Genomic DNA, 57,671 nt, shown 5'->3' with positions numbered 1-57,671 from the left:
TCATTAGGACGTGAATTTGTACGTTTATCACTAGGTGGTGTCCGTGATGAATCTGAAATTCGTGGTCATCGTCGAACGTATGTAGGCGCTATGCCCGGACGTATTATACAAAGTATGAAAAAGGCAGGCACTGTCAATCCAGTCTTCCTACTAGATGAAATCGATAAAATGTCAAATGATTTTAGAGGAGATCCGTCGTCTGCGATGCTGGAAGTGCTTGATCCTGAACAAAACAACAATTTCAGTGATCATTATATAGAAGAGCCTTATGATCTTTCAAGTGTCTTATTCATTGCGACGTCGAATGATCTGGGGGCTATACCAGGGCCGTTGCGTGACCGTATGGAGATCATTTCGATTCCTGGCTATACAGAACAGGAAAAACAGTCAATTGCTATCCATCACTTGATTCCGAAACAGATGAAGGAACATGGTTTAAAGAAGTCACAACTTCGTTTCCAGGAAGAAGCAGTGCTGGAAATCGTACGATACTATACACGTGAAGCTGGTGTACGTTCACTTGAGCGAGAAATCGCAAGCATTTGTCGGAAAGCTGCGCGCCAAATACTAGCAGGCGATAAGAAAAGCTTAACAGTGAGCCCGAAATCTTTAGAAGCGTTACTGGGCAAGAAGCGTTTCCGTTTTGGACAGGCAGAAACGGTTAATCAAGTCGGTATGGCCACTGGACTTGCCTATACATCCGTCGGTGGAGATACATTACAAATTGAAGTATCCTTATCACCAGGTAAAGGTAAATTACTGTTGACAGGTAAGCTTGGGGATGTCATGAAGGAATCGGCACAGACGGCATTATCTTATGTACGTTCCAAAGCCATGTCATTTGATATAGATCCTGATTTTCATGAAAAATGGGATATTCATATTCACGTTCCAGAAGGCGCAACACCGAAAGATGGACCTTCTGCTGGTATTACTATTGTTACGGCACTCGTATCCGCGTTGACAGAACGTCCGATACGCCGTGAAGTCGGTATGACAGGAGAGGTGACATTGCGTGGACGTGTGCTACCGATTGGTGGGCTAAAACAAAAAACGCTTAGTGCTCACCGTGCCGGACTGCGCACGATCATCATCCCGTCAGACAATGAACGCGATTTGGATGACATTCCAGATAGCGTAAGAAAAGAATTAACATTTAAACTTGTGTCGGATGCTCATGAAGTACTCGATATCGCTTTGGAGGAAAAGAAATGAAAGTCCATAACGTTGAAATGATTATGAGTGCGGTTAGACCTGAACAGTATCCAACAGAAGGTTATCCTGAATTTGCGTTAGCTGGTCGTTCAAATGTAGGGAAATCTTCCTTCATTAACAAAATGATTGGCCGTAAAAGCTTGGCTCGTACTTCTTCGAAACCAGGGAAGACTCAAACGCTCAATTTCTATAAAATCGAAGAACAACTATTTTTCGTTGACGTACCAGGGTACGGCTATGCGAAAGTTTCGAAAACTGAAAAAGAAAAATGGGGCGGTATGATCGAACAATACATCACATCACGTGAAGAATTGCGCGCGGTCGTGCAAATTGTTGATTTGCGTCATCCACCGACAAAAGATGACTGCATGATGCACGACTTCCTGTCTCATTACAATATCCCTACGATTGTCGTTGCAACAAAAGCGGATAAAATACCTAAAGGTAAATGGGAAAAGCATAAGAAGATTGTTCGGACAACATTTAACATGGAAATACACGAGCCGCTCATCCTATTTTCATCTGAAAAAGGAATAGGTATGGAGGAAGCATGGCGTGAAATCGAAAGTCGTATGTAAGTAACGAGTTAGGTAGATGGAATTGCTACATTATGACTTCAAACGATGTTCACAATTGCGTTCCGACTAAAGCGCTATGTATGTTATAATGAATGTACGAAAAAGATTCCGAAAGGTGTGAGCACCTAATGTATACAGTCGTTGTCGGTGTTAACCACCGAACCGCTCCTGTCGAAATTAGAGAGAAGCTATCATTTGTTGAAGCTGATTTGCCACAAGCGATGCAAACATTGCAACAGCAAAAGAGTATTCTAGAAAACGTCATTATTTCTACTTGTAACCGCACAGAAATCTATGCGGTAGTAGATCAAATTCATACAGGACGATATTATATAAAAAAATTCCTTGCTGATTGGTTTTCTATTCCTATGGAGGAATTCTCCAGTCACTTGATTATTCATGAAGAAGATGGTGCAGTGGAACATTTATTACGTGTAACTGCAGGCATTGATTCCATGGTACTTGGTGAAACACAAATTTTAGGGCAAATTCGCAGCAGTTTTTTCGCTGCACAAAATATTGGTACGACAGGTACCGTATTCAATGAATTGTTCAAACAAGCGATTACGACAGCGAAAAGAGCACATACAGACACAGCAATCGGTGAAAATGCCGTGTCTGTTTCCTATGCAGCGGTAGAACTGGGTAGAAAGATTTTCGGTTCACTTAAGGATAAGCATATCGCCATTCTTGGTGCAGGTACGATGGGTGAATTAGCAGTGAAGAACTTGCAGGGAAGCGGTGTTGGAAAGATTACCGTAATCAATCGAACATTCTCTAAAGCAGAAATTCTCGCAGCGAAATTTAATGGTGAAGCGAAATCTATGCAAGAGTTGCAGTGTTTGTTACTCGAAGCAGATATTTTAATCAGTTCAACGGGCGCTACTGAATATGTCATCGATTATGAATTGATGGATTTTGTAGAGAGACTACGTAAAGGCAAGCCACTATTCATGGTGGACATTGCTGTGCCACGTGACCTTGATCCAAAAATCGGTGAATTGAATAGTGTATTCTTGTATGATATCGATGATCTTCAAGGTATTGTCGAAGCAAACCTGGCTGAACGTAAGCGGGCAGCTGACGAAATTGGTCTCATGATTGAACAAGAAGTAGTTGCGTTTAAAGAATGGTTAACAACACTAGGTGTCGTGCCGATGATTTCTGCACTTCGTAAGAAAGCAAGTCGTATTCAAAGTGAAACAATGGCCAGCATCGAAAACAAAATGCCGGATTTAACAGAACGTGAAAAGAAAGTTCTAAACAAGCATACTAAATCGATTATTAATCAATTATTAAAAGAACCTATTTTACAGGCTAAAGAATTATCTACTGATAAAAAGGCAGCAGAGAAACTCGCACTTTTTGAACAAATCTTTGGTATTGCCGAAGATGTCGTAACAGAAAAGGAACAGCTGGCATTACAAGCAAAAGAACGTCTTCAAAAACGTGCTGATCAAAAATCAGACGTTGCTGATATGACGAGCTTACATTATCAACACTAATCCCAGGTGGTTCTGTATCTGTCTTTCACAAGAACAGTACAGGCCCACTTTTTTAATGCAGTTAAATATGAAATATATGTTTAACTATTCACGATGTTAGGAAAACCATGCTTTCCACAGATGCAATTATTTGCAGTAACACCCTCTCATTTGAGACAATGAAGACGAACACTCCTTACTAGCACAAGAGAGGTTTTCGCTTGAAAGGCAGAGAATAGCATATGGTTGATTTAACCGTCGCAAGACTTCAGGAATTCATGATTGTTCTTTATGCCCTCGGTCTTGTTTTTTATTTTATTGATTACTTGAAGAAGTCAAAAATGATTCAACGCATTGCTTTTTGGCTCATCGTTACCGTATGGCTTACACAAACCGCGATTTTATCACTTTATATTATTCAGATGAAACGCTTTCCGGTATTATCGCTAGTTGAAGGAATTTATTTTTATGTGTGGTTACTGGTCACATTATCTATCGTGTTCCAGTTGATATATAAAGTGAATTTCATGGTGTTTTTCACAAATATCATCGGATTTGCTTTTTTAATGATTCATGTCTTTTCCAATTTGAAATACACAGCGTCCACTGTCGGTGATTCGCTCATTTCAGAAGTACTATTTGTTCATATTACGACAGCAATCCTCTCGTACGCAGTGTTCGCATTAGCTTTTGTTTTTGCTGTATTATATTTGATTGTATATAACGTACTGAAAAGTAAAAAGTTTGGAAAACGCTTTTCTAGTCTACCTAATTTGCATCAGACGATGATGGGGATGAAAATGTCGATCTATACTGGCATTCCGATACTATTCGTTAGTTTACTATTTGGAGTTCAGTGGGCATATGTAGCGCTTGAAAACTGGTCTCCATTTGATGTGAAAATTATGGGGTCATTTGCAATATTACTCATCTATTCTTCGGTTATTTATTTCAACTTTAAGGGAAAGCTTCAATCAATGGAGTTTGCCTGGATGACAATATTTGCATTTCTTTTAACGGTCATTAATTTCTTTTTGGGCAGTACGCTGTCACAATTTCATTTATGGGTATAAGAAAGGAAGAGTATTGTGAGAAAAATTATTGTAGGTTCACGTAGAAGTAAGCTAGCATTAACTCAAACGAAATGGTTCATTGAACAAATGAAGCAGGCAGGTGCCCCATTTAAATTTGAGATAAAAGAAATTGTGACGAAAGGCGATCAAATCTTGGACGTCATGTTGTCAAAAGTTGGCGGTAAAGGACTATTCGTAAAAGAAATTCAACAAGCATTATTTAATAAGGAAATCGATTTTGCCGTACATAGCATGAAAGATATGCCTGCGGTAATTCCTGACGGCTTGACAGTCGGCTGTATTCCTAAACGCGTAGATCCACGTGATGCGTACATTGCAAACGACCATGTTCGCTTCATGGACTTGCCAATCGGAGCGGTTGTTGGTACATCTAGTCTTCGTCGTAGTTCACAGCTATTGATGTTGCGTCCAGATATTGAAATTAAGTGGATTCGCGGGAACATTGATACACGTTTACGTAAACTACATGATGGTGAATTTGACGCAATTCTCTTAGCCGCTGCAGGGCTTAAGCGTATGGGCTGGGATGATAACATCGTCACAGAACACCTCTCGCTTGATGATTGTATTCCAGCAGTAGGGCAAGGTGCATTAGCGATTGAATGTCGTGAAGATGATACAGAATTACTAAATGAACTGGCAAAACTAACGGACGAGAAGACTTGGGTTGAATTACAGGCTGAGCGCACGTTCCTTAATGAAATGGATGGATCTTGCCAAGTACCTATTGGTGGATTTGCAACGTTTGATGGTAATGAAGTAGAGATGACTGGCTTCATCGCGTCTCCGGATGCAATTCAAGTGTTCCGCGAAACGGTGAAAGGAACAGATCCTGTCGCAGTTGGTAAAGAAGTCAGTAAAATTTTACGTGACCAAGGTGCTGCTGAAGTAATCAAGAAAGTGAAGGCGGAAATGGATGCGTGACGCATTACCGTTAGCAGGAGAAACGGTTATTTTCACCGGAACACCAAAGTCTACGGAAGCGGCCGAACTTGTGAAAAAGTACGGTGGCATTCCGGTTTCGATTCCGCTGATTGAAGTAGGAGAAATACAGAAGAAGGCTGATCAGCAAAAGTTGCAGCAAGCAATGAAAGCTGATTGGCTCATTTTTACGAGCCAATCAGCAGTTGCTGCGTTCCGTGCGAAGATGATACGGTTCAATGTAACGGCAGATACGTTTAACGGCAAAGTCGCAGCAGTCGGTACACGAACAGCGGCTGCGCTAGACCGACTTGGTTTTGCTGTATCTTTCATTCCAAGCGTGTTTAGTGCAGATGTTTTCGTCAAACAGTTTAATCCAAAAAAGTCAGAACGATTACATGTAGTCTTTTTGAAAGGTTCTCTCGCAGGAAGTTTGATTCGCGAGGAATTGCCGTTTCATGTATCGGAATGGACAGTCTATGAGACCAAGAGTGCAACGAGTGAGATAGATAAATTAAGTCGCTTTATACTTCATAAAAATCAGGTGTCCGTATTATTCGCAAGCCCTTCAGCGGTGGAAGTGTTCTCTTCACGTATTGCACCGAAAACGACGTGGTTTGGCTTTACGGTTTGCGCAATTGGCCATGTTACGGAACGTGCACTGTTAAAAGTAGGTGCGCCCGTTCACGTCAAACCTGAAACGTATACATTAGTCGAGCTAGTCCATGAACTGGCTAAACGAAAGGGAGAATTCAAATGAATCCAATAGAATTTAAGCGTCATCGTAGACTTCGTACACATCCGACCGTTAGAGCGATGGTGAGAGAGACGGAAATTAAGGCAGCGGATTTCATTTATCCTATCTTTGTTACAGAAGGCGAGAACGTACGTAATCCTATCGCTTCAATGCCGGGAGTAGATCAGTTCTCCATTGATTTATTATTAAAAGAAACGGATGAAGTAGTCGAATTAGGTATTTCTTCTATAATTTTATTTGGTATTCCTTCTGAGAAGGACGCAACTGGTTCCGAAGCGTATGATGATGAAGGAATCATCCAGCGTGCAACACGGGCAGTGAAAGAACGTCATCCACAATTAGTCGTAGTAGCAGATACTTGCCTATGCGAGTATACAGATCACGGACATTGTGGCGTTATTCATGACAACGATGTAGATAATGATGCAAGCCTCGTATTACTTGCCAAGACAGCCGTCAGTCAAGCGAAAGCGGGAGCTGATATTATTGCGCCATCCAATATGATGGATGGCTTTGTGGCAGTTATTCGTCAAGCGCTAGATGATGCGGGGTTCCAAAACATTCCGATCATGTCATATGCAGTTAAATATGCATCAGCTTATTACGGTCCATTCCGTGAAGCAGCGCAATCCACACCACAATTTGGTGATCGTAAAACGTATCAAATGGATCCAGCAAACCGCATGGAAGCTATGCGTGAGGCGGAATCCGATATCGTTGAAGGTGCAGACTTCTTAATTGTTAAGCCGGCCTTGTCTTACCTTGATATCATTCGCGACGTGAAGAATCACGTATTATTGCCTGTCGTAGCGTATAATGTCAGTGGGGAATATGCTATGATCAAAGCCGCTGCATTAAACGGCTGGGTAGATGAGAAGAAAATTGTATTAGAGACGTTAACAAGTATGAAGCGTGCAGGCGCAGATATTATCATGACGTATCATGCAAAAGATGCCGCTCGCTGGTTGGAGGAGAAGTAATATGGGACAAAAAACATATACGAAATCTAAACAGGCATTCAAAGAGGCAGTGGAATTAATGCCAGGTGGCGTCAACTCACCAGTTCGTGGATTCAAATCAGTGAACATGGATCCAATCTTTATGGAAAGTGGTAAAGGTGCGATCATTAAGGATATCGATGGCAATGAATATATAGACTACATTCTATCTTGGGGTCCTCTAATCCTAGGTCACACGCACCCTGACGTAGTATCTGCAATTCAAAAAGTAGCTGAAACTGGTACAAGTTTCGGAGCACCTACTCTTCTAGAAAATGAATTGGCAGAGCTTGTAATCGACCGTGTACCTTCCATCGAAATGGTGCGTATGGTTTCTTCAGGTACAGAAGCAACGATGAGTGCACTTCGTTTAGCTCGAGGCTATACGAAGCGTAATAAAATTCTTAAATTCGAAGGTTGCTATCATGGACATGCGGATTCCTTGCTCATTAAAGCGGGATCGGGTGTTGCTACATTAGGATTACCTGATAGCCCTGGAGTACCTGAATCCATTGCGTCTAACACCATCACAGTTCCATATAACGACCTGGAAAGTGTCAAGCTGGCTATAAAAGAGTACGGAGACGACCTGGCTGCAATTATTGTAGAACCCGTTGCAGGAAACATGGGGGTTGTAGGACCGGATAGCGGCTTCCTTAAAGGTTTACGTGAGCTGACAGAAGAAAACGGTTCTTTACTGATCTTCGATGAAGTCATGACTGGATTCCGTGTAGGATATAAATGTGCACAAGGTCATTTCAACATCAAACCTGACCTTACATGTCTTGGTAAAGTAATCGGCGGCGGATTGCCTGTAGGAGCGTATGGCGGTTCCCGTAAGATTATGGAGCATGTAGCACCGGCAGGAACTATTTATCAGGCAGGGACATTGTCTGGTAACCCGTTAGCAATGACAGCGGGAATTGAAACGTTGAAAAAGTTGACTCCTAAAACATACGAACACTTCCTTAAGCTTGGCGATCAGTTGGAAGAAGGTTTCCGTGCAGCTGCGAAAGCTAATAATATTCCGCATACCGTCAACCGTGCTGGTTCGATGATCGGCTTCTTCTTTACGGATCAACGCGTTAATAACTACGATGCTGCGAAAACATCTGATTTGAAACTGTTCGCAGAATATTACCGTCTCATGGCGGAAGAAGGTATTTTATTACCGCCTTCCCAATTCGAAGGTATGTTCCTGTCAGCAGCACACACAGAAGAGCACATCGCGAAAACTGTGGAAGCATTCCATACAGTGTTTGAGAAACTGAAGCGATAATAATGAAACGCCAAGCAAATATATTTGCTTGGCGTTTTTTAATGAATAGTCAGGTAAAATGGTGCGGTAGCGATTATTTCATTCCCTATCTCCAGTAAACTCCGCTTCTAAACTCCTCCAATTTTTCATATAGTAGCCTGAGTTAAAAAAAGGAGTGAAGCGATAATGACGACGCATCAATGGACATTACAAGAGTCTTTTTATTTCCCTGCTGAGTATGGGGCATTTGCTGAATCGGCTGAAGTAAAGGTGACGCCAGGGTTTACGGAGGATCGTACAGAAGAAGCGATTCGTTTGCAAGGGATTTATCATATCGCAGCAAACGTTGTATTTGATGCAGACAAGCACGTAGAACTCACGGCTGAAGATTTATTGATTATTAATGACGTCGAAGTGGAGAACAATAAGGGATATTTTGAATATGCGGTGCCACTCAATGTAGATCTACCAGCTGAACTTGATGGGAACCTGCAACTTGAAGTGCAGGATGTTCAAGCTACAGCGCAGGAAGACGGCGGATTGAAACTAGAGTGGACGGTACAGTTGAAACGGGAACAACTCGTGCAAGAGCCTATACAGGAAACCGTTGCGGTCGAAGAAGAACCCGCATCACCGGAGTTCGTAGCTGCATCGACTTCCCATATGGAGTTTCTAGCAAATGCTGACCGTGCGGTAGAACAAGTAACTAATGAAATGGAAGACTTTCTCTTATACATCGCCGAGCTGGATGACGATGTAACGAGAAAGATCTTCCATTCAAATAATGTTTTTGTAGAAGCAGAAGGACAGAGCGGCGAGTAAGCAAAATAGTAAAAAGTCACCGGTCGTCGGAAGAATGAGTAACCGTATCAACTGAAACACGGTTAACGGGATGATACAGCCTTTACAGTAAAATCTCGTTTTCCGCAACCATGGCGGCAATAGATATGGGTTATAACCTTTTCGCATCGTTCACCATCCTTTCTTTATAGACTACTATTCAGTTGACGGACTCTACATGTTTCGCTTATAATAATGGGTATATGAATATAAATGCGAAGAGTAGGAAAGTACATGTGAACCGTTTTCTTTAGAGAGGGTACGATTGGTGGAACGTACCTGGAAACAACATATGGAAGTCCCCTATGAGCAGTTTCTGTGAAGTTGTAGTAGCAGGATCCGGTGAAGACCGTTACCAAATCATGAAGATGTAATGCTTTTTAGCGTTCATAAATAAAGGTGGTACCACGAGCTCCTTCGTCCTTTTACCGGGATGAGTGGAGCTTTTTTGTATCCCTTTTTATTTGAAGGAGGAACTGAAATGACTGATGAATTGACGATGCCGACTAAATACGATCCGCAGGCAGTTGAAAAAGGACGTTATGAATGGTGGCTTGAAGGAAAGTATTTTGAATCAGATGTAACAAGCGAAAAAGAACCGTATACGATTGTAATTCCACCACCTAACGTTACAGGGAAGCTTCACTTAGGGCACGCATGGGATACGACTTTACAAGATATGCTCATCCGCATGAAGCGTATGCAAGGTTACGACGCGTTGTGGTTGCCAGGAATGGACCACGCTGGAATTGCGACACAAGCAAGAGTAGAAGAGAAACTTCGCGCTGAAGGCAAAACACGTTATGATCTTGGCCGCGAAAACTTCGTACAAGAAACATGGAAATGGAAAGAAGAATACGCTAGCCATATCCGTTCACAATGGGCGAAACTTGGTCTGGCTCTCGATTACTCTCAAGAGCGTTTTACTTTGGATGAAGGGTTGTCAAAAGCGGTACGTGAAGTATTCGTTAAGTTGTATAAGAAAAAGCTGATCTATCGTGGTGAATACATCATCAACTGGGATCCTGCGACGAAGACAGCGATATCTGATATCGAAGTGATCCATAAAGATGTACAGGGTGCATTCTATCATATGCGCTACCCACTGGCTGATGGCACAGGCTCAATTGAAATCGCGACAACACGTCCTGAAACGATGCTCGGTGATACAGCTGTTGCGGTTCATCCGGATGACGAACGCTACCAGCATTTGATCGGCAAGATGGTTACATTACCGATTGTAGGACGTGAAATTCCGATCGTCGCGGACGACTACGTAGAAATGGACTTCGGAAGCGGTGCAGTAAAAATCACACCAGCCCATGACCCGAATGACTTTGAAATAGGTAACCGCCATAACTTGCCACGTGTATTGGTGATGAATGAAGACGGTACGATGAATAAATTTGCTGGCAAGTATGAAGGTATGGATCGTTTCGAATGCCGTAAGCAAATCGTCAAAGATTTGCAAGAGATGAATGTGCTATTTGAAATTGAAGATCATATGCACTCTGTTGGACACTCGGAACGAAGCGGTGCAGTAGTGGAGCCTTACCTTTCAACACAATGGTTCGTGAATATGCAGCCACTTGCCGAGCAAGCAATTAATCTTCAAAAAAATGAAGAAGAAAAAGTGACGTTTGTGCCTGAGCGTTTCGAGAAAACGTACTTGAGCTGGATGGAAAACGTTCATGACTGGTGTATTTCTCGTCAACTATGGTGGGGTCATCGAATTCCGGCGTGGTATCACAACACAACAGGGGAGATCTACGTTGGCCAGGAAGCACCGGCTGACACAGAAAACTGGACACAAGACAATGACGTATTGGATACTTGGTTCTCATCTGCACTATGGCCGTTCTCGACTATGGGCTGGCCAGATGTAGACAGCGAAACATTCAAAAAATATTACCCAACAGATGCCCTTGTTACAGGATATGATATTATCTTCTTTTGGGTGTCCCGCATGATTTTCCAAGCACTTGAATTTACGGAAGAGCGTCCATTCAAAGATGTCTTGATCCACGGATTAGTACGTGCGGAGGACGGGCGAAAAATGTCTAAATCTCTTGGCAACGGTGTAGATCCAATGGACGTAATTGAGCAATATGGTGCAGACGCATTACGTTACTTCCTAGCAACAGGTTCTTCACCAGGACAAGATCTACGTTACTCTACAGAAAAAGTAGAAGCAATCTGGAACTTTGCCAATAAAATTTGGAATGCTTCCCGTTTCGCATTAATGAATATGGACGGTATGAAGTATGAAGAAATCGATCTCTCAGGAAAGAAATCTGTTGCAGATGCATGGATCTTAACTCGTCTGAATGAAACGATTGAATCGGTAACCAGCTTAGCTGACCGTTATGAGTTCGGTGAAATGGGCCGCGCGCTATATAACTTCATTTGGGATGACTTCTGTGACTGGTATATCGAAATGGCGAAATTGCCACTATACGGTGAAGACGAAGCAGCGAAAAAAATGACGCGTTCGGTTCTTGCACATGTCCTAGATCAAACGATGCGCTTATTACATCCATTAATGCCTTTCATTACAGAAGAGATTTGGCAGAACCTTCCGCATGAAGGAGAGTCGATCACTGTAGCGAAGTGGCCTGAAGTAGATGCAGCCATGATGGACAAGTCTCGCGCTTCTGATATGAAATTGTTGATGGATATTATTAAATCCGTACGAAATATCCGTGCGGAAGTGAATACACCGATGAGCCGTAAAGTCGATTTGTATATTTCGGCGAAGGATGAGAAGACAGTGGCGGTATTGGAAGAGAACCGTAACTATCTTGTGCGTTTCTGTAATCCAGAAACGTTAACAATTGGTGTGAAAGTGAATGCGCCAGGTAAGACGATGTCAGCAGTCGTAACAGGGGCAGAGTTGTATTTGCCGCTTGAAGGATTGATTGATATTGAAGAAGAGTTGGCTCGTTTGACGAAAGAGCTTGGCAAGTGGCAAGGTGAAGTGAAGCGAGTTCAGGGCAAGTTATCAAATGAACGCTTTACTGCTAAAGCTCCTGAATCAGTTGTTGAAGAAGAACGTGCGAAAGAGAAGGATTATTTGGAGAAGTATGCGGCGGTTGAGCGTCGTATTGCGGAACTAAAAGAAATTTAAAAAGAATTTAAAGAAGTTGAAAGCCCATTCCGCAGCGTAATGCTGTCGGATGGGCTTTTTGGTTTGTAGTTGAGGAGGGGTTGTTCTTCGAAACAGACCCGTGTGCTATAGTCCCTCCAAATCTATAAACATATTTTAAGTATAGTATTCAATCAATTGAATGGGTATAATTGGAACCACAATATTATGAAAGTTAGGAGGGTGCTATATGGGTTTTTTAGTACGTGAGATGGTAAATGGAGATATCGAGAAGGTTCAAGATATTGCTAGGGAGAGTTGGCATGCTACGTATGAAGGGATTATTCCTCGTACGATTCAAGACTGCTTTTTGGATGCGGCTTACGATACGTCTATGATGGATACGCGTCTACAAAATTCTAATCTATTTGTTGCAGTTCTCGATCATGAAGTGGTCGGGTTTGCTGATTTTTCATCGGTAGATGGAGACGGCACATCCGAACTGCGTGCTATTTATCTTTATCCAGATCAACAAGGGAAGGGAATGGGTTCGGCTCTTATACAAAAAGGAATTGAAGTTCTTGGAGATATAAAAGAAATTATGGTCGAAGTAGAAAAGGAAAATCTAGTTGGGCGACAATTTTATGAAGCGAGAGGATTTAAGACAGTTAAAGAATACGATGATCACTTTGACGGTCATATGTTGAAAACGATCCAAATGAGATGGATTCTTTAAGTTTCAAAGGGGGAAAGTACATGTTAATGAAACCGAAGAAGTTGCAGCGTGGAGATCAGGTCGCGACAGTGAGTCCGTCATGGGGAGGTGCGGGTGAACCGGTAATCAGATGGCGTTATGAGCAAGGCGTAAAAAGATTGGAAGAGATATTCGGCTTAACTGTTGTACCGATGCCGAACAGTTTAAAAGGGGCCGACTTTCTCTATGCGAATCCGAAAGCTCGTGCTGAAGATTTGATGACTGCATTTAAGGACCCCGATATTAAAGGAATTGTTGCGAATATCGGAGGAGAGGACAGCATCCGCTTACTTCCATATATTGATTGTAGCGTAATACAAGAAAACCCGAAAATATTTATGGGATACTCCGACGTTACGATATCTCATCTATTTTGCCATAAAGCAGGTATTTCGTCTTTCTATGGACCAGCCATCTTAACTGATTTCGCGGAAAATATTGAAATGGATTCCTACACAGTTGAGATGGTGAACCGAACTCTCTTTTCCAATGAAATCATTGGTGAGATACCACCAGCTGAAAATTGGACAAGTGAGCGGTTGGAATGGATCGAGTCGAATAAAGATAAGAGACGTACAATGAATCAGAATACTGGATACGAACTCCTTCAAGGCACAGGTACTGTACAAGGAAGATTGATTGGCGGATGTATCGAAGTATTGGAATTTGCGAAAGGTACAGTGATTTGGCCTGAAGACGAGTATTGGAACGATAGTATACTATTCTTTGAAACCTCAGAGGAGAAGCCTGATCCTAATTTCATTCGTTACTGGTTGCGAAATTATGCAGCGCAAGGAATCTTACAGAAAGCGAATGGGATTATTTTCGGAAAACCGAAAGATGAGGAATACTTTGAGGAGTATAAAGAAGAGATTCTCCAAGTCATGAAAGAATATGGTTTGGAGCAACTACCTATTTTATATAATTTGAACTTTGGCCATACAGAACCTAAGTTTATATTACCATATGGGGCGTTGGCGGAGATAAATTGTGAACAAGAGACATTTTCGATTCTCGAGAGTGGCGTTCAGTAGAATAATGAGAGACGAGGTGTTTTACATTTTTACAGATCAACAATTACGCATGCTCATTGAAGGGAAGGTTATTGGAGATAGTTTTCCTTATGACCGCAGTGATGAAGAAGAAACTTTGGCGCATATCAATCGGCTGTTCTATCGAATCAATCGCATCTACAATGTAGTCTGCGAAGCGGAATGGAATCATTTCGGCAGTGGCTATGCTTCCTTTGTAGAGTTCTTTTGTTATTGGAAAAAAGATTGTATCGTTGTGGAAGAAATAAATGGAATGCGTGAGATAGAGATAAGAGGTATTCTACTCGATATAAGTCGTCTAGCACCTGTCGCTATAATGGGAGAAGACGTTAGGTATAAAACTATTCGTATAGAAACGAATGAGGAAGTGACCAGTGGCCACGGTTCAATTCTTGATGCTCCTATTTCGTTAATTGTTGGTAGGGAATTGAAAACACTAGCGGCAGAATTACAAAATGCATTAGAGGAGTTTGATTACAAGCGATTGACTGCAAATGAAATGAGTACACCGCTATCGTTTAAAACAAAAATCCCAACGACTTATCGCAATGAGCACCAATATCTAGTGTTGGATGCCATCTTTTATTGGGAGGATTAACAAAATAGTTAAACGTTGTTCAGTAAAATGAGAGGGAGGCACGATATGAAAGTGGAAGTAGTGGAATACGATAATAAATGGCCAGAGTTGTTTAAAAACGAATCTCAAAAGATCGCCAAGATTTTTAAAGATGAATTAGTGCATATTCATCATATTGGCAGTACATCTGTAGAAGGACTACCAGCAAAACCAATTGTCGATATAATGCCCATAGTGAAAAGCATTGAAAATGTAGACGCGTTTACTATGGAAATGAATGAAATCGGTTATGAAGCACTTGGAGAATTCGGTATGAAGGGAAGACGTTTTTTTAGAAAAGGTGAACAAACTCGAACGCATCACATCCATGTGTTTGAAAAGGGCAATTCATACGATATTGCTCGTCACGTAGCGGTTAGAGATTATCTTCGTTTTCATCCTGAGGAGAGTAAGCTTTACGGTGACTTGAAAACGAAGCTGGCTGTCATGTTTCCGGAAGACATAGAATCCTATATTGAAGGAAAAGATTTGTTTGTGAAGGAATTGGAGCGAAAAGCACGGAGTTGGTACGGTGCCAAAGAATAATGTGAATGAAGAACTCAACTAACACTTTACATAATATAATTATAGGTTCAAACAGAAAAGAGTGTAGTCATGCAAGCAATTATTGAAGTCTTGGGTATTGTATTACCGATTATAATAGCGGGTCTAATTGTGGTATTTGTCATTAAGAGACTCGATCAGAAAACGAAGCAAGGTGCGTTGCCTAAGAAAAAATCGACGAGTGCTCAGACATTGTTGGATAGTTTGATACCTCTTGGAATGTTGATGGGTTGTATACTTGGTTTATTCATTAGTATGATTTCTTCTATTTCGTTAGGGTTTGCCTTTAGTCTAGGTGCTTCGTTCGGTCTATTAGGTGGATATTTTGCCTATGAGAGGTATGGTAATAAAGAAGAGAGATAAGTGTATAAGAGTAGAAAAGAGGGTTTCTTTATGATGAAGAAAGTAGTGTCATCACTAGTAGCCGTACTCCTAGTAGAATCGATAACTTGTAGTAAGACAGTTTCGTAAATGGATATTAGGGTGAATTACGTGAAGAGAAATTGAAAGGATTCGTGATTATGGAATATACATTAAAAGATAGAAGTTTTGAGTTTAGCGAAACAGAAGTAAAACACGAAGTATTCAACATGGGAGAATTAGAGGATGGCCTTTTTGAAATTGAATTTAAACTAACCTTCTCGTATGGATTCTTAAATTATTCACATAATTTTGTTTGGATAAATCAAGATATCGAAACATTGCTAGAACAATTGAAGATAATGGATGAAACGACTAATGGAACTCTTAGTGTACTTAATCCAGGAATTTCTTTCGCTTATTCACAAGACCCTCATGATGAATATTTTTATGAGTTTACGGTTTTCATGGATACTGGTTATATAAATTCCCATATGGGAACTGAATCGAAACTTGGTATTACTCTATCAGTTTCCCGTGAAGATATTAAAAATTGGATAGTCGCTTTTCTAAGGACTAGTTAAGAAACTGCCCAATACTTTGCTTCTTTTATGGAGGCAATGTATTGGGCGGTTCACCTGCCGAAGTGATACAAAACACCTCGTAATATAGCCTTTTCTCATCAAAATTCATCATCGAAATGATATTTAATATACTCCAATAATTTCTTTGCTACGGAAAACTCGTGTGTTTGATACAGTGAGCGAGCACCAACTGGATCTTCGATTTCATTCAGCAACCAGCCACCTGCAATGGGAAGTATGAAATCTATGCCGATATAGTCGCTTGAAATTGCCTGGGAAATCGTTTGTACTTGTTTCAGTTCGATATTGTTCAATGTGTATTTCTCCACAGTGCCGCCTAATGTGTAATTGGATTTGAATGAATCTTTTGCACCTGTTCGTTTTACAGCACCTAACACTTCATTGCCGAGCATGAATACACGGACATCTGTTGCATTTGATTCTATGAAAGGCTGCGCGATTAGTTCAGTGTGATCGAATCGGTTTAAAACATTTTCAATTTGTTGCGTAGATTCACAGAGAAACACTTCGCTCCCACCATGACCTCCGCGTGTTTTCAGTACAAAAGGCAATGTAGGAAGTGGATCTGCTCGGAATGTGGGCACTGTGGGAATGCCGAGTAGAGTAGCAAGTTCAAATGTCCGTAATTTATCATTGGCGATTTTCTGCACTCTCGCTCGATTGAACATTCGATACCCCGCTCGTTCCAATTCCCAAGCTAATGAAGGGTCACGATCACGGAATAAAATGAAATCTAGCGGCTCGATAGGTGAATCAGTTATTAGCTGTAATTCAATACCTAGGTTGTTCGCTTCCTTCAAAAGATCGTCGATAAACGCATGGTTCCTCTTCGCTTCTACCTCATTATAGTAAACCGCGCCTTTCATTTAATCTTCTCCAAAATGTACGCGATCATGGCATCGGCTACGTTAATGCCGGTGACGTTCAAGAGGTTACGGATATGCGCTGCACCGTTCACTTCGCAAACGAGAGGCTGTTCATCCGGGCCGAATAACAAATCCACCCCCGCGAATTCAGCACCAACTGCTTTTGCAGCTTCCATCGCAAGGGTTTCTTGTGCGGGTGTCAATTCTACAACTTCAGCCACACCACCGTTCGTAATATTCGCTCGAAAATCTGTCTCCGAGTGACGATACATAGCCGCAATGATACGATCTCCCACGATATTGACGCGTAAATCCCGACCTCGACTGCTTTCAATAAATTCCTGGAATACATAATCGACACCGCGTAGTTCATGAACTTTCTCGTCAAACGCTTCCTTCGTCTCAATTAAATAGACTTTCATGCCAAATGAACCATGGCCTTCTTTAATAATCATCGGCAAGCCAAGTGTCTCCAGAACATGCTCGTAATAGCCGCTATGTGTTATCGTGAAATTCGGGTAGACTTTCGGTGCAATAATCGTCTTCGGCATCGCTACACCATGCTTCGCTAGCTCCAAATATTGCTTTGCTTTATTATCACATGTCTCAATTACTTCAGGATCATTGAAGACGGGAATACCCATATTTTTTAAATACGTCGCAAGCAATGTATCTTTATCAAGAAACACAACGAAATCAGGAGCATTGGCAATTTGGTTTTGCAGATCCATCAGTACTTCATAATTTTTCAGGATTTTCGCTGTCACTCCCGCACGTTCTGCCGCTTCTTGCACAAGTCGCGCCTGATCAGCGAATTTATCACTCGTCAAACTACCATTATAAATAACCCAACAACTTTTCAATCGAGACGCCACCTTTGCTATACTGTATATAATTCAATTTTAGCACAGGAGGAATTTCTATGATTCCAAAACTAGACGAATATAAAAAACAATTTGAACTAATGAGTGATGATTCAATAAAACCAGGGTTAGAAGCGATAGAAGAGGCATTGGCAAATGTGTTGAATCCAGAGAAAGAATTACGGATTATTCATGTGGCGGGGACGAACGGCAAAGGTTCAACGATTGCAGTAATGGAAGCGGTCCTGCGAGCGCATGGATTTGTAACGGGCGTATTTTCTTCACCTGCAATCCTCGACGTACATGATCAAATTCGAATCAATGGGAAACCGATTACACGAGAAGAGCTCGAGTATGTGTTTGAGGAAATGGAAGCAGCAGGATTAAGTGGCATGCTGACGGACTTTGAATTGCTGACAGTGGCGGCTTTTTTGGCGTTTCGTAACGCAGGGCCTGACTATGTTTTGCTTGAGACGGGAATGGGTGGCAGGTATGACAGTACGAATGTCGTGACGCCTTTAGTGTCAGTCATTACATCGATTGCGTTGGATCATATTGGATTTCTTGGGGATACAGTAGAGAAAATTGCTGAGCATAAAGCGGGGATTATTAAGCCATACAAACCTGTCGTTATCGGTGAGTTATCGGAAATTGTAACAGATGTGGTTTTATCAGAAGCTAAAGCCACTAAAAGTATGGTACGAGCTTATGGTAAAGATTTCACTATGCAGCAGGGAGATATCGAAACGTTCAGTGGCATGTCGACATTCGAAATCCCTGTCAGAAATATGAAGGGGCCACATCAGGCAATCAATCACGCAGTCGCACTCGAAGCATTACTGCAGGCGGGTGTTCCATTGCAACAGGAGAAAGTAGCCGAGGCAATTGCGCATGTCGAGTTGCCTTTCCGATTCCAGAAGATTGCTGGGAATGTGTATATTGACGGAGCACATAACCCTGCGGCGGCTACTATGTTGGTGCGTACGATCGAAGAGCAATTTCCAGGGGAAAAGGTTGATTGGATTGTCGGGATGTTGAATACGAAAGATTACGCAGAAACTTTGAAGATCTTGGCATCGCTCGCAAATAGTTTTACTTTCGTGGATTTTCCACATATACAAGCCGCGAAAGCTAAGGATTTGCAGGCGGTTTGTCCTATAGAAGCGAGCCGTGTAGTTTCATTTGAAGAAGTGGAATTGAAAAGTTCACAAAAATACATAAAAGTAGTCGTTGGCTCTCTTTACTTATTAAGTAGTTTAATGAGACAATAGACTTAATAGAGTGTGTTTTATAGACTTTTAGTTTTATAGTAAGGTATTTAGTTTTAGTTGGAATAGTAGAATATAAGGATAAATGTTAATGAGGAAGGAGCGACGTCATGAAGCGGAAAAATGAAAGAGGCTTTACGCTAGTGGAAATACTAGCTTCACTAACGATTCTTGGGATAGTTTTCATTAGCTTTATGACAATATTTCCTCAGATGAGTACTTTTAATTCGAAAACAGAAGCAAAGTTAGAAACGATAAATCTAGCAAAAAAAGAGTTGCTAGTTTGGAGGGAAAATCCATTACCTTTAGATAGGAATAGTGAATTAGAAATTATTAAAGAGGATTCTGTAACGAAGCCCTCACATATTATTTATGACTACAATTATAAGAAAGAACCTTCTTTCACATATCGTGTAACCTTAAAAAAGGAACCTGATTTGACTACGACACAAAAAGGGGAAGCCGAATTATTCCGAATTCATATTATCGTATTTAAAGAAGGACGTGAAGTTAGTGAAACCTTCGGCTACATGAAAAAAGAGAAGGAGTAGAGGAGGGCTTATTATCAAACATAATGAACAGGGAATGACACTTGTTGAGGTACTCGCTACACTCTTGTTGGTGACTTTAGTTACCGGTTTGATATGGACAACAATATCTATTAGCTCACGCTCTAATATTTTAGAAACAAACAAATTAAGACTACAGCAAGAAGGCAATTATATATCTACTGAAATATTGAGGATTCATCGTACCTGTAAAGAATACGATTTCGTCATTACACCTACTAATGTCAGCGTAGAAAATTGTGAAATTGAAAAAGCTCAGGAGAGTAAAACCTTTAATATTAGTCGAGATTTCATATACAGTGTTGGTGATCAAGTGATACCACCAGAAGGGGTTCGATATGATATTGAAGCAGCTACTGAAGACTTAGAGATTCAGGAATTTAAGATAACTGCTCCAGAAAATACTAAGTTAAGTATTACCTTTCCACTAATAGCTTCTAGATATAAAAGTTCTTCCTGGTGAAAGGATGATAACTATGAACAATCGAAAGAATGAGAATGGATATGCATTGGTAATTGTTTTGTTTGCTGTTGTTTTTATCATGATCACCAGCGCTGTATTTATGAGAGGTTCAATTAGTAATGCGAAACAAGAAAAGATTGTGGATACTAACAATTTAGCATATATGGCAGCTGAAATGGGCGTAGATTATTATAAATGGAGTTATATTAATGAATATAATGCCATTAAAAAAGAAATTTGGAAAAGATATAATGATAGGTTTTTAGCAGGAAAAGCAGTAATCAATAATAGTAAAGAATCTAATAAACCAGAAGCTATTAAGAATATGGCGAAACAAAAGAGAATAGATGCGTTAGAAGAACTATATATAAAATTAAGAGAATACAATATTGCTCCTGTTGAGTTAGCTGCTGAAAATTATAAATTTATTAAAAGAGCAGTTAGCGTAACAAGAGATACGTCAGAATATTCAATAGAGATTATTGGAGATATCGATGGCAAATATAATGCAACTGTCAAACCTTTGGAATTCACTTTAAGATTTGTTATGCCGGAATTTAACGTGGACCAAACAGTTGCTGGTGGGCAAGGATCGCAGGATGGAGGAGTTAAAAATTTAGACTGGTTTAAGACTGAAAAATTACCTTTTATCGATAAACCATCTGTAAAATGTCCTTCCATTAATGCTTGTTTAGAAACGAATGTTGAAAATATTTCTAACTTCAAGGGTCCAGCTATATATTTCGCTGGTGATGCTGTAAAAGATAACAATGGTAACCTGGGAAAAGACTATAAGAATACTTCAATTTATGTTGAGGGTAAGCTCGGTCCATTCAACGTTAATAAAATGAAAAATATTAATTTTTATGCTAAAGGAAATATTTCATTTAAGAATATGAATAATACAGATTCACTACTTCTCATGACTCTTGGAAATTTCACAGTTGACCAAGCAGAATTAAATAGAAGCTTTATCGGTATAGGAGGCAATTTTGTTCCTAAGAAACATGTGTCTATTGATTCATCAAGTACCTTGGCAGTTAGAGGGAATTGGGAACCTAACTCAGGGAAACAATCTATAACAAACAATTCGAAGGTCTGTGTAGGCGGAAATGTTTATTTAAATAAAATAACGATAGACTCCACAAGTAAAATTTATTATGTATTAAGAAACAATACAATAGAGGATACTAAAAACTATCCAAAAAATGATCCGAGGTATATAGGTATTAAAGAATCGGAATATAAAAATAATCCTAGTATCTTGTTTAAAAACTGTGAAAGTAGTGGTAATTCCACAACTAATCCTGATGCACCTAACCCAACTGAACCTTTTTGGGAAAAGCCCGAAATAGAAGTGGAATACTACAAAAATTAGATAAGATATTGCGAGGCGATAATTATTGAAACCAAATCTTTATAAATTCAGCCTTTCTATAGGCGCCCTATTATTAGTCATCTTCGCCATATTCGCCCAACAAACCTACGCAGGAGATGGCTTCTTCTCAAACTTCAAAAAGTTCAATAAACACACATACGTAGGGCCGTTTGATATATCCGAACATTCTAAAAAAGAAGCAAAAGAGAAGTTGCAAATAGACTTCTCTGGCTTGGAACAAAATATGTTAGTTCAACTCATTGTTCAGGACTATCAAGTCGACATTCCTGCAGATGTTGTTAGTTTCGATGCTGATGCTACACTCAATCAAGTTCGGAACGGTGATGATAATACATTAGTGGCGAGTGTATCACGAGAAGGTTTACGCACTGTGATGAAACAAAATTTTAATTCATTAACGTTTAAGGAAGATGATGTGGAGAAGATTGCTTCACAAATAGAAATTCAGCTACGAAGTGGGATTATGCCCCAGCAAGTTCATCTAGCGAATTTTATTCCGGAGCTGTATGAGCAGAAACAAGTCATTGCTTCTGCTACATATGAAGTGGATGAATTGGCGAAAGGTCTTCGTTTGCTAATGGAGGACTTAGATGGCTTTGAGATTCAGCCGAACAGCACCTTTTCATTCCGTGAATATCTTGAAGGTAAAGAGTCTGCTAGTGCGACAGATTTACAGATGACAATTATGGCGTCTCTTCTATATAAAGCGGTGTTGCAAACGAACTGGATTATAGATGAACGAAATATATCTACTGAATTGCCAGCAGGCGTTGAACCCGGATTTGAAGCGGCAATCAATCGTAAGCTCGATTTGGATTTCATTTTCACGAACCCAAATCAAACAGTCTTCACGATTCGTACGGATTGGACAGGCTCTCAGTTGGAGCTGTCAATTGAAGGTCTCCCATTTGTGCATAGCTATGACACTGAAGTGGAGAAAATCACAAAGTATGATCCGAAGACTGTTATTCGTTATAGTGCCTTTGTCAATGCAGGTGCGATTGAAATAGTGAATAAAGGTAAGAAAGGCATGGAGGTCGCGGTTAAACGTAATGTTTTGTTGAATGGTTCATTGGAAGAAATTGAAGATGTGTCAATTGATTTCTATGCTCCGCAACCAATTATCGAGCGTCATAGTTTAGAAAAAGTTGTAGAGCAAGTTCCAGATAGTAATGTGGATAGTAATTCTAGCCATACCGATGGAAATAGTTCAAATAATGGATCGACGGGTAATTCGTCTGATTCTGGTAACTCTAGTAATGGTTCATCGGATGGAAATTCTAGTAAGGGGAATAGTTCAGGTTCTTCTACTAGTAGTGGATCAGGTAGTAATTCTAACAATACAGGATCTGGAAGCACTGGTTCAAGTTCATCTACTGGAAGCGGATCAAGTAACAATAGTTCTTCTTCAAGTAACGGCTTGAACAACGATGGTTCAAGTAATTCGAACGGTTCTTACGGAAAAGACGATGCGAAGTATGATTATGATAAAGGCGGCAATCTGATTAAAGTCGACAAGAATGGTAATCCAATCGATTGATAGAGGGGGATTCAGATGGCGACAACTAGAAAACGTCTTGGGGATTTATTAATAGAGTCCGGTTTGCTGACGGATGAGCAGTTGATGAGTACGTTGAAAGAGAAGTCTCGAGATGAGCGACTTGGAGATGCGTTATTGCAGCGTGGGTATATAACGGAGCAGCAGTTGATTGAGGTGCTCGAGTTCCAGCTCGGAATTCCGCACGTCAACTTGTTCCGTTATCCGTTTGATCCCAAGTTGTTTAATATTGTGCCTAAAGGTTTGGCCAAGCAGAAGATGATTGTTCCATTGAAGAAAGATGGGGATAAATTATTCGTTGCGATGGCAGACCCAATGGATTACAACACGATTGAAGATTTGCGGTTGTCCACTGGTTTCCATATAGATACAGCGATTGCTTCAAAAGACGATATTACGCGAACGATTACTAGATATTATGATGATGAATTATTTGATGACTTGCTGTTTGAAGAACCGGAAACTACGGCAAGTCAACTAGAGCAACAGGATGATATTGTAGATAATGATTCTCCAGTCGTGCGTCTAGTGAACCAGATCATTTCTAGTGCCGTTTCCATGAAGTCCAGTGACATTCATATCGATCCTCAAGAGCATCAAGTTATGATCCGTTTTAGAATTGACGGAAAGCTGCAAACGGAACGCGTTTTACCAAAGCATATGCAGTCGATGTTGCTTGCACGGATTAAAATTATGGGGAATTTAAACATCACGGAGTCTCGTATGCCGCAAGATGGTCGGATTAAAGTCATGATTGATTTCCGACCGATCGATTTACGGTTATCGACTTTACCGACTGTTTTTGGCGAGAAAGTGGTTATGCGTATTTTGGACTTGAGTAGCTCATTGAATGATATGACGAAACTTGGTTTTGGACCTACGAATCTAGATCGTTTTCTCAGGGAAATCGAGAAGCCGAACGGTATTGTATTGATTTCGGGACCAACTGGTTCGGGTAAGTCCTCTACTCTATATGCTGCGTTGAATCGATTGAATAGCGAAGAAGTAAATATTATTACGATTGAAGATCCAGTGGAATATCAACTGGAAGGAATTAATCAAATTCAAGTGAATTCTAACGTGGGATTAACGTTTGCGACTGGATTACGTTCTATTTTGCGACAAGATCCTGACGTAGTAATGGTCGGAGAGATTCGAGATAAAGAGACCGTGGAAATCGCGATTCGTGCTTCATTGACTGGACACTTAGTGTTGAGCACGATCCACACGAATGACTCGGTTGCGTCTATATCACGACTACTTGATATGGGAGTAGAGCCATTCCTTTTGACTGCATCATTAAATGCGGTCGTGGCCCAACGATTGATTCGTCGAGTTTGTCGAGATTGTGGTACTACTCAGATAGCAACTAATCGTGAAAAAGAGATTTTCGCTAAACGTGGGAAAACGATAGAAACGATCCATCGTGGGACAGGTTGTTCGGCATGTAATATGACAGGGTATCGAGGACGGATTGCGATACATGAAGTGCTAATCATCAATGCAGAAATGCGTGATGCGATTAACCGTAACGCGGCACCTACTGTATTCCGTGAAATTGCGGAGAGAAGTGAAACGATTTTCCTGATAGACGACGGGTTAGAAAAAGTAAAGCAGGGCATTACCACTACTGAGGAAGTATTGAGAGTGGCCCTAATAGATTAGGAGTGTTTGCGGTGAACGAAAGAATTGATCAATTACTTACTGAAGCTTTTACTGTCCAGGCATCTGACATCCACTTGACTGTTGGCGTGCCTCCAATCTTCCGTGTACATGGTGACTTAAAACGTTTTGGCGAAACCGTTCTGACTGAAGAGGATACAAAGGAAATAGCGTATCAAACGATTCCAGAAAAGATGATTCCTACATTTAAAGAAGTAGGACAGATTGACTACTCGTATGAAATTGCTGGCGTTTCTCGGTTCCGTGTCAATGCATTCCAACAACGTGGTGCGATTTCATTGGCATTCCGTACAATTCCGACGAAAATTCCGACGATTGATGATTTGAATATGCCCGCAACGTTAAAAAGTTTATCGGATACTGCACAAGGGTTGATCTTGGTAACCGGGCCCACGGGTTCTGGTAAATCGACGACACTTGCGGCCATGATCCGTTATATGAATGAGACGATGCGGAAACATATTATCACCTTGGAAGATCCGATTGAGTATATGCATAATCACGGTTCATCTATTATCGATCAGCGGGAAGTCGGCTTTGATACACTGTCATTCGCAGACGGATTACGTGCGGCTTTGCGTCAAGATCCCGACGTCATTCTCGTAGGGGAGATGCGGGACTTGGAAACGATTTCTACGGCGATTACTGCTGCAGAAACCGGTCATTTAGTCCTTGCCACTTTACATACATGGAGTGCGGCTTCGACGATTGATAGAATCATAGACGTATTTCCGCATGGTCAACAGGCACAAATCCGCGTGCAGTTGGCAGGTGTGTTGAAGGCAGTCGTTTCGCAACGCTTATTCCAAACGATGGATAAACAGGGGAGACGTGCAGCGACGGAGATTATGATTAATAATCCAGCCGTGTCGAACTTGATACGGTCCGAAAAAATTCACCAGATTCCGAACGTCATTCAAACGAGCCGAGCACTTGGGATGCATATGATGGATCACTCCGTTAAGACGTTGATGGAACAGAGAGTGATTTCGTATGAAGCCGCATTGCCGTTCCTGCAAGGGGATGATTGATCGTGGCTCGTTTTACATATGAAGGGCGAGATGCGAAAGCGATTCGTCGAGGTACGGTAACGGCTACAAATAAACGCGATGCAGCTATTAAGTTAAAGGACCAAGGTATTCGCGTGGTCAGTCTGGTTGAACAAAAAGAAACCGTGTTGACGAAAGATATTACGATTGGTAGTCCAGTTAAGCGAGATCAATTGATTATGTTCTTGCGGCAGTTTTCTACACTTCTTCAAGCAGGGGTTACGATTGTGGATGCGGTGAGGATTTTATCTGCACAAGTAGAACAAGCTTCATTTCGAAAGATCCTAATTTCGATTCAGGAGGATTTACGTACGGGGACACCGCTGTCGATAGCTTTTGGGAAACATCCTAAGGTTTTTGAGCCGTTGATTTTGAATATGGTCGCGGCAGGTGAAGTATCAGGAACAGTGGATGAATCACTAGAACAACTAGCTGAGCATTTCGAGAAAGCGTATCGTACGAGACAGAAAGTTACATCTGCTATGGCATATCCAGTTGTTGTAGGGATAATAGCTATCGCAGTAGTCATTTTCCTTTTATGGTTTGTCGTACCGATGTTTGTCGATATGTTCGATAGTATTGGCGGACAATTGCCTTGGCTAACGCGTGCCGTAATGGCGGCTAGTGATTGGATTGAAAACTATTGGTACTTAGTTATTCTTATTGTTTCAATGATTATCGTAGGTTATGTATTAATCCGTAATAATCCAAAAGGGAAATATATTCTTGATACTATTTTGTTGAGATTACCTATATTCGGTAGCATTGCCCAAAAGTCTTCACTTGCGATGATGACACGTACATTAAGTTCTATGTTCTCTAGCTCTGTACCAATTTTACAAGCATTGACAATGACAGAAAGAGTCGTGGGGAATGAAGTCATTTCAAAAGTAATTGGTGAGTCTAGAGTATCCATGGAACGCGGCGGATCACTTACAGAACCTATGTTAAACCACTGGGCATTTCCTCCGCTAATACCTCATATGATCGCAATTGGAGAAGAGACTGGTTCTTTAGACTCTATGTTAGCGAAAGTTGCGGATTTTTATGAGAAAGAAGTAGAAGCGGCAACAGACCGCTTAAAAGCTTTAATAGAGCCTATGATGATAGTTTTCTTAGCAGCGATAGTCGGGACTATAGTTTTGGCTATCATGTTGCCGATGTTTAGTATGTTTGAGCAGATAGATAGTTTGTAACAGAAATAACAAATGTTATGTATAATTTTAATTTATTTCACTAAAACTAGTGTTATTTTCCTAATACCTCTGATATACTATATTCATAGAGTAAGAAAAAACAAGAGGAGGAAATTATATGAAAAAGTTTATGCAGAAGAAATTAAATCAAAAAGGTTTGACGCTTGTCGAGTTACTAGCGGTTATTGTTATTTTGGGAATTATTGCAGCGATTGCGGTGCCGGCTATTGGGAATATTATTACGAATTCGAAAGTTAATGCTTTGAAAGCTGATGGACAGAATGTGTTATCTGCTGCACAGATGTACTTTGCGGAAAACGGTGAAAAAACAGTTGAGCTATCGAAATTAACAGAAGAAGGATTTTTAAATGAGGTCGGTGGCCTTACAACAGCAACAGTTACAAAAGTAGATGGCGGATCAAATACTCTAACTGGCTCTGCAACAACAAAGGGTGTAACAGTAGCATTTGCAGGCTCAACTTCAAAAAACATTACTGATGCGGGGGTTAAAGGAAATACTAGTACAGTTACAATAACAAGATAATTATCTTTTTATTAATTAGTTTACTGAATCTACAAGAAAACTCTACAGAGAATATCTCTGTAGAGTTTTTCGAAACTAGGAATCTTGAATTGTATTATTAACTAATTATAGCTTATAAGGACTTTCTCTATAAAGATACAACACTTTAATACATGAAGTCTTCCACGAGTTAAATTTCTAGAAATGGCGGTATTCTCGGAAGTTTTCTTACTAAAGGCTATTCCTTCAATCTATGATATTTTTAGAAAACTCTTATATCAAAGCAATAAAAACTCTATTTCATTAATTAATACGTAGACCTATACTTCATTGAATATTTCTTAAACAAAAGGTTTCGCCGCCTCTTTAATTAATTCATTCATTGTAACTTGTTGCTGTTATCTAGTAGATAAAAGCCTATCAATGACACTTTTTGAATTACCAAAGCTAGACCGCTTTGGATTTATGGGAGAGTGATCATTAGTAAGAAAGAAATAGAAATTCGTAAAGCAACTGTCGAAATAATCAAGAATAGCGATAAATCCACAAAAGTAGGAATCAAAGCATGTGGTGGTTTACTCGAGATATCATCTGATTAAGTTCAACCCCAATATTTCGTCAGCTTTCCTAATCAATCTTCCCTTCCCACACCACATTTGCTATACTTACCATAACTAGTTCACTAGGAAAAAATCACCAAACACCTTGAGTTTTCTCGTCTGGAAGGAGTTCGTTCATGTCTACTTTATCCAATTTAAAACGCCCGCTTTCCAAACTTTCTATACCAACATTCAGCCGTAAAAAGCGTGTCTATTCGTTAACTTTGGATGATGATGCGATTCGGTACGTACGAATAAAGTCCTTGGACCCAATCGTACTAGACACGGCGAAAGAGATGTTACTACCGGAACATGTCATCCAAGAAGGCCGAATAGCCGAAGAGGACATGCTGCGGAATGTCTTGACGGAAGCTGTGAAAAACTGGAATCTTGCGAAGCGTGACGTGGCGTTTTTAGCGCCCGATACATATGTCATCATCCGCCGAGTTGCCTATCCAGACACAGTGGAGGATGAAGAACTGAAAAGCCATTTCTTTATCGAAATCGGCTCGACGATTTATTTGCCGTTTGATGATCCGGTTTTTGATGTCGTTCCATATACCGCCAATAACGCACAGAATGAAGCAATCTTGATTGCGTCGAAAGAAAGTATTATGCAGACCTATGAGGACGTGCTGAAGTCAGTAAAGTTGGAGCCGGTTGTGGCGGATATTGCACCGCTTTCTCTCTATCGTCTAGCCCATCATGTGCACCAATTTGAGGGGTCAGAACATATACTTCTTGCTGATTTACATGGCCGTAGTTTGACTGTGTCCATTTTCTATTCTCATTATCCTTTATTCATACGCTCGATGGAACTTGAAGTGCCGCTTAGCATGTCTACAGGTGAAGAGCTAGAACAACGGGTCGAACCACTTACGATTGTCATGGAACTCGAGAAACTAGCAAACTTCTATAGATTTAATTTGGCGGAAAACGATTCGACTATAACCCACTTAGTGTGGAATGGTATCTATACACAGCAAAAACAGTTGTTGGAGATGGTTCGAGAGCGTTTAGCGATTGAAGCGCTTCCCTTGGTGAAAGAGCCGATTAGTTGTGTAGATGGAACCGCGATTACTGCCGATTTTCATCGAGTGATAGGCCTTGCGCTGAAGGAAGAGGTGTAGGACGCGTATGTTGGTTGATATAAACCTACTCCCGGAGAAGATCAAGGAACGAGCTACTTTTTTATGGATCGCCATTGCCATTCTGTTGGTCGCCCTCATTAGTTGGGTGGTTCTTTTTATGATGGCTGCGAAAAATGACGAAGAAGCACAAAGATTACAACAGTCTACATATGAAATACAGAAACAACAAGAAAGCATAACGTCTCAGTTGCGGCTGTCGGCTTTCGGTCAGGAAAAAGAACAATTAGCCGCCACAGTGGATTTCCTGAAAGCGTACCAGTATAAAACACATCCTCTTATAGAAGATCTTTCGAGAGCGTTGCCTGATCGTGGTTTTTTCCAAGAGCTAACGTTCACTGCGCCTAACGAAGTGACGTTGAAAGTACAGTTTGATGATCTAATGGAACCTGCCCTTTATTTAACTCGAATGAAAGCATCATCGTTAATTATAGATGCAACGTTTGAAGGAATTGAGACGGAAAAACTGGATGTTGAAGAACGTGAGAATATTTTGCCTAGATATTTCGCTACATACTTCATTCAATTTGTGGACGATCGCGCGTTACCGGGTGAGGATGCAGAGGTGGATTCTGATGCGATTGAAGAACCGCAAGAAGAATCATTTCCTGCTGAAGAACAGCCGCCTGTAGATGCTGACACGGAAGGGGGCGATCCGGTTGAATAAGTATCTATCTAAACGTCAGATGGAGATCGGTTTGGTCGTATTGGCTTCGATTTTCCTTGTTGCGCTTGTCTATTACACCGCGTCGAACGTCTACTTGCCGGCGAAAGACAGCAAGGACCAGGCAGTTGCACAGTTGGCTTCAGAACGCGATGTGTTATATGCGATGCAAAAGCAATTGGCTAATAAAGATCCAAATGAAACCGTAACGTCTGCGCCACTTCAAAAGGTCGTGCCGGTTATTCCGCTAGAAGACGCATTGCTCATTCGTCTAGAGAAGGCAGAAGTGAAATCCAATAGTAGAATAGAAGGAATTACTTTTTCAAAAGAAGTATTTGATATCGAACGGTTGCCTGAAAATGTACAAAACCTTGAAACGGTGTTGATGGAAGTGACGCTCGCTGCGGATACGTACAAACAAGTGGATACGTTCATCTATGAAATTGAAGAAATGATTCGGATTATGAATGTAGAGACGATTCAATTTGAAGCAACTGCCGAGAAAACGGAAGAAGAATCCGACGTAGGGGAAATGAAAGTCGTCATTTCGTTTCATGCGTATTTCCGTCCTGATCTCGTCAATTTACAAAATGAGGCGCCGAAAGTGGATGCGCCGCCACCTGCATTGAAATTTGATCCGACAACAATCAATAAAATGACAGGTACCGAGAAAGCGGAGTGAGGAGGTAGTTCATGGAATGGCTCTATAGTGTGTTTTTCTTCCTCTACGGTATCACGTTTGGCTCGTTTTTTAATGTCGTCGGCATACGTGTGCCGCTGAAGGAGTCGATCGTGTCGCCTCCTTCGCACTGTACGACGTGTGATCGGAACTTGACTGCGATTGACCTAGTGCCGGTCTTCTCTTACGTATTCTTGCGCGGCAAGTGCAGAGGCTGTAATGAAAAGATTAGTGCGCTCTATCCCACGATGGAACTGATCACGGGTGTGTTGTTCGTTTGTGCATACTTATACTTTGGTTTTCAGTGGGAGCTCGTTGTGGCGCTACTATTTATTTCAATGCTCGTTATGTTAACGGTATCCGACCTGAAATATATGTTGATCCCGAATAAAATTTTATTACCGTTTGGTATTGCGATTTTCATTCTGCGCTTCGTTAGTCCACTGACGCCTTGGTGGGATAGTTTGCTTGGAGCAGCGATTGGGTTCGGCTTGTTGCTGTTGATTGCGATTGTGTCAAATGGCGGTATGGGTGGTGGCGATATTAAATTGTTTTTCGTGATTGGCTTAGTGCTCGGGACGATGCAGACGTTAGTGACGCTGTTTCTCGCATCATTGATTGGCGCGATTGTCGGACTGATTTTCTTGAAAAAGACGAAGCAAGGACGAAAGACGCCTGTGCCATTTGGTCCCTCGATTGCGGCTGCTGCACTCATTGCCTATTTTTATGGCGCGCAGCTTGTCAGTTGGTACACAGGTTTGTTGAACTAAATCGGTAAATGTTTATGGACGAGACGACAACAGTCTCGTCTTTTTTTGCGTTCGTTTTGGTAAGGTGGAAGAAAACTACTGGAGTGATGGAATGAATTTCCGCAGGACGTATTCAAAGAACATTGTGATTCGGGCGTTAGTACAAGGAGTGGCGATCGGCTTGGTCGCGGTGCTAGTGATCGGGCTAACGATATCGACTACGGGAGGGAAAGAGGATAAGGCAAGTGAAACGGTGGCGACGACTGGGCCGAAAACAGAGGACAAGGAAGGGGCGGCTGAAGGCGGAGATACGATGTTCGTCAAGCAGCATGGCGTATTTTCTAGTCAAGAGGCCGCAACGGATTTCGTAGCGGAGAATCCGAGTCTCGCGAGTACGGCTGTCGTGCCAGCAGGTGGTCAGTTTTACGTTTGGGGAGCAGTATGGCTGAAAGAGAGCGATGTCATTTTAAAGGAAGGTGAAGACGCGTTTAAGAAGAGAATCACCGTTGCACCAGGCACTTGCAAGTCAGCAGATGCTGGTGAAGTGAGAAAAGCGCTACTCGCAGAGGATTTATCGAAAATTGAATTGTCTAAGGATGGCGAAGATGCGAAAAAAGGTGGAGACTTTGAGAAGAAAGTGACCGCTATCACAGCGTTTACGAAGGATTCCTCTGTCGCGAGACTGCATCTGCTAGCACACTATTCGAACCAGGACCCATGCTTCAAAATTCAATTTTGATCCCATATACGGGGAAGAATTGAATTTTGCCCTTTTTTCAAATCGTGCAGAATAGCGTACACTAGGAAAAAGGGGGTTGTTCCAATGAAATTTATTAGTCTAAAACCAATCGTTCTCGCATCTTCTTCGCCGAGACGTAAAGAATTACTACAGCTTGCAGGAATTGATTTCACGGTGAGACCGAGTGATGTAGATGAGGATGTCCCGTTCACGCCAGAAGAGCCATATGAGTATGCGGTTCGTTTGTCGGAGCGAAAGGCGCTTGCGGTAGTTGAATCAGAAGAAGAAATCATTATTGCGGCGGATACGATTGTGGTGAAAAACGGCAGAGTATTCCCAAAGCCGGCAAATGACGCGCAAGCTATTGATTTCTTAATGGAGTTATCTGGAGAGTTGCATGAAGTGATTACAGGTGTGACGATCCTTGCGAATGGGAAGACGATTCAGTTTGCTGGTTTGTCTCAAGTGAAGTTTAGGAATCTGGATGAAGAGCTTGTTTACGCTTATGTGAAATCTGGTGATGCTTCAGACAAAGCAGGTGCGTACGGCATCCAAACGCAAGGGATGCTGTTCGTAGAAAATATGGTGGGCGATTACCAAAATATCGTAGGGTTGCCGATCAGTGATCTGGTCAACCGTATGCGTCAAGAGGGTTTGTTGATTTTAGAAGGCGGTGGCGCGTAATGCCTTTTGATAGGGCACCACAAATGATGATCCGCGATGTGCATATCGCGGACAGACCCCGTGAGCGTTTAATACGGGAAGGGGCGAGCAGTTTATCGAATCAGGAGTTGATGGCGATCCTACTGCGCACAGGCTCGCGCTCAGAGTCCGTTCTCGTGCTCGCCAACCGGGTGTTGTCAACAATTGACCGTCTGCAAGATTTGAAAGAGCTGACGGTGGATGAAATGACGAAGATTAAAGGGATTGGTGAAGCGAAGGCGGTGCAGTTACTAGCTGCAGCAGAACTTGGCAAGCGATTGTATCGGGCGGCGCCGCATGAACGCTATAAGATCCGTTCACCTGAAGATGCCGCGAATTATTTGATGACGGATATGTCGTCGTTGAACCAAGAACATTTTGTTGTGTTATTTTTAAATGTCAAAAATGAAGTGCTACATAAGCAGACGATTTTCATTGGTAGTTTGAATTCTTCCATAGTACATCCACGCGAAGTGGTGCGCCCATAAGGGTCTATAGAAAGTCTGCTTTCGCACAGCAGTAAGGGAATATCATAATGTTTTACCCTTATCATTAGTCAACTTATCTGAAAGGGAAACCGGACAGGGAGTGTAGCATGTTGGAAAAGCCATAAGTTGCTTAATTACCAAAGCACGACTGAATGGCGAGATGAAACGTATGAACAAGGATGAAAGCTAAACTGCCTGAATGATAGCTCAAGGGGGACTACGGGGACCTTTAGCGGGAGGTAATGATATACGCTATATGAAATGTGCCTCATTCTTAAAAACTTCGAGAATGATGATTTGATACCATTTCACCCAACTTTCGTATAAAAGTAACGAGCGAACGTCACATCCGATATCATACATGCGATATTTCTATAAATCTAAATGGGGATTACCTAAGTCAGAACGCCTAAAAGGCTATGCATATTTGATGCTGAATATCTGATAAGGTAACGGAGCTCCCGTAGTAGTCTGAGCTAGGGAAAGCCTAGTACGTGGCGAAGGGGAGCAGTTTATAACGTTAATACCAAATTGGGAAGGAGCGGAGGCTCTATGAGAATTCCAACAGTAGTATTAAATCGTCTAACTGCCAAAGCAAAAGTCGGAAATTATGTATTTGAGCGACTGTATCGCAACTTGTACAACAAAGAATTCTATTTAGAAGCATATGCAAAACTGTATGGGAATAAGGGCAGCAACACCAAAGGAGTCAATGAAGATACAATTGATGGTATGAGTATGAAACGTATTGAAAAGCTCATTGAAAAACTACAAAATCAAACGTATCAACCTAATCCAGCACGAAGGGTATATATCCCTAAAAAGGATGGGAAAACAAGACCGTTAGGCATTCCTACCTTTGAGGATAAATTAGTACAAGAAGTTGTTCGCCGACTGCTTGAAAGCATCTTTGAACCATCGTTCTCTGCTCACTCTCATGGATTTAGACCAAATCGTAGCTGTCATACCGCATTAAAAGAAATCCGTAATACTTTTACGGGAACTAGATGGTTTATTGAGGGTGACATTAAAGGATTCTTTAATAATATCGACCACCATGTTTTAGTTGGCATTTTGCGAAAAAGAATTCACGATGAGAAGCTCATCAATTTAATCTGGAAATTTTTGCGCGCAGGATATGTAGAAGATTGGGTATTTCATAAAACCTATAGCGGTGCACCACAGGGTGGAATTATCAGCCCGCTTTTATCGAATATTTATTTGAATGAACTCGATGATTATGTGGGGCAATATATTGCACGCTATAACAAAGGTGACAAAAGAATTCACAATTCTTCCTATCATAACCTTGCTTCCAAGATTAACAATCGCAAAGAAAAAAATAAACGTGATTGGCCAACTTTAGCTGAAGAGGAAAAGAAGGAGCGGTTGAAGGGGGTAAAAGCCCTTTACAAAGAACTGCAAAGTCATGACAGTAAAGACCTCTTTGATCCAAATTATCGCCGCTTGAAATACGTTCGTTATGCGGATGATTTTTTACTCGGTGTCATTGGTAGTAAAAAGGAAGCTGAACATGTCAAACAAGATTTAACGCAGTTCCTACAAGAACAACTAAAACTAGAACTGAGTGCAGAGAAAACTTTGATTACCCATAGTAAGAACAATGCCCGCTTTCTTGGTTATGATATTCGTGTCGCTAGAGATTGGCATCGAATGAAAATGCCAAATGGAACAAAAAAACGAAAATTTAACTATCAAACAAAGCTTTTCGTTCCACACGAAAAATATATCCAAAAGTTAGTACAGTTGAATGCGTTAAAAATAGGACCAAATAATGGCTGGAAACCAATACATCGCTCGTATTTGGTGCACAATGACGACCTCGAAATTTTACGAACGTACAATGCGGAAATAGAAGGCTACTACAATTACTACCGCCTGGCGAGTAATGTACATGTTTTACAGTCTTTCCGTCAAACCATGAAATATAGCATGATTAAAACGTACGCGAATAAATACAAGTCTACCGTTAGTAAGACGATCAATAAATTCAGCATTAACGGAGAATTCGGGGTTCGATATGAAACGAAAGAAGGCCTTAAAACAGCCTACTTTACGTTGCAACGAATGGAAAAAAACGATGAGATAAAACAACCAACCGTCGATACAGTTGAGAATACATTAATTTATTCAGGGCGAACAAGTATGATTGACCGTTTACTTGCCGAAAAGTGTGAATGGTGTGCTTTGTCAGGTGTACCACTTGAGATGCATCACGTTCATAAATTGAAAGATTTACAAGGTAAGAAAAAATGGGAGCAAAGAATGATAGCCCATAGACGAAAAACGATGGCATTATGTGTAACATGCCATCACGATTTGCATAATGGCATGTTAGATTAAAGTAAATGGAAAGCCGTATACTCTGAGAGGAGTACGTACGGTTTGGAGGGGAGTTCTTGGAAACCTAGTATAGCAATATACCAAGGCGCTGGGTTCTCACCCTACTTCCGTGAAGCGTTTAAACGTTCGGCTGCCTCGATGATTATTTCACATAATCATCCGAGCGGTGACACGACGCCTTCAAGAGAAGATATTGAAGTAACAAAGCGCTTGATGGAAGCGGGTCAGATCATGGGTGTGGATGTGCTCGATCATATTATCATCGGCGATCAGAAATTCATCAGTTTAAAAGACAAAGGCTACATATAAAGACATGAATTTTGTCGCGAAAAAGTGGAGAGACTGGGAAATCAGTCTCTTTTTCGATGTTTTTTGCAAACTAGCCGGGTGACACTGTAAATTAAGTTACCTTTCCGTTATAATGTGGTGTATGCTTTTAAGAATACCGATGATGGTTTGATAGAAAGGGAGAATTGACTTGTTTGGTTTCAGATCAAGAAACGTAGGAATTGACTTGGGGACAGCCAATACTCTAGTTTTCATTAAGGATAAAGGTATTGTGCTAAGGGAGCCTTCTGTCGTAGCGAAAAATACGACGACGGGTGAAATCGTTGCGGTAGGCAGTGAAGCGCATGCCATGATCGGACGTACGCCGAGTTCAGTTGTTGCCATTCGCCCAATGCGAGAAGGAGTTATTGCAGATTTTGAAACAACAACTGCTATGATTCGTCATTATTTAAAAGAAGCGCTAAAATCAGCAGGAACTTCATGGACAAAGCCGACGGTCATGGTCTGTGTGCCCTATGGTATTACATCTGTTGAACAACGCGCAGTGATCGATGCTGCACGTCAAGCGGGTGCGAAGGAAGCATATACGATTGAAGAACCGTTTGCGGCTGCGATCGGTGCAGATTTACCAGTATGGGAACCAACCGGCAGTATGGTCGTCGATATAGGTGGAGGTACGACGGAAGTGGCCATCATTTCTTTAGGTGGTATTGTAACGAGCACATCGATCCGTGTAGGTGGAGATTCCATGGATACGGCTATCATAACGTATATCCGTAAAGAATATAAATTGATGATCGGTGAACGTACGGCCGAAAACATCAAGATGCAAATTGGTTCGGCGTTTGATTTGGATCAGACAGAAAAGATGGATATCCACGGTCGTGATTTATTGACGGGTCTGCCGAAAACGATGGAAATTAATTCGCAGGAAATTACGAAAGCGTTGAAAGAACCGATGGATTTAATTATTGAAGGTATGAGAAAGACGCTTGAGCAGACACCACCTGAATTGGCATCAGACGTCATGGAGCGTGGAATTGTCTTAACGGGCGGCGGTTCATTGCTTCGTAACCTCGATAAAGCCATTTCTGAAGAAACAAAAATGCCTGCCTTTGTAGCGGAAAATACGCTTGATTGTGTCGTGATTGGAACGGGTAAGGCGTTGGATAATTTAGAACTCATTAAGAAAATTCAATCATAATATTAATTGGAGGAGATGTAGGCAATGCCGCGTTTTTTTTCCAATAAACGATTAATCATTTTATTAGTAGGAGTAATCGTCCTTGTGGCATTAATTGCATTTTCACTTCGTGACCGAAATCATGCAAATGTTCCGGAACAAGCAGTGAAGGATGTCGTAGGTTTTGGGCAATCGCTTGTGACGAAACCAGCCCACTTTGTAACGGGACTTATTGAAAATATTGATACGATGCTTAATACATACGAAGAAAACAAACGATTAAAAGAGCGTCTGGAAACGTATGCCGCTATGCAAGCGGAGTTAGTAGATGTCAAGGCGGATAATGTAAAACTGCGGGAAATCATTGATAAACAAGAGAATCTGCGTACATTTGAGCCAATTCAGTCTACAGTCATTTCACGTAATCCCGATCAATGGGAAGAGAAAATCATCATTGACAAAGGAACAACAGCTGGAGTGGACGCCAATATGGCGGTCATGACGGCACAAGGTTTGATTGGGAAAGTCATTTTGTCGACTCCATTCACATCCACAGTCGAATTAATTTCGACGGAAAATAGCGATTTCCGTGTGGCGGCAATGGTCGTTGGTGAACAAGAAATGTTCGGTTTGATCGAAGGGTACGACCGGACTTCTAGACAGCTGATCATGAAGCGTTTAGATTCTAGCTTCAATGTAAAAAAAGGGATGCAAGTGATATCTTCAGGACTCGGAGGCATTTTCCCGAAAGGTATTTTAATAGGGGAAGTAACCGAAGTCTCTACAGATGACTATGGTCTGACAAAGCTAGCGTATATAAAACCAGCAGCTACTTTCTCACAACTAGATCACGTGATGATTGCGAAGCGAACCATGACAGTGGTTGATGGGACCGACGGAGGCAACTCCGCACATGCAAAAGGGGACGATGAGTCATGATCCGATTCATCATTCCTTTACTTGCTGTCCTGTTATTTTTCTTGGAACCTATTTTCAGTCTATTTTCACCTATTGAAATAAACAACGAGTTATACATCACGGTACCTAGGTTTCTAATGGTCTATTTAATTTTCATTGCGACGTATTACAATAGCAAGCGAGCGATTATTTACGGATTTGTCCTCGGACTGTTGTATGATATGTATCATATTGATATTATTGGATTATACACATTCATGTATCCGCTGATTTGTTACGTTGCGGCGTTAGTAATTCGACAAATTGAGCGTCATACCGTGACGGTTATGGTATTATCAGTAGTAATGATTGTGTTACTGGAATTGTTGTCGTACTTTTTTGCTAGTGTGATTGCGTTAACGTCTATTGATTTCGGCGAATTCTTCACAAGTCGACTCATTCCGACAATGATCGCGAATTCATTATTTATCGTGATGTTCGGCTATATGTTCAAACAGATTACAGAGAAAAGATTTTTACAAAAACAAGCAGGCTTTTAAGTATTGTGAGGTGATGTAGGTGACGAAATCACAGTTGATAACGATAAAAGGAACAAAAGACGGCTTAGTATTACGATTAGATGACCATTGCGCATTTACTGAATTGCTAAGTGAGTTGAAAGAAAAAGTGCAGAGCAGCGTACTAGAAGGTGTGTCTGAAGTACAGTTGCATCTAGGGCATCGTTATTGTGACGAGAAAGACATGAACAAGATTCAATCGGTCATTCATACTTCCCCTCATTTGCGAGTTTCGAAGGTACATAGTGACGTCGTTTCGTTAAAAGAGTGTGAGAGAAAGTTGATCGAGAAGCAGTCCGAAACCTATATAGGAATCGTTCGATCGGGTCAGGTCGTAAAGGCTGATGGCGATTTGGTCATTATCGGTGATGTGAATCAGAGTGCACAAGTCATTGCAGGCGGCAGTATTTATGTACTGGGCCGTGTCAAAGGCATTGCACATGCGGGAGCACAAGGCAATAAAGATGCAGTCATTGCTGCATCTTGGTTGGAAGCGACGCATCTGAAAATTGCGGATAAGATCGAGATCATGACCGACGAATTGACGGTTCTTTCTGAGCAACCTGAAATGGAATGTGCGTATCTTCAAAAGAATGGGCAGATTGCGATAGACCGTCTTCAGGAGCTCCGATATTTACGTCCGGACCTTGCTACATTTAAGGGAGGTATATAATTTGGGAGAAGCAATTGTCATTACTTCTGGTAAAGGTGGCGTTGGAAAAACCACAACGTCAGCCAATCTTGGTACCGCTCTTGCGTTACAAGGGAAAAAAGTGTGTTTAGTGGATACAGATATCGGTCTGCGTAACTTGGACGTAATTCTAGGCTTAGAAAACCGAATCATTTATGATTTGGTCGATGTTGTGGAAGAACGTTGTAAAGTTCATCAGGCCCTTGTGAAAGATAAACGTTTCGAGGATCGATTGTTCTTACTACCAGCAGCTCAGACGACTGATAAGAGTGCTGTGAATCCGGAACAGATGAAGAAACTCGTGTTAGAATTAAAACAAGATTATGATTATGTCTTGATTGACTGCCCAGCAGGCATTGAGCAAGGATTTAAAAATGCGATTTCTGGTGCGGACCGTGCGATTGTCGTGACGACTCCAGAAATTTCTGCTGTGCGTGACGCAGACCGTATTATTGGACTGCTTGAAGCGGAAGAAGGACTGGAGCCACCGAAATTGATCATCAACCGTATTAGAAGCGGTATGATGGAGAGCGGTGAAACGTTAGATGTCAATGAAATTACGACGCATTTATCGATTGATTTATTGGGTATCGTAATGGATGATCAAAATGTTATATCTGCTTCAAATAAAGGCGAACCTGTCGTGATGGACCCGGCAAACCCTGCTGCAATTGGGTATCGTAATATTGCACGACGAATCTTAGGTGAGTCTGTGCCATTGATGACGATGGAGAAAAGCAAAGCAGGATTCTTCGGCAAGATCAAGAATATGTTCAGCAAATAATACAATCTCAAAGCTCAGTACCTTTTATGGTGCTGAGCTTTTTCATTCGTCATTTAATTCTCCTTCTTTTCATACACTGCAGGTAAGGGAGGGGACGTGATGAAGTGGAAAACGAAATGGATCATCGCTATTGTGCTGATGGTGTCTGTTGTAGGCTTATCAAAACTGGAAGAACGCCAGTTAGTCAATATACCCATTACGCAATATGTAACGACTGGAAAGGATTTTGTGGTGATGAAGAAGTGGGTGTCTTCCTGGATGGCAGAAGATGAAGTCATCACGGTGTCTGGGGATCCCGTGTTTAATCCGTTTGAGACGTACGAATCGTTCCAGCCCTATCAAGACGGAGCTATTATTTCGTATACTCAACCGATGTCGATCACTTCACAAGGAAGCGGACTAGTCGTCTTTACAGGCTATACCAGACAGTCAGGAAAAACAGTGACCGTTCAATACGATAATGGTGATGAAGTAACGTATGGATTCGTAGGCTCGTTCTCGACGCTGCCGTACACAGCTGTAAAGCATGGGGATGAGATTGCGATGATGGATGAGGAAGCGGTGTATATTCGCGTGAAACGCAATGGGATACCGCTAGAGCCTACTGTGTTAGCCACGTATATGTCGGACGGTCAGCAATGAAGTATCGTATTCATCCCGTATTGTTGCCGATTTTTTTATTTTTCATGATCGTCGGTGGTGTGTCATTGTACGCGTTGCTCTTATTCTCTTTACTTTTTCATGAACTAGGACACGTTTTGGCTGCTCGACACGTCGGAATGAAAATTAGGAGTTGCACCATTTTACCGTATGGAGGGGAATTGCAATTTGTTAATCGGCAACTGGCAAGTAAACAGCAACGGCTGATCGTGGCGCTCGGTGGTCCTGTCGCGACAGCTGTTTTGTTAGTACTAGGTATGTGTTGGACATTCCCCGGAGATGCGCAGTTCGTAAAGATTCAACTGATCTTGTTGAGTGTGAATTTATTACCGATTCTACCTCTTGACGGTGGACAAGTGGTGTCTGTTTTGCTAGAGACAGAGGCGACGAAATACACTACGCGCTCGAACTTCTTATTGTACTCCATCATCGTGTCTGCATCGCTTTGTGCATTTTTTATTGCGTATTTGCCGGACAGTTTGCCACTCGTTATGATTACATCATATTTAGCAGTGCAGAACATTATATCCTATCGTTTTAGAAGGTACGAGCGGGTCTTTGAACAGCTCACTAAAAGGGAAACTTCCTTCTTTTAAAAGATTATAGGAATAATGCTTGACCTGCTCTTTTCTATGTGATAATATTTTACTGTTATTGATTGTAGCACCCGTGCTACAACCGCACTAAACAGGTTCAAGTATTCCAAGGAATCACCTGTCAAGGCGAGTCTGTATAATTAGAGGAGGTGCAAGTATGTACGCAATTATTGAAACTGGTGGAAAACAAATCAAAGTTGAAGCAGGCCAAGAGATCTTCATTGAGAAGGTTGCTGGTGAAGCGGATGAAGTGGTAACTTTTGACAAGGTGCTAATGGTGGGCGGAGATGACGTTAAAGTCGGTGCTCCATTCGTAGAAGGCGCAACTGTAACAGGTAAGGTTGTCAAGCAAGGCCGCGCAAAGAAAATCGTTGTCTTCAAATATAAGGCAAAGAAAAACTACCGTAAAAAACAAGGACACCGTCAACCATACACGAAAATCGTTATTGACGGAATCAATCTATAATCCGGCATGATACATGTCAGAATTATAAAAGAGCCTTCTGGGCGCATCTCAGTTTTTGAGATGGATGGTCATGCAAACTTTGCAGAACACGGTCAAGATCTAGTTTGTGCTGGTGCTTCTGCCGTATCATTTGGTGCGGTAAATGCTATTATGCAATTGACTTCGATCGAACCCGACGTTGATCAAGGTGCGGATGGTGGATACTTACGTGTGACGTTTCCGGTAACGGAACAAGATGCGCAAGTTCAGCTGCTACTGCAAGCCATGATTATTTCTTTACAAACGATTGAACTAGACTATGCAGATTATATAAAATTAACCTTTAAAAAGTAGGAGGTGGCAGCTATGTTACGTTTAGATCTTCAGTTTTTCGCATCGAAAAAAGGTGTAGGTTCTACTAAGAACGGTCGTGATTCACATTCGAAACGTCTTGGTGCTAAGCGCGCAGACGGACAAATCGTTTCTGGAGGATCCATCCTTTATCGCCAGCGTGGAACAAAAATTCACCCAGGTGAAAACGTTGGTCGCGGTGGAGATGATACTCTATTCGCAAAAATCGACGGCGTCGTTCGTTTTGAACGTCTTGGCCGCGACAAAAAGAAAGTCAGTGTCTACCCAGCAGCAACGCAAGAAGCTTAATTGGATAGCGTGACGATGTGAAAGAGGACTGCACTTGTTGCAGTCCTTTTTCTTATGTCAAGATTGGTATGGTATGAGCGGATGTTAGGGAAGTATGAGCGCTTAGCCAAGTAGATAGAGCGGATAGCGAGTGTGTATGATCGCTTGGCTGTTTTTATGAGCGGATACACGTTTTATTGAGCGCTTCTCGACGAATAATGAGCGCTTGACCAATTTGGAAGATGAGGAGCCATACATTTTAGGTAAATTGTTACGCGGTGATGATATTTTTAGTGATTTACGCACGAAAATGCTATACTAAGAAGTACGAAAACAGCTGGTGGTGAAAATATGGGGAAAAATGAGCTAAATGTGTCGCAGGCAGTGAGATTTAGTCGACACGATCACATGAATGATCTGCAATTAATCCTCATGAATCTCGATATGGGGAAGTACACAGAAGCGAGAAACTGCATTCTTGAGAAAACGGGAGACATGCAGCGAGAGGCATTGCTTCAGAAATTATCTATGCCTCTTACTGAGGAATGGATTACGACACTTGGGTGGCGATATCCGGTTCTAAAAGTGCAATTGTATTGCGATATTACGGAAAAAATTGATTCAAGTGAAATGGACCGCGAGTTGGTCGGATACTTGGAGCAAGTTGTGCTGGCAGTAGAAGAAAAAATCCAGCGCTATGCAGATTGTCCTGTGACGATTGAAGTCACGACAGACACTGCTTCTTGGAGTATGCAACTGACATTTACCGAGCTGTACGCGAAGCAACTAGACATCCCAGAACATTCATCTCAGCTTACGGTCGAAGTCCACGGTGAACCGGATCAATGGACGTTTACCATCAGTGGACAATTAGGAGGATTATAAATTATGTTTGTGGATCACGTTAAAGTATTTGTAAAAGGTGGCGACGGTGGCGATGGTATGGTTTCGTTCCGTCGTGAAAAATATATAGCCAATGGTGGGCCATCCGGTGGTGATGGCGGGAAAGGCGCGGACGTCATCTTTATAGTGGATGAAGGATTGCGTACATTAATGGATTTCCGTTATCAGCGTCATTTTAAAGCGGATCGCGGAGAGCATGGTCAAAGTAAAAATATGCACGGCCGTAGCGGTAAGCATATGATCGTGAAAGTTCCGCCTGGCACGGTCGTCAAAGATGCAGAAACCGGAACGATTATCGCAGATTTGGTGGAACATGGCCAACAAGCAGTCATTGCGCGCGGTGGGCGTGGAGGACGCGGTAACAGCCGTTTCGTTACGCCACAGAACACGGCACCTGAGCTTTCTGAAAAAGGAGAGCCGGGCGTTAGTAAAGATATTGTGCTCGAATTGAAAGTTCTCGCTGACGTTGGTCTTGTTGGATTCCCGAGTGTTGGTAAATCCACGTTATTGTCAGTCGTTTCATCAGCGAAGCCAAAAATTGGTGATTATCACTTTACTACATTAGTTCCGAATCTCGGAATGATCGAAACGGATGATCACCGTACATTCGTCATGGCGGATTTGCCTGGATTGATCGAAGGCGCACATGAAGGAGTTGGACTCGGACATCAATTTTTGCGTCACATCGAACGTACGCGCGTAATCGTGCACGTTATCGATATGTCAGGACTTGAAGGTCGTGAGCCGTTTGAAGATTATCAGACGATCAATAAAGAATTAGAGCAGTACAATATGCGTTTGACTGAACGCCCACAAATTATTGTGGCGAATAAAATGGATATGCCGGATGCGCAAGAGAATTTAGAAATTTTTAAAGAAGCACTTGGGGATGAAGAGGTTCAAATATTCCCGATTTCTGCATTGACGAGAACTGGTTTGGATCCATTGCTATACGCCATTTTAGATCTGCTTGAAACTACACCGGAATTCCCAATGTTGACGGATGCAGACGAAGAAGAAGCGAGCAATTCAGTATTGTACAAACACGAAACAACTGGTCCTGATTTCATTATTTCACGTGACGATGATGGAGCGTTCATGTTGTCCGGTTATACAATAGAGCGTTTGTTCCAGATGACTGATTTCAACTTTGATCAATCAGTTCGTAAGTTCTCACGTCAGATGCGTGGTATGGGGATCGATGAAGCGTTGCGTGAACGTGGTGCGAAAAACGGGGATATCGTACGTATCATGAGCTACGAGTTCGAGTTCTTGGAGTAAGACCGGAATGGCTCGTTTTGGGGGGAGCGAAATGGAACAAATCGGGGAAGGTCAGTTTTATTTAGTGCGCGAAGATGTATTGACTGAGTCGATGCAGAAAATGTTGGAAGCTAAACGAATGATGGCAAGAGGCGAAGTGACAACGATCCAAGAAGCAACCAAGCGGGTCGGCCTGTCACGCAGCGCCTTCTACAAATATCGTGATGCCGTGTTCCCGTTCGAGTCGATCGCACGGGACCGGATCTTGACGATTTTTATTCAACTGGAAGATTTAAAGGGTTCGTTAGCTGTACTATTGGAAGTCGTCTCAGAAGCGAAGTGTAATGTATTGACGATCCATCAGACGATTCCTGTCCAGGGCCGCGCGAACATTACATTATCGTTAGATGTGACGGAAATGGAAATTAAGGTAGAAGCATTTTTACAGCGACTCAAAGCACCTCGATTTATTGATTCCGTTGACTTAATTAGTTCAGGGGTTTTCTAACCTCTTAAATCAGTGGGGAGATGAAAGAATCATGACAGAAAAGAAGTATGTACCTTCCGTTGCGTATTTGGGACCTGAAGCATCATTCACTCATATTGCAGCGTCTGATTTATTCGGCATGGAAGGCTTAACACCGCGTCCGACGATTCCAGATTGTATAGAAGCGGTGACAGAAGGACATGTTGCGTATGCGGTCGTTCCATTGGAAAATGCGCTTGAAGGTTCCGTTCCATTAACGATTGACTATTTATTTAATAATGATGAGTTGTTTATTACTGCTGAAATTTCTACGCCAATTGAGCAGCATATGTTGGTGAATAAATCCCAGATGAATCACTTGGATGAATTGGATTCGATTCAATCCCATCCACATGCGTTAGCACAATGTCATAAGTTTTTGCAATATCGTTACCGAGGAGTTCCGTTGATTCAGACGACGTCTACGGCAGCGGCAGCGAAATCTATTTCTGAAGAGCCAGAACTGCGTGTTGCGGCAATTGGTAACCGTTTGGCAGCAGAAACGTACGGCTTACATATAGCAGAAGAAAATATTCACGATTTTCATTTCAACCATACGCGTTTCGTCGTGCTGTCGTTGCGTAAGGAGAAACTAGAGCATTCGAAGCATGCATCTTCCATGAAGACAACATTGATGGTGAAGTTGCCTGAAGACGACCGTCCGGGGATGTTGCATCAGATATTATCGGTATTCTCATGGCGCCGGTTGAACTTGAGTAAAATCGAATCGCGTCCGTTGAAGACAGGCCTTGGTCATTATTTCTTTATTATTGATGTGAATGAGTCAGAAGAGCATCCGATGATGAAGGGCGCGATGGAAGAGCTAGACGCACTAGGTTGCACGGCACGCTCGTTCGGAACGTACTATGTCTATGAGTCTGGAGAATTTATCTCTTAAGCTAGGATAGGCTGATCACAGCGTGCGTAAGAAGATTAGTATGAATTACGTAGCTGCACGTAAAATAGAACTTGAACCGCCCTTGAACTTCACTAAGTTCAAGGGCTTTATTAATTCAAGTATTATTGCCAAAAAGAGTTCTACGTCCACCTACTATAAACGTAGAATTGAAGCGGAAGCTCGGGCGAACCTTCCAGTTGGAGAGGAAATCCCATACACTGTTATTTCCTTAACTCACTATTTAAACTGCCATCATTCAACCGTCCTCTATTCGACAGGATGGTTATTTATTTGGAATAAACCATTTTCCGATGAATATACATAACAAGAGAGGAGGCCTACACACCTTGTCACAAAAGTAGGCGTCCGTTCATACGATGGATTGATGGAAGGGGGAATTGTTAGTGGAAGTTCATATTGTCGTCAAAGGTGATACATTATGGAAGATCGCAAGACAATACGGTATACCGTTCGAGGAACTGAAGCGGGTGAATGCGCACCTGGCGAATCCCGACTATATCGTTCCTGGCATGAAAATATTCTTGCCGATGGATAAGAAAAAGCCTCATCATAAAGGTGATCACACGAAACCGCAAGAGAAACCGCATTACGAGAAGCCACATGAGAAACCGCATTACGAAAAGCCGCAAGAGAAACCGCATTATGAAAAGCCACATGAGAAACCGCATCACGAGAAACCACATCATGAGAAACCGATGAAGCCGCCACATCAGGAGAAGCCTTCAAAACCGGCACCTCCACAAACGAAACCACCGACGTGTCAAGTGCCGCAACTACCACAAGCGCCACAGATACCACCGGTGCAGCAGAAACCGATGCCACAAGTACCACCGATGCAACAACAACCGAAACCGGAATCCAAACCACCAACGATGCCGCAACAACCGCACACTCCACCGGCAGCGCCTCATATGCCAATGCCACCGAGTATGCAGGGTCCACCGATGTGGCAGGCAGTATTCCCGATTTGCGGGTGGATGCCCATTTTCGATGCAGACTGCCATCCACATATGCCGCAACAACCGATGCAACCGCACCAACCGATGCCGCCTATGCAACCGCCAATACAGGCACCGATCAAACCGAAGCCGCCAAAAGAGTCATCCAAGTGGTGTGAAGAGTCACCTCATCACCATAAACCTGTTCCTGCACCTATGCCAGACGGTTGGCAGTTAATTGAATCGAGTTCATTACACATGAAACCGAAACCGATGCCACAACCGAAACCGAAACCACAACTAAAGCCACCTGTGATGGAGCCGAAGCCGCCCGTAATGGAGCCGAAGCCGCCTGTGATGCAACCGAAGCCTCAACAGCCTGCACCGATGCCAATGCCGCAACAACCGACGATGCCACCTAAAGCAGATATGCCACCGTCATGGTGTCCGTCAAATCAGCCACATTGCTCACCGAATTGGCCGGTTCAGCCTCAATGGCAGACACAACCAGAATGTATGCCAGCAATGCAATGGATGCCGTATCCGCCCATGATGCCGATGCCAATGCCCATGTCTCCGATGTGGCAACAACCTCCAGGTTATCAGGGTGATTGTGGGTGTAATACACCTCAATATCAGCCGATGCCAATACAGGAGGACTGGCACCGAAACCAGTAATCGCGTATGGCAGACAATCAGCGATTTACCAAAATCAAAAAGAATGTCTGGAAAATGGAATCAGGCGGTGCCGTGTATTCTGTAAAGAAGTATGAATCACACGCTCAAGCTGTGAAAGTTCGGCAAGTTCATCAATTACTTAGTGCACAGCATTTTCCGTATATCTTGCCGATTGTCGATAAATCGGATCCGCTGTTAATCATGCAACCATGGCTTGAAAATGCGAAAGCAGTCAATTTTAAGCGTAGAATTGACCGGATCGACTCGTTCCGTGCGTTGCAAGCATTACATGATTCGAAATATACGATTAATTGGGAGTCAATTTCCTGTCTTCCGCATTATCATATGATCGAGAAGTGGGAAGTTCGGCTTGCGCGATTTGAAGAGGTGCGGCAAATGTGTGGAGCGTTTCTTGCTCCCACGACAATTGATCAGCTATTAAAATACGGACGGGATGCATTGCAAATAGCGAAGAAAGAATCGCCTCCTGTTCATTCGCTGACATTGTTGCACGGTGATGTTGTACATCATAATATTTTGCGTGACGCAAATGGAAATATCCGCTTTATTGATTTTGATTTGGCATGCCTTGGATCAGAAGAAGATGAACGTGTATTGTGGATGCATCGTGTGTTGCCACAAATTTCCTATAATCCGACTTTTTTGATGGGGGAGCATCCGGCGCTGCAAACCTTGTCAAATCAGTCACTCGCTAAGCTCTTATATCCGAATGAAGTACTTCGGGAATGGTTACATCTGTTGTCATTGCCACTAGCGCAACAGCAACGGTTGGCCAGCAAACTTCTGCATTTCACAGATACCGCACTCTCGCATTGGCCGAGATTATGGTATGATATAGAGCGAATGATGAAGTAGGAGGTTTGATCCATGGCAGGCCATTCAAAGTGGAAAAATATCCAGAACCGAAAAGGCGCACAGGATGCAAAACGAGGAAAGATCTTTCAGAAGATGTCGCGTGAAATATACGTGGCAGCCAAGTCTGGCGGAGACGATCCAGACACGAATCCAGCTTTACGTCTAGCGATCGATAAATCAAAAAGTGTGAATGTCCCAAACGATGTGATTCAGCGGGCAGTCGATAAAGCAACAGGTTCGGGTGCGGATGAAAACTATGAAGAAGTGATCTACGAAGGGTACGGACCAGGCGGTGTCGCTGTTCTCGTATATACCTTGACAGAAAACCGCAATCGTACAGGACCCAATATGCGCGTGGCATTCAATAAAAATGGCGGAAGTTTAGGGGAAACGGGCTCCGTCAACTATTTATTTGAACGCAAAGGCCGTTTGTTCATCGAACGTACGCAAGAAACGGACGAGGACGCAGTCATGCTGGCGGCTTTGGAAGCGGGAGCAGAAGATGTAATGTCGACAGAAGATGGATTTGAAATTCTGACGGAGCCTTCTGAATTCCTGCACGTAAAAGAAGCGCTTGAAGCGGAAGATTTAGTCTTTATTTCAGCAGAAGTAGATATGGTTCCATCCGTTTATGCGGATTTGACCGAAGAGCAGGAAGAACAGTTTCTCGCTATGATTGATGCATTAGAAGACGATGACGATGTACAGAATGTGTATCATAACGCGAGTGGAGATTGATTCGCTTTTTATCATTGTCCTAATTATGCTATAATTTTAAGCTCAGCCAACTACTTGTCACTAACAAAAGTAGTGTGGCTGGGCTTTTTAGGTTACTTAGAAAACACACGGTGACTATCAAACCTAAAATAGAAAAGTTGTTTCATTTCCATTCGACTCATTCAACAATACCCCCTTACTTTTACAAGTAAGGGGGTATTGTCATCGCTATTAAGCGTTCACGCTAGATTTTGGCTTAGTCAAGAGACCGCCTTTTTCTTTTAAGTATTTTTCGATACCTTCAGCTGCACGATATGAAAGTGCACCGATTGTTGGCGTAGGGTGGTGACTACTGAAGTGAGGTAATGCAGATCCGCCAACGACGAATAAGTTTTCCATTTCCCACAGTTGCAAGTAGTTATTGACCGCAGACGTTTCCGGATCTTCACCCATAGCTACGCCACCGATATAGTGCATACCGTCGTAACCGTGGTTAAATTGATCTGGTAATTCGTCCTGATCAATAATGTCCGCGCCCATTGCTTCCACGATCTCGGTACATTTTTCAATCCCGAATTTCGCAATGTTCTTATCTTGTTCTGTTAATTTATTAGTAATGCGTAATAATGGATCTCCAAACTCATCTTTATATGTCGGGTCTAAGTCCATGTAATTGTGCCACCAAGGCATAACGGCTGCTGAGTACCAAACCGTTAACGTGCGGAAAGCATAGAATAGTGATTTCTCTTTAAATTCTTCACCCCACGTTGGTGTACCTTTAGGAACAAAGTTATTCTTAATCGCTCCATCTCCGTATTGACGAAGTTCGATTCCGCCACCATGAATGAAGTCTAAATCCGTGTGGTCAAATAGATCTGCGTCATAATCACTCAACGCGCCACCTAATCCACCAGCACCCATGTAGTAGTTGAATTTCTTGTCATTAAAGAAACCTGTTGCTCCTAGGAACGTACTGTTGAATTGTCCTGTAAAGTTACGGCCAATCGTTCCTTTTCTAGTTTCTGGGTTATAGATTTCGCCGATATCCGATAGCATAAGCAAGCGGTTATTCGAGAATGTGAAAGCCGCAAGAACGACAACGTCAGCTGGTTGTTCGAATTCTTGTCCTGTTCTTGTATCCGTATATAAAACGCCTGTCGCTTTTCCGTCTTTATGTATAACTCTACGGACGAGTGAATTGGTTCTGATTTCACAGTTACCAGTTTTGCGAGCAGTCGGAATAACTGTTGCTAGAGGATCTGATTTTGAACCGAAGTCACAGCCGTACATTGTACAGAACGAACAGAACATACATTGGTTCAACGTTTCACCATCAGGATTCGTATACGTTTGGGACATGTTTCCTGAAGCCATTTGATAAGGGTGTAAGCCGATCTCTTTTGCCGATTCTTTAAACAACTTAATCGCAGGAGAAGCTAGCATAGGTGGGTTTGGATACTCATTTGATCTCTTGTCACCAAGTGGATCAGGTTCTCCTGAAATCCCAGCCGTTTGTTCCCATTTAGCATAATATGGCTCTAGTTCATCATAAGTAATTCCCCAGTCACGAATTTGCATGCCTTCTGGAATTTTGCCTTCTCCATAACGTTCGATAGTTTTTGAACGAATTTCGAAGTCATACGAACGCCAACGGTATACGGAACCTGCCCAGTGCATACTTCCGCCACCAAGGTCCGTCCCTGTGTTCATATCTTTTTGCAAGCGTACAGGTAGTGCAGCATCGCCTATCGAAACACGAGACGTAATCGTATCGCCTGTTAATTTTTCAATCATTTCATGTCTGTTTGTATAACGTAGTTCATCTTTAACACCTATAAAATCTGAACGTGTTTGATCTTTACCGCGTTCCAACATGACGACTTGATAGCCTGCTTTGGAAAGTTCAGCTGAAACGATTCCGCCAGCCCAACCACTACCAACGACTACCACGTCTACTTTATCTAATTTTTTAGCCATTTATGTGTCCTCCTCAATTAAAGCCCTTGGTAATTACGTAAACTTGAAGGCTCCATTACAATAAATTCTTCTTCTTCGATTTTATCTAAAAAGCTCATGATTGGTCCCGGATATTCTTTCATTCTCCAAGCTTCCATATTACGATTTCCACCGTAAACAGGATCTGCATAGACGCCTTCGATCGTCGTTTGGCGCAACAAGCTAAAGAAGTCTGAAGAATCTACACCACTGAACTTCACTTCACCTTTTTCAAACATGGATAAAATTTCATCTTGCTGCTCAGGTTCTAGATTCACAAACCGCTCACCAAATTTATCTTGTGAAGTTTTCTCCATTGCGTTAAGCCCTTCAAGGAAAAATGTACCTCTTGTCATTTTTGTTTGATAGTTAGCCGTATCAGCCGGTAATTTCACCACAGTAGACGATGTGATGACTTCGTCTTTTGGACGATTTTCTTCTTGGTACACATCAGTTTTTACAACCGATGGAAAAGGACCGTGCATGTAGTCATTCCCATTTCTTCCCCAGTTGCTTGCGCATTGGCGGTCAATGAAATAGGGAACGCCCAATTCAATTGCACCCATTCCATTTGCATTCTCAGGAAAGATTCTTTCAGTAGCAGCCGATAACAACGCGAAGTCTTCGTTTCGACTGAAAAATGTACGTGCATCAAACGAAACGGGTTTATTAGCTTGCGATGCCGTTTCTTCCTTTGTTCCTTTTTGGAACTGACTTGTTAGCAAACCACCAAAGAGAGATCCACCTAAAAGTCCACCAGCGACAAGACCGCCACTTTTCAAAAACTTTCTTCGACTTAAATCTTGAGTATCTTGATTGGAATTTTTATTATTCGTCATAGTGTAGTTCCTCCTTCACATTTGTCATGAAATGCCGCGACTTTTTCCGAGGCAAGTTGAATTGCATTATTTCCTTACTTTATGGACTCAGACTTTTCTAATTCAGTTTTCTTGTTCTTGTCGTCTTCTTCTAAAATACCTTTTGTTGCTTGTTTAAATTCAGCTAGTGTTTTACCAACAGCAGAACCAATTTCCGGCAATTTTCGCGGTCCGAATAAAATTAAAATAATGACTAATATAATTATTAATCCAGGTACTCCGATAGACGCTAAACTCACATAATTCCCTCCTCTTACATTAATTGTGTATTTACAACGTATTGGTAGACCTTTATGTATGTACTTATCGGTCGATAGGTGTTTGGCCCTCATACATGATAGTGTTATTCGACAAAAAATGCAAAGTAATTCTATAAAACTTTTTGATTAGCTAATTGTATGAATAAATTAAATAATCCGCATACATAAACTGATGATCTTTCAGAATTGATGTAAAGTTATAAGTAGTTCTAGTTTTAGAAATAGGACAGTAGGGCAGGTAGTCAATTGTAAACCTACATGGATAATTTTTTCAGTAGAGTCATATTTTTTTAAAGTCGTAACAAAACATAAAAAACACCATGAATCATTTTTCATGGTGTTTTTGGTATGCTTACATGTTATTGAATTATGAATACTCCATCAAAGTTTCAGCAATCTAGCATTAATTGCTACTATCACGGTACTTAGTGACATTAAAATAGCGCCAATTGCGGGGCTTAGTACAATCCCATAGTTATACAGGACGCCAGCGGCTAATGGAATTGCAAGAATATTATATCCAGCAGCCCACCACAAATTTTGTGTCATTTTACGATAAGTGGCCTTTGAAAGTTTTATAATATTTACCACATCGAGCGGATTACTTCTGACAAGAACGACATCAGCTGTTTCGATAGCTACGTCGGTCCCAGCGCCTACAGCAATCCCAAGGTGAGCGATTGCAAGAGCAGGAGCATCGTTTACCCCGTCGCCTGTCATAGCAGTTCGAAGGCCTTCAACTTCTTGAATATGCACGATTTTATTTGATTTCTCGTGGGGAAGGACTTCAGCAAAAATTTCCTCTATTCCAAGTTGTTCACCTATATAATGTGCTACTTTTGTATTGTCGCCTGTTAACATGATGGACTTGATATTCATTTCTTTCAATTGGTTGATAGCGTCTATAGCTGTTTCCCGGACGATATCCGCAAGAGCAATCATGCCGGCGAGTTGGTTGTTTACTAATGTGAATACTACAGTTTTCCCTTCAGATGACCATTTATTGAATTGAACAGAATCGAATTCCAAATTCAATTCCTTTACATAGCCTGGGCTGACAACTAAAACTTGCTTGCCATCTACAGTCCCTTCCAAACCTTTACCAGTTAATGATTGGAAATTATCCGCTCTTTTAACAGAAAGTCCCATTTCTTCAGCTTTTTTAGTTACTCCTTTTGCCAGAGGGTGCTGAGATTGCGCCTCGACTGCAGCGGAATAGGAGATGACATCTTCTTCACGGAAGTTATTTGATGCGTAGATATTTGTTACGCCGAATTCTCCTTTTGTAAGTGTACCTGTTTTGTCAAAGACGACTGCTTCCATATTTCGGGCACCTTCAAAAGCTGCTCGATTACGTATGAGAAGCCCGTTTTTTGCCGCTATGGAAGTGGAAACGGCCACAACCAATGGCGCTGCTAATCCTAAAGCATGAGGACAGGCTATAATTAAGACAGTCACCATTCTTTCCATCGCGAATGATACGGGATAGCCAAGCGATATCCAAATAACAAATGTGATCAGACCTGCCGCTAGTGCACCGTAGAATAACCACTTGGCAGCTCGATTGGAAAGATCTTGCGCTCGCGATTTCGATTCTTGAGCTTCTCTGACAAGGGTAATGACTTGTGAAAGGTAGGTTTCATTTCCTGTTTTCGAAACTGCAATGACAAGAGAACCTTCGCCATTTATAGAACCGCCAATAGCTTCTAAGCCTACTGCCTTGTCAACAGGTACTGATTCACCTGTCAGCATTGACTCATCAACTGTTGACTTACCTTCTAGAATTTCACCGTCCACCGGTACTTTCTCGCCGGGCTTTACGAGTACATGATCTCCATGTTTCAGTTCGGTTACATCCACATCTTTCGTGTTACCGTCTTCGTCGATTAGATGCGCTTCGGAAGGCATTAATTTTGCTAATTCTTCTAAAGCTTTTGACGCACCCATTACAGAACGCATTTCAATCCAATGTCCAAGTAGCATAATATTTATTAGAGTTGCCAGTTCCCAAAAGAAGTCATGTTCGGCAAAACCAAATACGGCAGCAGTGCTGTATACATACGCCACAATAATAGCTAATGAAATCAGCGTCATCATGGCAGGTGTTTTATCTTTCAGCTCATCTTTTGCACCTACTAGGAATGGCTTACCTCCATAAAAGAATATAAACGTAGATAATGCGAACAAAATGTACAAATCTCCTGTGAAACGCCAGTCAACTCGTAGGAACATTTGAATCATAGGTGATAGGATTAAAATAGGAATCGTCACAATCAAAGAAATATAAAATCGTCTTTTAAAATCCTCCACCATCTGGGCGTGATGATCATAATGATTGTGATGCTCGTGGTGATCATTTTCATGATGATGTTCGGAGTGTTGGTGATGTGAATGGTTTGACATATAATGTACCTCCTCCTCGATTTGCCAATTGTGAATATATTGTAAGTATATCGAGTAAATGTGCAGGAGGTATGCAGAACTATGTGAATGTACTAGTTTGGTAGTTATTTTCTCCAATAGTAAGCTAGACTATGGTCGCTAGATTTCATTGTGAACGATGTTAGGGAGAAACAAGTGGATCGGGTAGGTGCTCCGTTTTCATTAATGAATAGTACATGTCTAAGTAAATGGAACAAGCTGAAAAATATACTAAAAAGATCCTCATTCCATTACAAATGAAGATCTTTTGGTATATGCATGCATTTTTTCATTGGTTATTTACGTACTTCCAGCGTCTCCAGCATCTGTTCGAATCGTGCGCCATGGCCTTCTTGCGCTTCCAAGAAATAATTTTCCGTAATGAGCAATGTGCCTCCGTCTACTTCCATCATGTAGATTGTCACGACTTCGCTATCCGATTGTTCTCCTGAAGTTCCGTGCAAGGAAAGGGCGTTGACTGGTGCAGAAATCGATTTTTCCTCAAGCGGCATATTGTATTCCTGTTCCATATCTTCTTTTACATTTTCTGGCGTTTGATTTTCGACGTATAGAAATGTCATATTTACCTCAGGATACCCTTCAGGCACCTCGTCGATCGGGGTGAGCTTGTCTTCTTTCTCACCGGTCTCAAACGTATACCGTTCGGAATCGATGTACATCGAATACAATGCATCGCTACCTTCAACCAGGTCCATCGTGATAGTGGAGTCTTCACCTTCAACAGAGACGACCACATCCATCGTCGATCCGCGTTCCGGCAACGTCGTCGTTTCGTCAGTTGTTTCTTCGGCTGGTGTTTCAACAGGTGGTTTTACTTCATCAGCAGGTTCTTCTGTTACTGAATTACAGCCAGCAAGTAGTAGAGATATAGCAAAACTTGCATAAATCATCGTGCGCATTTCGTTTCTTCCTCCTTTAGCATGTGTGTAGAGCCTCTTGATATGTATACGTTTACACGATAACGAAGGTTTCAAAAGTCGAGCAAATCATTAGAAATAAAAATAAGCAAGCGCTATGATAAGTCTTGCAGATATTAAAACATAAGGGAGATCTTCAGAATGACTATTAGAGTAAAAGCAGTAATCGGAAGTACGAGTTCCACTTCATACAATTTAAAGTTAGTAAATTTCATGGCTAAACGATATAAAGAAGAATTGGAAATTACGCCAGTTCTTATCAATGATTTAGAAATGTTCTCTATTGATATTGAAAGTGAACCACCTGTAGCTGTCCAAACATTTAAAGATGATGTGAAAGATTCGGATGCGGTTTTATTTGCAGCACCAGAATATAATTTCTCCATTCCTGGCGCCATGAAAAATGCGTTGGATTGGTTGTCACGCGGTGGCGACTTTACGTTACACGGCAAAACGGGCTTTATCGTAGGGGCATCAATGGGCGTATTCGGTTCTGTAAGAGCGCAGATCCACTTACGTGAAATTCTTTCTAACCCAGCATTGGCACCTAACTTATTGCCAGGTAACGAAGTATATATCGGAGCGGTTCACACGAAGATGGATGAAGAAGGAAATATTACGGATGAAGCGACGATCGCATTCCTTGATACGGTCGTTCAGAATTTCATCGCATTCCATAAGAAACAACAAGCAATCGCTCACGTATAAGTAGGAAGAATGGACACGAATTTTATGTGTCCATTTTTTTATGCAGGTTTCTGGAGGTTGAACAAGTAGAAAACCCGTTCGTATGCTATAATAGCAGGTATACTTTAGGGGGAGACTACTTTGTACGATTACATAAAAGGCTATGTGACACGTGTGACACCTGAATATGTTGTGCTGGAGCAATCAGGAATTGGTTGGCAAGTCATGACGCCAAATCCATTTGCGTTCCACGTAACAGAAGAGGTACAGCAAGTGTTCACGTATTTGCATGTGCGTGAAGATACGCAGTTATTGATCGGTTTCAAGACGCTGGAACAACGTGAATTGTTCCGTAAACTGATTACCGTTTCGGGAATCGGTCCTAAAGGCGCGCTCGCAATTCTTGCGAACGGCTTGCCTTCTCAAGTAGTGAGTGCGATTGAGCGCGAAGATGAAGGGTTCCTTGTGCAGTTTCCAGGTGTCGGCAAGAAGACGGCTCGTCAAATGATTTTGGATTTAAAAGGCAAACTTCATGATCTGTTTACAGAAATTGATTTGCCGGATTCGGAAGACACGTTGCTTACGCTTGCGGAAAGTGATGAGCTCGATGAGGCGATGCTTGCATTGACTGCGCTTGGTTATTCGGATCGTGAACTGAAGAAAGTGAAGCCGAAGCTCGAGAAAGAAGAACTCGATACAGAAGGCTATATGCGTCTGGCGTTAAAATTATTATTGAAACAAGGCTAATACGATGGAGGTGGTTTCAATGGATGAACGCATACTGACGAATGAAGCAACGGATTTTGATGATAGTTTTGAACAATCATTACGCCCGCAATTATTGCAACAATATATCGGTCAGCAACAAGCGAAAGATAATTTATCGATTTTTATCGAGGCGGCAAAAAAGCGGGAAGAAAGTTTGGATCATGTGTTGTTATACGGTCCTCCTGGGCTTGGAAAGACGACGCTCGCTACGGTGATCGGCAATGAAATGGGTGTGAATGTCCGCATGACGAGCGGTCCTGCTATTGAACGTCCGGGTGACTTGGCGGCAGTGGTATCTTCATTGGAGCCGGGCGACGTCCTGTTCATCGATGAAATTCATCGGCTAAACCGCGCGATTGAAGAAGTGCTGTATCCAGCGATGGAGGATTTCTGTCT

At 41.9% G+C, this 57,671-nt stretch carries 61 protein-coding genes, 2 pseudogenes and 2 other annotated features (2 of these 65 cut by a window edge); of the genes and pseudogenes, 56 read left to right on the top strand and 7 right to left on the bottom strand.

Features of this window, described 5'->3' with window-relative positions; genetic code table 11:
• The 16 genes from lon to CSV61_RS09400 all read left to right on the top strand — a co-directional run.
• Positions 1–1,215: the 3' portion of an endopeptidase La gene (gene lon / locus CSV61_RS09480; protein WP_099639017.1), read on the top strand. 1,107 nt of this gene lie to the left of the window's left edge; only the last 1,215 of its 2,322 coding nucleotides appear in the window; its start codon lies beyond the left edge, outside the window; the stop codon is at positions 1,213–1,215.
• Complete coding sequence (gene yihA / locus CSV61_RS09475; protein ID WP_083031958.1) at positions 1,212–1,793, top strand: ribosome biogenesis GTP-binding protein YihA/YsxC; 582 nt, start codon at positions 1,212–1,214, stop codon at positions 1,791–1,793. Before lon ends, yihA begins: the two co-directional genes overlap by 4 nt.
• A 128-nt stretch (positions 1,794–1,921) precedes the next feature.
• On the top strand, positions 1,922–3,298 hold the full coding sequence (gene hemA / locus CSV61_RS09470; RefSeq protein WP_099639016.1) for a glutamyl-tRNA reductase: 1,377 nt from the start codon (positions 1,922–1,924) through the stop codon (positions 3,296–3,298).
• Between the two features lie 221 nt (positions 3,299–3,519).
• Positions 3,520–4,350: a cytochrome c biogenesis protein CcsA gene (gene ccsA / locus CSV61_RS09465; protein ID WP_099639015.1), complete on the top strand. Its 831-nt coding sequence runs from the start codon at positions 3,520–3,522 to the stop codon at positions 4,348–4,350.
• A 15-nt stretch (positions 4,351–4,365) separates the two neighbouring features.
• Positions 4,366–5,295, top strand: coding sequence for a hydroxymethylbilane synthase (hemC, locus tag CSV61_RS09460; protein WP_099639014.1), 930 nt, complete (start codon positions 4,366–4,368; stop codon positions 5,293–5,295).
• A complete protein-coding gene (locus CSV61_RS09455) occupies positions 5,288–6,052 on the top strand; it encodes a uroporphyrinogen-III synthase (RefSeq protein WP_083031948.1) in 765 nt (254 codons plus the stop codon). The genes hemC and CSV61_RS09455 overlap by 8 nt, the downstream gene beginning before the upstream one ends.
• Positions 6,049–7,029 carry a porphobilinogen synthase gene (gene hemB, locus CSV61_RS09450; RefSeq protein WP_083031946.1) on the top strand — a complete coding sequence of 327 codons (981 nt, stop codon included), beginning with the start codon at positions 6,049–6,051 and terminating at the stop codon, positions 7,027–7,029. The genes CSV61_RS09455 and hemB overlap by 4 nt, the downstream gene beginning before the upstream one ends.
• Before the next feature lies 1 nt (position 7,030).
• On the top strand, positions 7,031–8,326 hold the full coding sequence (gene hemL / locus CSV61_RS09445; protein ID WP_083031943.1) for a glutamate-1-semialdehyde 2,1-aminomutase: 1,296 nt from the start codon (positions 7,031–7,033) through the stop codon (positions 8,324–8,326).
• A gap of 165 nt (positions 8,327–8,491) precedes the next feature.
• Positions 8,492–9,127: a hypothetical protein gene (locus tag CSV61_RS09440; protein WP_099639013.1), complete on the top strand. Its 636-nt coding sequence runs from the start codon at positions 8,492–8,494 to the stop codon at positions 9,125–9,127.
• 227 nt (positions 9,128–9,354) lie between these two features.
• Positions 9,355–9,573 (top strand) — a binding site (T-box leader).
• A gap of 53 nt (positions 9,574–9,626) precedes the next feature.
• Positions 9,627–12,272 (top strand): valine--tRNA ligase, encoded by a 2,646-nt coding sequence (locus CSV61_RS09430; protein WP_099639012.1) that lies wholly within the window; start codon positions 9,627–9,629, stop codon positions 12,270–12,272.
• A 208-nt stretch (positions 12,273–12,480) separates the two neighbouring features.
• Complete coding sequence (locus CSV61_RS09425; RefSeq protein ID WP_099639011.1) at positions 12,481–12,966, top strand: GNAT family N-acetyltransferase; 486 nt, start codon at positions 12,481–12,483, stop codon at positions 12,964–12,966.
• Positions 12,967–12,986: 20 nt separating this feature from the next.
• The gene (locus CSV61_RS09420; protein WP_099639010.1) at positions 12,987–14,018 is read left to right on the top strand and encodes a S66 family peptidase; all 1,032 of its coding nucleotides are present in this window, start codon (positions 12,987–12,989) and stop codon (positions 14,016–14,018) included.
• A gap of 4 nt (positions 14,019–14,022) precedes the next feature.
• Complete coding sequence (locus CSV61_RS09415) at positions 14,023–14,634, top strand: hypothetical protein (protein ID WP_143561084.1); 612 nt, start codon at positions 14,023–14,025, stop codon at positions 14,632–14,634.
• Positions 14,635–14,679: 45 nt separating this feature from the next.
• Complete coding sequence (locus CSV61_RS09410) at positions 14,680–15,198, top strand: GrpB family protein (protein ID WP_099639008.1); 519 nt, start codon at positions 14,680–14,682, stop codon at positions 15,196–15,198.
• Positions 15,199–15,279: 81 nt separating this feature from the next.
• A complete protein-coding gene (locus CSV61_RS09405) occupies positions 15,280–15,579 on the top strand; it encodes a hypothetical protein (protein WP_369824346.1) in 300 nt (99 codons plus the stop codon).
• Positions 15,580–15,737: 158 nt separating this feature from the next.
• On the top strand, positions 15,738–16,160 hold the full coding sequence (locus CSV61_RS09400; protein WP_099639006.1) for a hypothetical protein: 423 nt from the start codon (positions 15,738–15,740) through the stop codon (positions 16,158–16,160).
• Between the two features lie 98 nt (positions 16,161–16,258).
• Here the strand turns inward: CSV61_RS09400 and CSV61_RS09395 are convergent, their stop codons facing one another.
• Both CSV61_RS09395 and CSV61_RS09390 read right to left on the bottom strand, forming a co-directional pair.
• Positions 16,259–17,047: an ATP-grasp domain-containing protein gene (locus CSV61_RS09395; protein WP_099639005.1), complete on the bottom strand. Its 789-nt coding sequence runs from the start codon at positions 17,045–17,047 to the stop codon at positions 16,259–16,261.
• Positions 17,044–17,910, bottom strand: coding sequence for an ATP-grasp domain-containing protein (locus tag CSV61_RS09390; RefSeq protein ID WP_099639004.1), 867 nt, complete (start codon positions 17,908–17,910; stop codon positions 17,044–17,046). Before CSV61_RS09390 ends, CSV61_RS09395 begins: the two co-directional genes overlap by 4 nt.
• Before the next feature lie 59 nt (positions 17,911–17,969).
• Here CSV61_RS09390 and CSV61_RS09385 point away from each other — a divergent pair, with 59 nt between their 5' ends.
• The 37 genes and pseudogenes from CSV61_RS09385 (at position 17,970) to CSV61_RS09215 (ending at position 49,349) form a co-directional block, all read left to right on the top strand.
• On the top strand, positions 17,970–19,181 hold the full coding sequence (locus CSV61_RS09385) for a bifunctional folylpolyglutamate synthase/dihydrofolate synthase (RefSeq protein ID WP_099639003.1): 1,212 nt from the start codon (positions 17,970–17,972) through the stop codon (positions 19,179–19,181).
• 107 nt (positions 19,182–19,288) lie between these two features.
• On the top strand, positions 19,289–19,729 hold the full coding sequence (locus CSV61_RS09380; RefSeq protein WP_099639002.1) for a type II secretion system protein: 441 nt from the start codon (positions 19,289–19,291) through the stop codon (positions 19,727–19,729).
• A gap of 10 nt (positions 19,730–19,739) precedes the next feature.
• On the top strand, positions 19,740–20,210 hold the full coding sequence (locus tag CSV61_RS09375; RefSeq protein WP_369824344.1) for a prepilin-type N-terminal cleavage/methylation domain-containing protein: 471 nt from the start codon (positions 19,740–19,742) through the stop codon (positions 20,208–20,210).
• Between the two features lie 13 nt (positions 20,211–20,223).
• The gene (locus tag CSV61_RS09370) at positions 20,224–21,588 is read left to right on the top strand and encodes a hypothetical protein (protein WP_099639000.1); all 1,365 of its coding nucleotides are present in this window, start codon (positions 20,224–20,226) and stop codon (positions 21,586–21,588) included.
• Between the two features lie 25 nt (positions 21,589–21,613).
• On the top strand, positions 21,614–23,149 hold the full coding sequence (locus tag CSV61_RS09365; RefSeq protein WP_099638999.1) for a VanW family protein: 1,536 nt from the start codon (positions 21,614–21,616) through the stop codon (positions 23,147–23,149).
• Positions 23,150–23,164: 15 nt separating this feature from the next.
• Positions 23,165–24,832 carry a GspE/PulE family protein gene (locus tag CSV61_RS09360; RefSeq protein WP_099638998.1) on the top strand — a complete coding sequence of 556 codons (1,668 nt, stop codon included), beginning with the start codon at positions 23,165–23,167 and terminating at the stop codon, positions 24,830–24,832.
• 11 nt (positions 24,833–24,843) lie between these two features.
• A complete protein-coding gene (locus CSV61_RS09355) occupies positions 24,844–25,881 on the top strand; it encodes a type IV pilus twitching motility protein PilT (RefSeq protein ID WP_099638997.1) in 1,038 nt (345 codons plus the stop codon).
• A gap of 2 nt (positions 25,882–25,883) precedes the next feature.
• A complete protein-coding gene (locus CSV61_RS09350) occupies positions 25,884–27,095 on the top strand; it encodes a type II secretion system F family protein (protein WP_099638996.1) in 1,212 nt (403 codons plus the stop codon).
• Between the two features lie 118 nt (positions 27,096–27,213).
• Complete coding sequence (locus CSV61_RS09345) at positions 27,214–27,639, top strand: type II secretion system protein (protein WP_199173609.1); 426 nt, start codon at positions 27,214–27,216, stop codon at positions 27,637–27,639.
• A 452-nt stretch (positions 27,640–28,091) separates the two neighbouring features.
• Positions 28,092–28,217: a hypothetical protein gene (locus CSV61_RS17195; protein WP_255408179.1), complete on the top strand. Its 126-nt coding sequence runs from the start codon at positions 28,092–28,094 to the stop codon at positions 28,215–28,217.
• Positions 28,218–28,354: 137 nt separating this feature from the next.
• Positions 28,355–29,347, top strand: coding sequence for a type IV pilus biogenesis protein PilM (pilM, locus tag CSV61_RS09340; RefSeq protein ID WP_099638995.1), 993 nt, complete (start codon positions 28,355–28,357; stop codon positions 29,345–29,347).
• A 7-nt stretch (positions 29,348–29,354) separates the two neighbouring features.
• A complete protein-coding gene (locus CSV61_RS09335) occupies positions 29,355–30,032 on the top strand; it encodes a PilN domain-containing protein (protein ID WP_099638994.1) in 678 nt (225 codons plus the stop codon).
• Positions 30,025–30,711 (top strand): pilus assembly protein PilO, encoded by a 687-nt coding sequence (locus CSV61_RS09330; RefSeq protein ID WP_099638993.1) that lies wholly within the window; start codon positions 30,025–30,027, stop codon positions 30,709–30,711. The genes CSV61_RS09335 and CSV61_RS09330 overlap by 8 nt, the downstream gene beginning before the upstream one ends.
• Before the next feature lie 11 nt (positions 30,712–30,722).
• The gene (locus CSV61_RS09325) at positions 30,723–31,478 is read left to right on the top strand and encodes a prepilin peptidase (protein WP_099638992.1); all 756 of its coding nucleotides are present in this window, start codon (positions 30,723–30,725) and stop codon (positions 31,476–31,478) included.
• A gap of 91 nt (positions 31,479–31,569) precedes the next feature.
• On the top strand, positions 31,570–32,196 hold the full coding sequence (locus CSV61_RS09320; protein WP_099638991.1) for a hypothetical protein: 627 nt from the start codon (positions 31,570–31,572) through the stop codon (positions 32,194–32,196).
• Between the two features lie 84 nt (positions 32,197–32,280).
• Entirely contained in the window at positions 32,281–32,880 is a 600-nt protein-coding gene (locus CSV61_RS09315; protein ID WP_099638990.1) for a Maf family protein, read from the top strand.
• A pseudogene (radC, locus tag CSV61_RS09310) lies at positions 32,880–33,380 on the top strand (RadC family protein); the annotation flags it as partial. The gene CSV61_RS09315 and the pseudogene radC, both read left to right, overlap by 1 nt.
• 558 nt (positions 33,381–33,938) lie before the next feature.
• Positions 33,939–35,750 carry a reverse transcriptase domain-containing protein gene (locus CSV61_RS09305; RefSeq protein WP_099638989.1) on the top strand — a complete coding sequence of 604 codons (1,812 nt, stop codon included), beginning with the start codon at positions 33,939–33,941 and terminating at the stop codon, positions 35,748–35,750.
• Positions 35,751–35,855: 105 nt separating this feature from the next.
• Positions 35,856–36,059 (top strand): annotated as a pseudogene (locus CSV61_RS09300) (JAB domain-containing protein); the annotation flags it as partial.
• A 169-nt stretch (positions 36,060–36,228) separates the two neighbouring features.
• A complete protein-coding gene (locus tag CSV61_RS09295) occupies positions 36,229–37,242 on the top strand; it encodes a rod shape-determining protein (protein ID WP_083031858.1) in 1,014 nt (337 codons plus the stop codon).
• 24 nt (positions 37,243–37,266) lie between these two features.
• The gene (gene mreC / locus CSV61_RS09290) at positions 37,267–38,160 is read left to right on the top strand and encodes a rod shape-determining protein MreC (protein ID WP_083031855.1); all 894 of its coding nucleotides are present in this window, start codon (positions 37,267–37,269) and stop codon (positions 38,158–38,160) included.
• The gene (gene mreD, locus CSV61_RS09285; RefSeq protein WP_099638988.1) at positions 38,157–38,678 is read left to right on the top strand and encodes a rod shape-determining protein MreD; all 522 of its coding nucleotides are present in this window, start codon (positions 38,157–38,159) and stop codon (positions 38,676–38,678) included. The genes mreC and mreD overlap by 4 nt, the downstream gene beginning before the upstream one ends.
• Before the next feature lie 19 nt (positions 38,679–38,697).
• The gene (gene minC, locus CSV61_RS09280; protein ID WP_083031839.1) at positions 38,698–39,369 is read left to right on the top strand and encodes a septum site-determining protein MinC; all 672 of its coding nucleotides are present in this window, start codon (positions 38,698–38,700) and stop codon (positions 39,367–39,369) included.
• Between the two features lies 1 nt (position 39,370).
• Positions 39,371–40,171 carry a septum site-determining protein MinD gene (gene minD / locus CSV61_RS09275; protein ID WP_083031836.1) on the top strand — a complete coding sequence of 267 codons (801 nt, stop codon included), beginning with the start codon at positions 39,371–39,373 and terminating at the stop codon, positions 40,169–40,171.
• Between the two features lie 99 nt (positions 40,172–40,270).
• Positions 40,271–40,813 (top strand): peptidoglycan DD-metalloendopeptidase family protein, encoded by a 543-nt coding sequence (locus tag CSV61_RS09270; RefSeq protein ID WP_083031834.1) that lies wholly within the window; start codon positions 40,271–40,273, stop codon positions 40,811–40,813.
• Positions 40,810–41,427 (top strand): site-2 protease family protein, encoded by a 618-nt coding sequence (locus tag CSV61_RS09265; RefSeq protein ID WP_099638987.1) that lies wholly within the window; start codon positions 40,810–40,812, stop codon positions 41,425–41,427. Before CSV61_RS09270 ends, CSV61_RS09265 begins: the two co-directional genes overlap by 4 nt.
• 70 nt (positions 41,428–41,497) lie before the next feature.
• Positions 41,498–41,571, top strand: a sequence feature (ribosomal protein L21 leader region).
• 13 nt (positions 41,572–41,584) lie between these two features.
• The gene (gene rplU / locus CSV61_RS09260) at positions 41,585–41,893 is read left to right on the top strand and encodes a 50S ribosomal protein L21 (protein WP_029053696.1); all 309 of its coding nucleotides are present in this window, start codon (positions 41,585–41,587) and stop codon (positions 41,891–41,893) included.
• Between the two features lie 6 nt (positions 41,894–41,899).
• On the top strand, positions 41,900–42,226 hold the full coding sequence (locus CSV61_RS09255) for a ribosomal-processing cysteine protease Prp (protein ID WP_099638986.1): 327 nt from the start codon (positions 41,900–41,902) through the stop codon (positions 42,224–42,226).
• A gap of 12 nt (positions 42,227–42,238) precedes the next feature.
• Positions 42,239–42,532, top strand: a complete 294-nt coding sequence (rpmA, locus tag CSV61_RS09250; protein WP_083031825.1) for a 50S ribosomal protein L27 — start codon at positions 42,239–42,241, stop codon at positions 42,530–42,532.
• A 330-nt stretch (positions 42,533–42,862) separates the two neighbouring features.
• Entirely contained in the window at positions 42,863–43,396 is a 534-nt protein-coding gene (locus tag CSV61_RS09245) for a Spo0B domain-containing protein (RefSeq protein WP_099638985.1), read from the top strand.
• Positions 43,397–43,399: 3 nt separating this feature from the next.
• Positions 43,400–44,695, top strand: coding sequence for a GTPase ObgE (obgE, locus tag CSV61_RS09240; protein ID WP_099638984.1), 1,296 nt, complete (start codon positions 43,400–43,402; stop codon positions 44,693–44,695).
• Between the two features lie 31 nt (positions 44,696–44,726).
• Entirely contained in the window at positions 44,727–45,182 is a 456-nt protein-coding gene (locus CSV61_RS09235) for an ACT domain-containing protein (protein WP_029053700.1), read from the top strand.
• 31 nt (positions 45,183–45,213) lie between these two features.
• Positions 45,214–46,098, top strand: coding sequence for a prephenate dehydratase (gene pheA, locus CSV61_RS09230; RefSeq protein WP_083031817.1), 885 nt, complete (start codon positions 45,214–45,216; stop codon positions 46,096–46,098).
• A 22-nt stretch (positions 46,099–46,120) separates the two neighbouring features.
• Complete coding sequence (locus CSV61_RS16600; protein WP_143561082.1) at positions 46,121–46,423, top strand: hypothetical protein; 303 nt, start codon at positions 46,121–46,123, stop codon at positions 46,421–46,423.
• Positions 46,424–46,502: 79 nt separating this feature from the next.
• Positions 46,503–47,735: a LysM peptidoglycan-binding domain-containing protein gene (locus tag CSV61_RS17295; protein ID WP_304442547.1), complete on the top strand. Its 1,233-nt coding sequence runs from the start codon at positions 46,503–46,505 to the stop codon at positions 47,733–47,735.
• A gap of 6 nt (positions 47,736–47,741) precedes the next feature.
• Positions 47,742–48,611, top strand: a complete 870-nt coding sequence (locus CSV61_RS09220; protein ID WP_099638983.1) for a phosphotransferase — start codon at positions 47,742–47,744, stop codon at positions 48,609–48,611.
• Positions 48,612–48,623: 12 nt separating this feature from the next.
• Positions 48,624–49,349, top strand: coding sequence for a YebC/PmpR family DNA-binding transcriptional regulator (locus tag CSV61_RS09215; RefSeq protein ID WP_099638982.1), 726 nt, complete (start codon positions 48,624–48,626; stop codon positions 49,347–49,349).
• Positions 49,350–49,559: 210 nt separating this feature from the next.
• Here CSV61_RS09215 and CSV61_RS09210 read toward each other — a convergent pair whose 3' ends face one another.
• The 5 genes from CSV61_RS09210 to CSV61_RS09190 all read right to left on the bottom strand — a co-directional run bounded on the left by CSV61_RS09210 (position 49,560) and on the right by CSV61_RS09190 (position 55,802).
• Positions 49,560–51,305 carry a GMC family oxidoreductase gene (locus CSV61_RS09210; RefSeq protein ID WP_083031805.1) on the bottom strand — a complete coding sequence of 582 codons (1,746 nt, stop codon included), beginning with the start codon at positions 51,303–51,305 and terminating at the stop codon, positions 49,560–49,562.
• Between the two features lie 17 nt (positions 51,306–51,322).
• The gene (locus CSV61_RS09205; RefSeq protein ID WP_099638981.1) at positions 51,323–52,162 is read right to left on the bottom strand and encodes a gluconate 2-dehydrogenase subunit 3 family protein; all 840 of its coding nucleotides are present in this window, start codon (positions 52,160–52,162) and stop codon (positions 51,323–51,325) included.
• Positions 52,163–52,236: 74 nt separating this feature from the next.
• A complete protein-coding gene (tatA, locus tag CSV61_RS09200; protein WP_233193568.1) occupies positions 52,237–52,440 on the bottom strand; it encodes a twin-arginine translocase TatA/TatE family subunit in 204 nt (67 codons plus the stop codon).
• A 402-nt stretch (positions 52,441–52,842) separates the two neighbouring features.
• Positions 52,843–54,864, bottom strand: coding sequence for a copper-translocating P-type ATPase (locus CSV61_RS09195; protein WP_099638980.1), 2,022 nt, complete (start codon positions 54,862–54,864; stop codon positions 52,843–52,845).
• Between the two features lie 314 nt (positions 54,865–55,178).
• The gene (locus CSV61_RS09190; protein ID WP_099638979.1) at positions 55,179–55,802 is read right to left on the bottom strand and encodes a hypothetical protein; all 624 of its coding nucleotides are present in this window, start codon (positions 55,800–55,802) and stop codon (positions 55,179–55,181) included.
• 159 nt (positions 55,803–55,961) lie between these two features.
• On the opposite strand from CSV61_RS09190, the gene CSV61_RS09185 reads away from it, so the two are divergent.
• The 3 genes from CSV61_RS09185 to ruvB all read left to right on the top strand — a co-directional run.
• Positions 55,962–56,528 carry an NADPH-dependent FMN reductase gene (locus CSV61_RS09185; RefSeq protein ID WP_083031784.1) on the top strand — a complete coding sequence of 189 codons (567 nt, stop codon included), beginning with the start codon at positions 55,962–55,964 and terminating at the stop codon, positions 56,526–56,528.
• Between the two features lie 120 nt (positions 56,529–56,648).
• Positions 56,649–57,254, top strand: a complete 606-nt coding sequence (gene ruvA, locus CSV61_RS09180) for a Holliday junction branch migration protein RuvA (protein WP_029053712.1) — start codon at positions 56,649–56,651, stop codon at positions 57,252–57,254.
• Between the two features lie 19 nt (positions 57,255–57,273).
• Positions 57,274–57,671, top strand: the 5' end (the start) of a protein-coding gene (gene ruvB / locus CSV61_RS09175; protein ID WP_083031781.1) for a Holliday junction branch migration DNA helicase RuvB. 601 nt of this gene lie beyond the right edge of the window; 398 of the gene's 999 nt are visible here — the first part of the coding sequence; its start codon is at positions 57,274–57,276; its stop codon lies off the right edge, out of view.

This window comes from Sporosarcina sp. P3, assembly GCF_002743415.1.
In the GTDB taxonomy this organism is placed as follows: Bacteria; Bacillota; Bacilli; order Bacillales_A; family Planococcaceae; genus Sporosarcina; species Sporosarcina ureae_A.
Note: the sequence above shows the minus strand (reverse complement) of the source record. Positions and strands in the feature narration are given on the sequence as shown.

Bases quoted from the DNA above. Each gene is read 5' to 3' on its own strand.
- yihA (WP_083031958.1), top strand. From the start codon at position 1,212: ATGAAAGTCCATAACGTTGAAATGATTATGAGTGCGGTTAGACCTGAA.
- hemA (WP_099639016.1), top strand. From the start codon at position 1,922: ATGTATACAGTCGTTGTCGGTGTTAACCACCGAACCGCTCCTGTCGAA.
- ccsA (WP_099639015.1), top strand. From the start codon at position 3,520: ATGGTTGATTTAACCGTCGCAAGACTTCAGGAATTCATGATTGTTCTT.
- CSV61_RS09455 (WP_083031948.1), top strand. From the start codon at position 5,288: ATGCGTGACGCATTACCGTTAGCAGGAGAAACGGTTATTTTCACCGGA.
- hemB (WP_083031946.1), top strand. From the start codon at position 6,049: ATGAATCCAATAGAATTTAAGCGTCATCGTAGACTTCGTACACATCCG.
- hemL (WP_083031943.1), top strand. From the start codon at position 7,031: ATGGGACAAAAAACATATACGAAATCTAAACAGGCATTCAAAGAGGCA.
- CSV61_RS09440 (WP_099639013.1), top strand. From the start codon at position 8,492: ATGACGACGCATCAATGGACATTACAAGAGTCTTTTTATTTCCCTGCT.
- CSV61_RS09430 (WP_099639012.1), top strand. From the start codon at position 9,627: ATGACTGATGAATTGACGATGCCGACTAAATACGATCCGCAGGCAGTT.
- CSV61_RS09425 (WP_099639011.1), top strand. From the start codon at position 12,481: ATGGGTTTTTTAGTACGTGAGATGGTAAATGGAGATATCGAGAAGGTT.
- CSV61_RS09420 (WP_099639010.1), top strand. From the start codon at position 12,987: ATGTTAATGAAACCGAAGAAGTTGCAGCGTGGAGATCAGGTCGCGACA.
- CSV61_RS09415 (WP_143561084.1), top strand. From the start codon at position 14,023: ATGAGAGACGAGGTGTTTTACATTTTTACAGATCAACAATTACGCATG.
- CSV61_RS09410 (WP_099639008.1), top strand. From the start codon at position 14,680: ATGAAAGTGGAAGTAGTGGAATACGATAATAAATGGCCAGAGTTGTTT.
- CSV61_RS09400 (WP_099639006.1), top strand. From the start codon at position 15,738: ATGGAATATACATTAAAAGATAGAAGTTTTGAGTTTAGCGAAACAGAA.
- CSV61_RS09395 (WP_099639005.1), bottom strand. From the start codon at position 17,047: ATGAAAGGCGCGGTTTACTATAATGAGGTAGAAGCGAAGAGGAACCAT.
- CSV61_RS09385 (WP_099639003.1), top strand. From the start codon at position 17,970: ATGATTCCAAAACTAGACGAATATAAAAAACAATTTGAACTAATGAGT.
- CSV61_RS09380 (WP_099639002.1), top strand. From the start codon at position 19,289: ATGAAGCGGAAAAATGAAAGAGGCTTTACGCTAGTGGAAATACTAGCT.
- CSV61_RS09370 (WP_099639000.1), top strand. From the start codon at position 20,224: ATGAACAATCGAAAGAATGAGAATGGATATGCATTGGTAATTGTTTTG.
- CSV61_RS09360 (WP_099638998.1), top strand. From the start codon at position 23,165: ATGGCGACAACTAGAAAACGTCTTGGGGATTTATTAATAGAGTCCGGT.
- CSV61_RS09345 (WP_199173609.1), top strand. From the start codon at position 27,214: ATGAAAAAGTTTATGCAGAAGAAATTAAATCAAAAAGGTTTGACGCTT.
- pilM (WP_099638995.1), top strand. From the start codon at position 28,355: ATGTCTACTTTATCCAATTTAAAACGCCCGCTTTCCAAACTTTCTATA.
- CSV61_RS09335 (WP_099638994.1), top strand. From the start codon at position 29,355: ATGTTGGTTGATATAAACCTACTCCCGGAGAAGATCAAGGAACGAGCT.
- CSV61_RS09325 (WP_099638992.1), top strand. From the start codon at position 30,723: ATGGAATGGCTCTATAGTGTGTTTTTCTTCCTCTACGGTATCACGTTT.
- CSV61_RS09320 (WP_099638991.1), top strand. From the start codon at position 31,570: ATGAATTTCCGCAGGACGTATTCAAAGAACATTGTGATTCGGGCGTTA.
- CSV61_RS09315 (WP_099638990.1), top strand. From the start codon at position 32,281: ATGAAATTTATTAGTCTAAAACCAATCGTTCTCGCATCTTCTTCGCCG.
- CSV61_RS09305 (WP_099638989.1), top strand. From the start codon at position 33,939: ATGAGAATTCCAACAGTAGTATTAAATCGTCTAACTGCCAAAGCAAAA.
- mreC (WP_083031855.1), top strand. From the start codon at position 37,267: ATGCCGCGTTTTTTTTCCAATAAACGATTAATCATTTTATTAGTAGGA.
- mreD (WP_099638988.1), top strand. From the start codon at position 38,157: ATGATCCGATTCATCATTCCTTTACTTGCTGTCCTGTTATTTTTCTTG.
- CSV61_RS09270 (WP_083031834.1), top strand. From the start codon at position 40,271: ATGAAGTGGAAAACGAAATGGATCATCGCTATTGTGCTGATGGTGTCT.
- CSV61_RS09265 (WP_099638987.1), top strand. From the start codon at position 40,810: ATGAAGTATCGTATTCATCCCGTATTGTTGCCGATTTTTTTATTTTTC.
- rplU (WP_029053696.1), top strand. From the start codon at position 41,585: ATGTACGCAATTATTGAAACTGGTGGAAAACAAATCAAAGTTGAAGCA.
- CSV61_RS09255 (WP_099638986.1), top strand. From the start codon at position 41,900: ATGATACATGTCAGAATTATAAAAGAGCCTTCTGGGCGCATCTCAGTT.
- rpmA (WP_083031825.1), top strand. From the start codon at position 42,239: ATGTTACGTTTAGATCTTCAGTTTTTCGCATCGAAAAAAGGTGTAGGT.
- CSV61_RS09245 (WP_099638985.1), top strand. From the start codon at position 42,863: ATGGGGAAAAATGAGCTAAATGTGTCGCAGGCAGTGAGATTTAGTCGA.
- obgE (WP_099638984.1), top strand. From the start codon at position 43,400: ATGTTTGTGGATCACGTTAAAGTATTTGTAAAAGGTGGCGACGGTGGC.
- CSV61_RS09235 (WP_029053700.1), top strand. From the start codon at position 44,727: ATGGAACAAATCGGGGAAGGTCAGTTTTATTTAGTGCGCGAAGATGTA.
- pheA (WP_083031817.1), top strand. From the start codon at position 45,214: ATGACAGAAAAGAAGTATGTACCTTCCGTTGCGTATTTGGGACCTGAA.
- CSV61_RS09220 (WP_099638983.1), top strand. From the start codon at position 47,742: ATGGCAGACAATCAGCGATTTACCAAAATCAAAAAGAATGTCTGGAAA.
- CSV61_RS09215 (WP_099638982.1), top strand. From the start codon at position 48,624: ATGGCAGGCCATTCAAAGTGGAAAAATATCCAGAACCGAAAAGGCGCA.
- CSV61_RS09210 (WP_083031805.1), bottom strand. From the start codon at position 51,305: ATGGCTAAAAAATTAGATAAAGTAGACGTGGTAGTCGTTGGTAGTGGT.
- CSV61_RS09205 (WP_099638981.1), bottom strand. From the start codon at position 52,162: ATGACGAATAATAAAAATTCCAATCAAGATACTCAAGATTTAAGTCGA.
- CSV61_RS09195 (WP_099638980.1), bottom strand. From the start codon at position 54,864: ATGTCAAACCATTCACATCACCAACACTCCGAACATCATCATGAAAAT.
- CSV61_RS09190 (WP_099638979.1), bottom strand. From the start codon at position 55,802: ATGCGCACGATGATTTATGCAAGTTTTGCTATATCTCTACTACTTGCT.
- CSV61_RS09185 (WP_083031784.1), top strand. From the start codon at position 55,962: ATGACTATTAGAGTAAAAGCAGTAATCGGAAGTACGAGTTCCACTTCA.